The organism is Rhizobium sp. FG96 (assembly GCF_057808655.1).
The window spans coordinates 552375-606720 of record NZ_JBMDIL010000001.1 but is presented as its reverse complement, the minus strand read 5'-3'; the positions used below and the strand labels follow the sequence as shown (position 1 = coordinate 606720).

58 protein-coding genes (2 of these 58 only partly in view) are annotated in these 54346 nt (G+C 62.8%); 28 read left to right on the top strand and 30 right to left on the bottom strand.

The features are described from left to right. Positions 1 to 204 carry the 3' end of a hypothetical protein gene (locus ACODR6_RS03120; protein ID WP_112713077.1) on the top strand. The gene continues 228 nt to the left of window position 1, outside the view, so only the last 204 of its 432 coding nucleotides appear in the window; its start codon lies beyond the left edge, outside the window; it ends in the stop codon at positions 202 to 204. A gap of 8 nt (positions 205 to 212) precedes the next feature. On the opposite strand, the gene ACODR6_RS03115 is transcribed toward ACODR6_RS03120, so the two are convergent. From ACODR6_RS03115 to ACODR6_RS03105, 3 genes are all read right to left on the bottom strand, one after another. After that, positions 213 to 872: an outer membrane protein gene (locus tag ACODR6_RS03115; protein ID WP_489020652.1), complete on the bottom strand. Its 660-nt coding sequence runs from the start codon at positions 870 to 872 to the stop codon at positions 213 to 215. Positions 873 to 1162: 290 nt separating this feature from the next. Then, the gene (locus ACODR6_RS03110; protein ID WP_112713073.1) at positions 1163 to 1834 is read right to left on the bottom strand and encodes a L,D-transpeptidase; all 672 of its coding nucleotides are present in this window, start codon (positions 1832 to 1834) and stop codon (positions 1163 to 1165) included. A gap of 136 nt (positions 1835 to 1970) precedes the next feature. Further along, positions 1971 to 2726, bottom strand: a complete 756-nt coding sequence (locus ACODR6_RS03105; protein ID WP_203429524.1) for a L,D-transpeptidase — start codon at positions 2724 to 2726, stop codon at positions 1971 to 1973. A 211-nt stretch (positions 2727 to 2937) separates the two neighbouring features. Here ACODR6_RS03105 and ACODR6_RS03100 point away from each other — a divergent pair, with 211 nt between their 5' ends. Both ACODR6_RS03100 and ACODR6_RS03095 read left to right on the top strand, forming a co-directional pair. Beyond that, a complete protein-coding gene (locus ACODR6_RS03100) occupies positions 2938 to 3567 on the top strand; it encodes a DNA-3-methyladenine glycosylase I (protein WP_489020650.1) in 630 nt (209 codons plus the stop codon). Continuing rightward, positions 3564 to 4067 (top strand): hypothetical protein, encoded by a 504-nt coding sequence (locus tag ACODR6_RS03095; RefSeq protein ID WP_112713067.1) that lies wholly within the window; start codon positions 3564 to 3566, stop codon positions 4065 to 4067. Before ACODR6_RS03100 ends, ACODR6_RS03095 begins: the two co-directional genes overlap by 4 nt. Positions 4068 to 4070: 3 nt before the next feature. Here the strand turns inward: ACODR6_RS03095 and ACODR6_RS03090 are convergent, their stop codons facing one another. Beyond that, positions 4071 to 4775 (bottom strand): HAD family hydrolase, encoded by a 705-nt coding sequence (locus ACODR6_RS03090; protein ID WP_203429522.1) that lies wholly within the window; start codon positions 4773 to 4775, stop codon positions 4071 to 4073. A 241-nt stretch (positions 4776 to 5016) separates the two neighbouring features. Between ACODR6_RS03090 and ACODR6_RS03085 the strand changes: the two genes are divergently transcribed. Further along, the gene (locus ACODR6_RS03085; protein ID WP_203429521.1) at positions 5017 to 6066 is read left to right on the top strand and encodes an aldo/keto reductase; all 1050 of its coding nucleotides are present in this window, start codon (positions 5017 to 5019) and stop codon (positions 6064 to 6066) included. A gap of 31 nt (positions 6067 to 6097) precedes the next feature. Here the strand turns inward: ACODR6_RS03085 and ACODR6_RS03080 are convergent, their stop codons facing one another. The 9 genes from ACODR6_RS03080 to ACODR6_RS03040 form a co-directional block, all read right to left on the bottom strand. After that, entirely contained in the window at positions 6098 to 6622 is a 525-nt protein-coding gene (locus ACODR6_RS03080) for a TadE/TadG family type IV pilus assembly protein (RefSeq protein ID WP_203429520.1), read from the bottom strand. Continuing rightward, positions 6622 to 7140 carry a TadE/TadG family type IV pilus assembly protein gene (locus ACODR6_RS03075; protein WP_489020647.1) on the bottom strand — a complete coding sequence of 173 codons (519 nt, stop codon included), beginning with the start codon at positions 7138 to 7140 and terminating at the stop codon, positions 6622 to 6624. The genes ACODR6_RS03080 and ACODR6_RS03075 overlap by 1 nt, the downstream gene beginning before the upstream one ends. Beyond that, positions 7137 to 8441: a pilus assembly protein TadG-related protein gene (locus ACODR6_RS03070; protein ID WP_489020645.1), complete on the bottom strand. Its 1305-nt coding sequence runs from the start codon at positions 8439 to 8441 to the stop codon at positions 7137 to 7139. Before ACODR6_RS03070 ends, ACODR6_RS03075 begins: the two co-directional genes overlap by 4 nt. A 183-nt stretch (positions 8442 to 8624) precedes the next feature. After that, on the bottom strand, positions 8625 to 8981 hold the full coding sequence (gene copM / locus ACODR6_RS03065; protein ID WP_489020643.1) for a CopM family metallochaperone: 357 nt from the start codon (positions 8979 to 8981) through the stop codon (positions 8625 to 8627). Between the two features lie 67 nt (positions 8982 to 9048). Further along, the gene (locus tag ACODR6_RS03060) at positions 9049 to 9324 is read right to left on the bottom strand and encodes a hypothetical protein (RefSeq protein ID WP_348652515.1); all 276 of its coding nucleotides are present in this window, start codon (positions 9322 to 9324) and stop codon (positions 9049 to 9051) included. Positions 9325 to 9454: 130 nt separating this feature from the next. Continuing rightward, a complete protein-coding gene (locus ACODR6_RS03055; RefSeq protein WP_112713053.1) occupies positions 9455 to 9766 on the bottom strand; it encodes a BrnA antitoxin family protein in 312 nt (103 codons plus the stop codon). Next, a complete protein-coding gene (locus ACODR6_RS03050; RefSeq protein ID WP_489020641.1) occupies positions 9767 to 10009 on the bottom strand; it encodes a BrnT family toxin in 243 nt (80 codons plus the stop codon). It lies immediately after the preceding gene. Between the two features lie 66 nt (positions 10010 to 10075). Then, the gene (locus ACODR6_RS03045) at positions 10076 to 10837 is read right to left on the bottom strand and encodes a hypothetical protein (RefSeq protein ID WP_489020639.1); all 762 of its coding nucleotides are present in this window, start codon (positions 10835 to 10837) and stop codon (positions 10076 to 10078) included. Between the two features lie 55 nt (positions 10838 to 10892). Beyond that, on the bottom strand, positions 10893 to 11126 hold the full coding sequence (locus tag ACODR6_RS03040) for a hypothetical protein (protein WP_025555534.1): 234 nt from the start codon (positions 11124 to 11126) through the stop codon (positions 10893 to 10895). A gap of 134 nt (positions 11127 to 11260) precedes the next feature. Between ACODR6_RS03040 and hisS the strand changes: the two genes are divergently transcribed. From hisS to hisG, 3 genes are all read left to right on the top strand, one after another. Beyond that, positions 11261 to 12775 (top strand): histidine--tRNA ligase, encoded by a 1515-nt coding sequence (hisS, locus tag ACODR6_RS03035; RefSeq protein WP_489020637.1) that lies wholly within the window; start codon positions 11261 to 11263, stop codon positions 12773 to 12775. A 210-nt stretch (positions 12776 to 12985) separates the two neighbouring features. Continuing rightward, positions 12986 to 14107 (top strand): ATP phosphoribosyltransferase regulatory subunit, encoded by a 1122-nt coding sequence (locus ACODR6_RS03030; protein ID WP_130278974.1) that lies wholly within the window; start codon positions 12986 to 12988, stop codon positions 14105 to 14107. Beyond that, complete coding sequence (gene hisG / locus ACODR6_RS03025) at positions 14104 to 14799, top strand: ATP phosphoribosyltransferase (protein ID WP_489020635.1); 696 nt, start codon at positions 14104 to 14106, stop codon at positions 14797 to 14799. The genes ACODR6_RS03030 and hisG overlap by 4 nt, the downstream gene beginning before the upstream one ends. 77 nt (positions 14800 to 14876) lie before the next feature. Here hisG and ACODR6_RS03020 read toward each other — a convergent pair whose 3' ends face one another. Next, a complete protein-coding gene (locus ACODR6_RS03020; protein WP_130278972.1) occupies positions 14877 to 15302 on the bottom strand; it encodes a DoxX family protein in 426 nt (141 codons plus the stop codon). 198 nt (positions 15303 to 15500) lie between these two features. Here ACODR6_RS03020 and ACODR6_RS03015 point away from each other — a divergent pair, with 198 nt between their 5' ends. After that, complete coding sequence (locus ACODR6_RS03015; protein ID WP_112713041.1) at positions 15501 to 16211, top strand: glutathione binding-like protein; 711 nt, start codon at positions 15501 to 15503, stop codon at positions 16209 to 16211. A 64-nt stretch (positions 16212 to 16275) separates the two neighbouring features. Here the strand turns inward: ACODR6_RS03015 and ACODR6_RS03010 are convergent, their stop codons facing one another. Continuing rightward, on the bottom strand, positions 16276 to 16722 hold the full coding sequence (locus tag ACODR6_RS03010; protein ID WP_112713039.1) for a hypothetical protein: 447 nt from the start codon (positions 16720 to 16722) through the stop codon (positions 16276 to 16278). A gap of 130 nt (positions 16723 to 16852) precedes the next feature. Between ACODR6_RS03010 and ACODR6_RS03005 the strand changes: the two genes are divergently transcribed. After that, positions 16853 to 17095 (top strand): hypothetical protein, encoded by a 243-nt coding sequence (locus tag ACODR6_RS03005; RefSeq protein WP_203429510.1) that lies wholly within the window; start codon positions 16853 to 16855, stop codon positions 17093 to 17095. A gap of 282 nt (positions 17096 to 17377) precedes the next feature. On the opposite strand, the gene groL is transcribed toward ACODR6_RS03005, so the two are convergent. Then, positions 17378 to 19018, bottom strand: a complete 1641-nt coding sequence (gene groL / locus ACODR6_RS03000) for a chaperonin GroEL (RefSeq protein WP_025555501.1) — start codon at positions 19016 to 19018, stop codon at positions 17378 to 17380. 56 nt (positions 19019 to 19074) lie between these two features. Next, positions 19075 to 19371, bottom strand: coding sequence for a co-chaperone GroES (groES, locus tag ACODR6_RS02995; protein ID WP_004675403.1), 297 nt, complete (start codon positions 19369 to 19371; stop codon positions 19075 to 19077). A gap of 214 nt (positions 19372 to 19585) precedes the next feature. Between groES and chrA the strand changes: the two genes are divergently transcribed. The 3 genes from chrA (at position 19586) to ACODR6_RS02980 (ending at position 22917) form a co-directional block, all read left to right on the top strand. Further along, positions 19586 to 20968, top strand: a complete 1383-nt coding sequence (gene chrA, locus ACODR6_RS02990; protein ID WP_489020717.1) for a chromate efflux transporter — start codon at positions 19586 to 19588, stop codon at positions 20966 to 20968. Between the two features lie 101 nt (positions 20969 to 21069). Next, complete coding sequence (locus ACODR6_RS02985) at positions 21070 to 21918, top strand: TIGR01459 family HAD-type hydrolase (protein WP_489020632.1); 849 nt, start codon at positions 21070 to 21072, stop codon at positions 21916 to 21918. A 15-nt stretch (positions 21919 to 21933) separates the two neighbouring features. Beyond that, positions 21934 to 22917 (top strand): bifunctional riboflavin kinase/FAD synthetase, encoded by a 984-nt coding sequence (locus ACODR6_RS02980; RefSeq protein WP_489020630.1) that lies wholly within the window; start codon positions 21934 to 21936, stop codon positions 22915 to 22917. A gap of 97 nt (positions 22918 to 23014) precedes the next feature. Here ACODR6_RS02980 and ACODR6_RS02975 read toward each other — a convergent pair whose 3' ends face one another. Then, on the bottom strand, positions 23015 to 24226 hold the full coding sequence (locus tag ACODR6_RS02975; protein ID WP_489020628.1) for an MFS transporter: 1212 nt from the start codon (positions 24224 to 24226) through the stop codon (positions 23015 to 23017). Positions 24227 to 24470: 244 nt separating this feature from the next. On the opposite strand from ACODR6_RS02975, the gene ACODR6_RS02970 reads away from it, so the two are divergent. Beyond that, positions 24471 to 24668: a DUF3311 domain-containing protein gene (locus tag ACODR6_RS02970; protein ID WP_112713029.1), complete on the top strand. Its 198-nt coding sequence runs from the start codon at positions 24471 to 24473 to the stop codon at positions 24666 to 24668. After that, positions 24658 to 26133, top strand: coding sequence for a monocarboxylate uptake permease MctP (mctP, locus tag ACODR6_RS02965; RefSeq protein ID WP_489020626.1), 1476 nt, complete (start codon positions 24658 to 24660; stop codon positions 26131 to 26133). Before ACODR6_RS02970 ends, mctP begins: the two co-directional genes overlap by 11 nt. A 31-nt stretch (positions 26134 to 26164) precedes the next feature. Here mctP and ACODR6_RS02960 read toward each other — a convergent pair whose 3' ends face one another. Both ACODR6_RS02960 and ACODR6_RS02955 read right to left on the bottom strand, forming a co-directional pair. Beyond that, on the bottom strand, positions 26165 to 26623 hold the full coding sequence (locus ACODR6_RS02960; RefSeq protein ID WP_489020624.1) for a type II toxin-antitoxin system VapC family toxin: 459 nt from the start codon (positions 26621 to 26623) through the stop codon (positions 26165 to 26167). Then, complete coding sequence (locus ACODR6_RS02955; protein ID WP_489020622.1) at positions 26620 to 26877, bottom strand: type II toxin-antitoxin system prevent-host-death family antitoxin; 258 nt, start codon at positions 26875 to 26877, stop codon at positions 26620 to 26622. The genes ACODR6_RS02960 and ACODR6_RS02955 overlap by 4 nt, the downstream gene beginning before the upstream one ends. A gap of 308 nt (positions 26878 to 27185) precedes the next feature. Here ACODR6_RS02955 and ileS point away from each other — a divergent pair, with 308 nt between their 5' ends. Further along, positions 27186 to 30086 carry an isoleucine--tRNA ligase gene (gene ileS / locus ACODR6_RS02950; protein ID WP_489020621.1) on the top strand — a complete coding sequence of 967 codons (2901 nt, stop codon included), beginning with the start codon at positions 27186 to 27188 and terminating at the stop codon, positions 30084 to 30086. A gap of 139 nt (positions 30087 to 30225) precedes the next feature. Continuing rightward, entirely contained in the window at positions 30226 to 30855 is a 630-nt protein-coding gene (locus tag ACODR6_RS02945) for a hypothetical protein (RefSeq protein WP_489020619.1), read from the top strand. Between the two features lie 8 nt (positions 30856 to 30863). Here the strand turns inward: ACODR6_RS02945 and ACODR6_RS02940 are convergent, their stop codons facing one another. Both ACODR6_RS02940 and ACODR6_RS02935 read right to left on the bottom strand, forming a co-directional pair. Beyond that, positions 30864 to 31157, bottom strand: a complete 294-nt coding sequence (locus tag ACODR6_RS02940) for a hypothetical protein (protein ID WP_489020618.1) — start codon at positions 31155 to 31157, stop codon at positions 30864 to 30866. After that, on the bottom strand, positions 31154 to 31591 hold the full coding sequence (locus tag ACODR6_RS02935; protein WP_112713015.1) for a nucleoside deaminase: 438 nt from the start codon (positions 31589 to 31591) through the stop codon (positions 31154 to 31156). The genes ACODR6_RS02940 and ACODR6_RS02935 overlap by 4 nt, the downstream gene beginning before the upstream one ends. Positions 31592 to 31682: 91 nt before the next feature. Here ACODR6_RS02935 and ACODR6_RS02930 point away from each other — a divergent pair, with 91 nt between their 5' ends. The 3 genes from ACODR6_RS02930 to ACODR6_RS02920 all read left to right on the top strand — a co-directional run bounded on the left by ACODR6_RS02930 (position 31683) and on the right by ACODR6_RS02920 (position 35169). Next, entirely contained in the window at positions 31683 to 33701 is a 2019-nt protein-coding gene (locus tag ACODR6_RS02930) for a pseudouridine synthase (protein ID WP_489020616.1), read from the top strand. Beyond that, entirely contained in the window at positions 33682 to 34242 is a 561-nt protein-coding gene (rsmD, locus tag ACODR6_RS02925; protein WP_489020614.1) for a 16S rRNA (guanine(966)-N(2))-methyltransferase RsmD, read from the top strand. The genes ACODR6_RS02930 and rsmD overlap by 20 nt, the downstream gene beginning before the upstream one ends. Before the next feature lie 93 nt (positions 34243 to 34335). Further along, a complete protein-coding gene (locus ACODR6_RS02920) occupies positions 34336 to 35169 on the top strand; it encodes a patatin-like phospholipase family protein (RefSeq protein WP_449099139.1) in 834 nt (277 codons plus the stop codon). Here ACODR6_RS02920 and ACODR6_RS02915 read toward each other — a convergent pair whose 3' ends face one another. Then, positions 35170 to 36984: a monovalent cation:proton antiporter-2 (CPA2) family protein gene (locus ACODR6_RS02915; RefSeq protein ID WP_489020612.1), complete on the bottom strand. Its 1815-nt coding sequence runs from the start codon at positions 36982 to 36984 to the stop codon at positions 35170 to 35172. Between the two features lie 106 nt (positions 36985 to 37090). On the opposite strand from ACODR6_RS02915, the gene ACODR6_RS02910 reads away from it, so the two are divergent. From ACODR6_RS02910 to lpxK, 6 genes are all read left to right on the top strand, one after another. Continuing rightward, complete coding sequence (locus ACODR6_RS02910; RefSeq protein ID WP_489020610.1) at positions 37091 to 38437, top strand: TldD/PmbA family protein; 1347 nt, start codon at positions 37091 to 37093, stop codon at positions 38435 to 38437. Between the two features lie 14 nt (positions 38438 to 38451). Next, positions 38452 to 39261 carry a 3'(2'),5'-bisphosphate nucleotidase CysQ gene (locus ACODR6_RS02905; RefSeq protein ID WP_112713003.1) on the top strand — a complete coding sequence of 270 codons (810 nt, stop codon included), beginning with the start codon at positions 38452 to 38454 and terminating at the stop codon, positions 39259 to 39261. Positions 39262 to 39322: 61 nt separating this feature from the next. Then, entirely contained in the window at positions 39323 to 39571 is a 249-nt protein-coding gene (locus tag ACODR6_RS02900) for a DUF4170 domain-containing protein (RefSeq protein WP_112713001.1), read from the top strand. A 175-nt stretch (positions 39572 to 39746) separates the two neighbouring features. Further along, positions 39747 to 41063, top strand: coding sequence for a lipid IV(A) 3-deoxy-D-manno-octulosonic acid transferase (gene waaA / locus ACODR6_RS02895; protein ID WP_489020608.1), 1317 nt, complete (start codon positions 39747 to 39749; stop codon positions 41061 to 41063). Positions 41064 to 41086: 23 nt separating this feature from the next. Continuing rightward, on the top strand, positions 41087 to 41806 hold the full coding sequence (locus ACODR6_RS02890) for an HAD family hydrolase (protein WP_489020606.1): 720 nt from the start codon (positions 41087 to 41089) through the stop codon (positions 41804 to 41806). Positions 41807 to 41912: 106 nt separating this feature from the next. Continuing rightward, positions 41913 to 42953 (top strand): tetraacyldisaccharide 4'-kinase, encoded by a 1041-nt coding sequence (lpxK, locus tag ACODR6_RS02885; RefSeq protein ID WP_489020604.1) that lies wholly within the window; start codon positions 41913 to 41915, stop codon positions 42951 to 42953. Here the strand turns inward: lpxK and ACODR6_RS02880 are convergent. From ACODR6_RS02880 to mutL, 3 genes are all read right to left on the bottom strand, one after another. Continuing rightward, on the bottom strand, positions 42948 to 43631 hold the full coding sequence (locus tag ACODR6_RS02880) for a GNAT family N-acetyltransferase (RefSeq protein ID WP_489020602.1): 684 nt from the start codon (positions 43629 to 43631) through the stop codon (positions 42948 to 42950). The genes lpxK and ACODR6_RS02880 overlap by 6 nt on opposite strands. A gap of 9 nt (positions 43632 to 43640) precedes the next feature. Continuing rightward, positions 43641 to 43871 carry a DUF2093 domain-containing protein gene (locus ACODR6_RS02875; RefSeq protein WP_112719132.1) on the bottom strand — a complete coding sequence of 77 codons (231 nt, stop codon included), beginning with the start codon at positions 43869 to 43871 and terminating at the stop codon, positions 43641 to 43643. 80 nt (positions 43872 to 43951) lie between these two features. After that, a complete protein-coding gene (gene mutL, locus ACODR6_RS02870; RefSeq protein WP_489020600.1) occupies positions 43952 to 45778 on the bottom strand; it encodes a DNA mismatch repair endonuclease MutL in 1827 nt (608 codons plus the stop codon). A 181-nt stretch (positions 45779 to 45959) separates the two neighbouring features. Here mutL and ACODR6_RS02865 point away from each other — a divergent pair, with 181 nt between their 5' ends. The 3 genes from ACODR6_RS02865 to ACODR6_RS02855 all read left to right on the top strand — a co-directional run bounded on the left by ACODR6_RS02865 (position 45960) and on the right by ACODR6_RS02855 (position 51309). Further along, a complete protein-coding gene (locus ACODR6_RS02865; RefSeq protein ID WP_112719130.1) occupies positions 45960 to 47681 on the top strand; it encodes a response regulator in 1722 nt (573 codons plus the stop codon). 125 nt (positions 47682 to 47806) lie between these two features. Continuing rightward, positions 47807 to 49165, top strand: coding sequence for a putative bifunctional diguanylate cyclase/phosphodiesterase (locus ACODR6_RS02860; protein WP_112719129.1), 1359 nt, complete (start codon positions 47807 to 47809; stop codon positions 49163 to 49165). 98 nt (positions 49166 to 49263) lie between these two features. After that, positions 49264 to 51309, top strand: coding sequence for an oxidoreductase (locus ACODR6_RS02855; protein WP_489020598.1), 2046 nt, complete (start codon positions 49264 to 49266; stop codon positions 51307 to 51309). Between the two features lie 71 nt (positions 51310 to 51380). On the opposite strand, the gene ACODR6_RS02850 is transcribed toward ACODR6_RS02855, so the two are convergent. From ACODR6_RS02850 to ACODR6_RS02835, 4 genes are all read right to left on the bottom strand, one after another. Continuing rightward, positions 51381 to 51998, bottom strand: a complete 618-nt coding sequence (locus tag ACODR6_RS02850; protein ID WP_199626503.1) for a PRC-barrel domain-containing protein — start codon at positions 51996 to 51998, stop codon at positions 51381 to 51383. 243 nt (positions 51999 to 52241) lie between these two features. After that, positions 52242 to 53132 (bottom strand): SMP-30/gluconolactonase/LRE family protein, encoded by an 891-nt coding sequence (locus ACODR6_RS02845; protein WP_413709048.1) that lies wholly within the window; start codon positions 53130 to 53132, stop codon positions 52242 to 52244. A 5-nt stretch (positions 53133 to 53137) separates the two neighbouring features. Continuing rightward, entirely contained in the window at positions 53138 to 53770 is a 633-nt protein-coding gene (locus ACODR6_RS02840; protein WP_489020595.1) for a 2-dehydro-3-deoxy-6-phosphogalactonate aldolase, read from the bottom strand. Between the two features lie 13 nt (positions 53771 to 53783). Next, positions 53784 to 54346, bottom strand: partial view of a 2-dehydro-3-deoxygalactonokinase gene (locus ACODR6_RS02835; protein WP_112719124.1) — the 3' portion only. Its footprint extends 355 nt past the window's final position; only the last 563 of its 918 coding nucleotides appear in the window; its start codon lies off the right edge, out of view; its stop codon occupies positions 53784 to 53786.

The window sequence follows — 54346 nt, the reverse complement described above, 5'->3', positions numbered from 1 at the left end:
CTGACCAACCGCTGGTCGAGCGGCGGCGAGCTGCGCATGGAAATCTACGACGACAACGGCGACGACACCTCGGGCCAGGCGCTCAACATGGTGGTCATGGCCGAAGCCAAGGGCAAGGCCTTCAGCGGCACCTACGGCATGACCGTGACGGGCGGGGCCAAGCCCTTCACCGCCAGCGGCAAGGTCAGCTGCGGCTCCAAGTGAGCCGCTTCCTACCAGTGAAATGAAACGCCGAGATTGACGGCATTGGTGAAGATATCGGTCTTCAGCCGGTCGCCGCTGTCGATCGGCACATCCACCTTCGAATAGGTGCCCTTGTATTCGACAAAGGTCGACCAGCGCTCGGTGATGCGGAAATCGACACCGGCCTGCGCCTGCAGCGTCACGCCGCCGAATTCGTAGCCGAAGGTCTTGCCGGATGGCCTGGTCACCTCGACATGCGGAATGTTGACGCCGACACCGGCGCCGAGATAGGGCGTCCAGCGCCCACCATCCTGCGGAAAGCGGTAGAGCGCATTGGCGGTCACGAGGTTCAGCCCGTCGGTGAACTCGAAATGCGACCAGCCCGAAGTCGCAAGCGTCTTGCTGTCGGCATAGACCTTGTCATGGGTATAGTCGATCGACAGGCCGAGATTGGGATGCCCGAGATCCTCCAGCCACCATGTCACGCGCGCGCCGTAGTAAGGCGGCCAAGCAAAGGACTTGCCCTCCCACCCCGCGGTAAAATGCGTCCCGTCGGAGACATCGACCCCGCTATGCGGCGCCGTCTGGTAACCGCCATAAACGGAAAACTGCAGGTCTTCGGCAAGGGCAGGCGAGGCGAGACAGGCAAGGGCGGCAAGCCCCAAGGCTGGCAGGAAGGCGCGATGCATGAGGGATCCCCGGATGGCAATGCCGCCCATCTATCCCGCGTTGTGTAACAGGCTTATTGCAGTTGTGGTGTGGTGTGAGATTTCTGGGGCGTCTGCGCAAGCGGCCCCCTCATCCGCCCTTCAGGCACCTTCTCCCCGCTGGGGAGAAGGGAACTCCGGCAACCTCTGGCGCAAACATCCCCTCTCCCCTCGGGGAGAGGGTAGGGTGAGGGGGCTCCACGCCGCAGCACCAACGAAACAAAAAGGGCGCCCCGAAAGCGCCCTCTTCAATTCCATCGACCTAACAAATCTCAACCGCCAAACAGCGTCCTGAGCACGTCGATGCCGCGGTCCTGGAAGGCGACGTTGCCCTGCTTGTTGCCGGGGCCGACGACGATGACCTTGGTGCCGACGGGCACGCGCTCGTAAAGATCCTGCACGTCGTTATTGACCATGCGGATGCAGCCGGAAGACAGGTTCAGGCCGATCGTCCAGGGCTGGTTGGTGCCGTGGATGCGGAAAGCCGTGTCGCGGCCGCCCTGGTAGAGATACATGGCGCGGGCGCCGAGCGGATTGTCCGGGCCGCCGGGCTGGAAGGCGGGCAGCTTGTGGCCGGCCTTGGCTTCGCGAGCGCGCATCTCCGGAGGCGGGGTCCAGCCCGGCCATTCAGCCTTGCGGCCGACCTTCACGACGCCGGACCAGCCGAAGCCTTCGCGGCCGACGCCGATGCCGTAGCGGGTGGCGCGGTTGTTGCCTTCGACGAGGTAAAGATACTTGTTCGTCGTATCGACGATGACGGTGCCGGGGGCTTCATCGGTGACGAGGCGTACGACGCGCTTCTTGAACTGCGGCTTGACCGTCTTAACCTGCTTGACGCCGCGCACGGCGTCGGTTGCGGTCAGCTGAGGCTCGGCATGGGCAAGGCTCAACGTGCTGGCGAATGCGATCGCACAGGCAGCCGCAAGCCGGACAATATGCTTCATTCTCTATTCCCCTCTATTCAGGATCACGGCCAAGCTAGCCAATTTGCCCTGGATTTCAAGCTTGAGAGGGGTTTGCGCCGGTTTTTTGTGCTGCGGCGCGCCGTTCTTGCAACGGCCCGCCGCAGCCTTGCGGGCTTCAGATCACAATGACGCGGGTGCCGACGTTGACGCGCTCGTAAAGGTCAGTCACGTCCTCGTTGCGCATCCGGATGCAGCCGGAGGAGACGGCGCTGCCGATCGTCCAGGGCGCATTGGTGCCGTGGATGCGGTAAAGCGTCGAGCCGAGATACATGGCGCGGGCGCCGAGCGGATTTTCCGGGCCGCCATCCATGCGGGCGGGCAGGTAATGGCCCTTGGCGGCTTCGCGGCTGACCATTTCGGAAGGCGGCGTCCAGTCCGGCCACTCGGCCTTGCGGGTGATCTTGTGCTCGCCGGCCCATTCGAAGCCGGGCTTGCCGACGCCCACGCCGTAGCGGCGCGCCTTGCCGTTTGCCATGACGAGGTAGAGGAAGCGGTTGTTGGTATCGATGACGATCGTACCCGGCCGTTCCTTGGTGTCGTAGTCGACCATCTGCGGCAGGAACTGCGGGTCGAACCGCTCGCGGATCACCGGAATTCCATCCGGGCGCACGACGGCAGCCTGCTGCACGGTGGCCGGAGCCTGGCGCATCACGCGCGGCTGATACTGGAACAGCCCGCGCGGCTGCTGGCGGATGACCGGGCGCTGATAGACGACCGGGCGCACGTTGGGGCCGCCGAGCTGGTTGATCCAGGGCGCCGTCAGGTCGGGGCTGAGAACGACGGGCGGGCGGCTCGCATAGCGGTCGTCGCCAAGCGCGGGCGAGGTCAGCAGGCCGATCAGGCCGGCTGTAATCAAAACGGATTTCATCATCGGACGGAACTCTCTACAAATGACCGAAAATGCTGGGGCGGGCATTTCCGCCTGCCGGGATGCTGCCACCGCTCAGGCCAGCGAATGGTAAAGATCGATTCATTAAACTGCGAAGCACCGGATAAACTTTTCGTCAGGGTTACTATCCGGTTTGGAAACGGGGTTTCTAAATGGTAAAGCCGCAATTGAAGCGTAAAATCAGTGGGGAAGCATGAGCGATACGGGCACGATTACCGGCGATGACGGAAAGAGCCGGTGCCACTGGCATGCCAACCTTCCCGACTACATGCGCTACCACGACGAGGAGTGGGGGCGGCCCGTCACCGATGATATCCGCCTCTTCGAAAAGATCTGCCTCGAAGGTTTCCAGTCCGGTCTGTCCTGGCTGACGATCCTGCGCAAGCGCGAGAATTTTCGCGCTGCCTTCGCCGGCTTCGATTTCGAAAAGGTCGCGCTGTTCGACGATGCGGATATCGAGCGCTGCGTCGCCGATGCCGGCATCATCCGCCATCGCGGCAAGATCGTCTCAACGATCAACAATGCGAAACGCGCCATCGAGCTCAAAAAGGAATTCGGCTCGCTCGCCCGCTATTTCTGGAGCTTCGAGCCGGGTGCTGCCGACCGCCCCGGCGCAGTCAACCGCGCCTATATCGCCGCCAATCCGACGACGCCGGTTTCGGTGCGTATCTCCAAGGATTTGAAGAAGCGCGGCTGGACCTTTGTCGGCCCGACGACAGTTTATGCCTTCATGCAGGCCATGGGTCTTGTTAATGATCACGTCGAGGGCTGCTTCTGCCGCTCCGAAGTTGAATCCATGCGGAAAGCACTGGTACGTCCATGAGGAAATTGCTTGCGACAGCCGTTCTGATCGCCTTTGCCGCAGCGCCTGCCCTGGCGCAGGCGCCGCAGCTCGATCCCGGCGAGAAGCTGGAAAAGCTTCAGTTCCCCGCCGTGACCATGCAGATCAAGGGCTGGACGAAGTTCGGCAACAGCCACGTCTTCACGCTGCCGGTCAAGGCCGGCCAGCACGTGAAGATCAGCTTCGAGACCCGCAGCCAATTCGCCTTTCTCGCCATCTTCGATCTGTCGAAAGCCGATGACGAGGCCTTCTTCGGCACGGATGAGGATGGATCGGCGCTCGATACCGTCGTCAAGGACGATACGACCTGGCTGCTCAGGCCCTATTATTCCAAGGTCTCGCCGCGCCGCGGTCTCGGCGCCCCCTATACGCTGATGATCGAGCCGCAGGCTCCGGGCACGGCGCCGCCCGCCGCAAAGCCGGAGACGCCGCAGCGTCCGACGCTGTTCCCGCCGAAATCCGACGCGGGCGAAGAAGAGTAAGGCTTAGCCGAGCCCATCCAGCAGGTCCCGCAACTCGCCGAGATGCGGGATCTTGCGGAAACGGGGTGCATCGGATGGCTCGTCAATATGCTCCAGCACCCAGGTGAGCTCGTGCGGCACGAAGACGCCGTAGCTGCCGGCGGCAATCGCCGGCACGATATCCGATTTCAGCGAATTGCCGACCATCATCGCCCGCTCCGGCCCATCGCCGACCTTGGAAAAGATCCGCCGGTAGGTGACCGCCGTTTTGTCGGAGACGATTTCCACGGCGTCGAAGAAATCCCCGAGCCCCGATTGCGCCAGCTTGCGCTCCTGGTCGAAGAGATCGCCCTTGGTGATCAGCACCAGCAGATAGTTGCCGGCCAGCATCTCCAGCGTTTCCTGCACATGCGGCATGGTCTCGACCGGATGCGAGAGCAGATCGCGGCCGGTATCGAGGATCTGCGCGATCACGCTCGCCGGCACCTTGCCCTCGGTGATCTCGATTGCCGTCTCGATCATCGACAGCGTGAAGCCTTTGATGCCGAAGCCGTAATGCGCAAGGTTGCGCTTCTCGGCCTCCAGCAGCCGCTCGGATATCTTCGGCCCCTCGGCGAAATCGGAGAGCAGCTCGGTGAACTGCGCTTCGGTCAGCCGGTAATATTGCTCGTTCTGCCAGAGCGTGTCATCAGCATCGAAGCCGATCGTCGTCAGCGCGTGCTTGCTCATCGGATGCTCCTGCAATTCCCTCAAGGCGAATCTATCGGCGCCGGCCGCCGAGACAAGGGCTTTGTTTTTTGCCGGTCAGGTTGCCGCATGCCGTTGAAAAGCCGAAACACGCACTTACGTACATCATGCCTCATCAGCAGCCAGCCCCGGCTGTGCCTGTTCCGCAGGCCAATAATCAAAAACATTGCATTCCGCAGCCCGCAGGCACCCCCGCCTGTGGCAGTCACAAGGAAATTTCCTCATGAAATACAATCAGCTTGGAAATACGGGCCTCTTCGTCTCGGAGATCTGCCTGGGCACGATGACCTTCGGCGAAGCGCATGATGGCAACTTCTGGGGCGCCATCGCCGATGTCGATCAGGCCGCCGCCGACAAGATCGTCGAGCGCTCGCTGGCAGCCGGTGTCAACTTCATCGACACGGCCGACGTCTATTCCTTCGGCGAATCCGAAAGGCTTCTCGGGCAGGCGTTGAAGAACCTCAACGTTCCCCGCAAGGACGTGGTCATCGCCACCAAGGTCTACAGCGTCATGGGCGACAAGCCGAATGATCGCGGCGCCTCGCGCGGTCACATCATGGATTCGGTCGAAGCCAGCCTGAAGCGTCTGCAGACCGATCATATCGATCTCTACCAGATCCATGCGACCGATACAGTGACGCCGATCGACGAAACGCTGCGCGCCTTCGACGATCTCGTTTCCCAGGGCAAGGTGCGCTACGTCGGCGTCTCCAACTGGCAGGCCTGGCGCGTCGCCAAGGCTCTCGGCGTCTCCGAACGCCGCGGCTTCGCCCGCTTCGAAACCATCCAGGCTTACTATTCGATCGCCGGGCGTGATCTCGAGCGCGAGATCGTGCCGCTGATGAACGAGGAAAAGCTCGGCCTGATGGTCTGGTCGCCTCTGGCCGGCGGTCTGCTCTCCGGCAAGTATGGCCCGGGCGCACCCGGCAATGGCGAGGGACGCCGCGCCAATTTCGACTTCCCGCCCGTCGACAAGGACAAGGCATGGGAATGCGTCGCGGTGATGCGCGAAGTCGCCGAAAAGCATGGATCGAGTGTCGCGACCGTGGCGCTCGCCTATGTGCTCGCCAAGCCCTTCGTCACGTCGGTCATCATCGGCGCCAAGCGCATCGAGCAACTCGACCAGAACCTCGCTGCCACGCAGCTGAAGCTCGATGCCGACGATATGAAGAAGCTGGATGACGTCAGCGCCTTGGCGCCGGAATATCCTGGCTGGATGCTTGCCCGCCAAGGTGCCGCGCGCCGCCCGGAACCCTTTGAACCGAAGGCCTGAGAACAGACAAGGCGCCGGCCCGCCCGGCGCCTCAGTTGAACGCGACCGCGCTGATGAAGCGCGGCCGCGTGAAGGCGCGCTCGGCGAATGTCATCTGGCCGAAGCCGAGGATGCTGGAGAGCATCGTGTAGGTCGTGGCGCCCTCGACATAGATGACGGAATCGCCATCGGTGATTTGCGGCAGCGTCGAACTGTCGAGCACCTGCGCCTTCAGCAGGCTGACCGTGCCGCTCTCCTTTTTCCAGTCGAGCTTGTAGATCCCACCAGTTTTCTTGATGCTCGAGATCCTGAGCGCGCTCGGCGCGGTGCTGTTTTGCTGCAGATTGGTGAAGACGCCGTAGATGTTGGAAACGAAGGTGGCGTCGATCGACGTCTGCCTGGAGATCACATCCGCCACCACACCATTGGCTTCGACGATGTTCTGGTAGGTGCGGAACATGTCGAAGACGGCGACGCTGGCGATGAAGAAGAAGATCATCACCGGCGCGACGAAGGAAAACTCGATCGCCGAGGCGCCCGAGCGGCTTTTCAGAAACTCTTTCAGAATGCGGATCATCAGCCTGGCTCGTTCACGAAGGCAAAGCGTGAGGTCAGGCGCACGCCGCCGGTACTGTCTTTGGGCAGCGCCAGCCCGTAACCCAGCCCCGGCACCAGCGGATCGACCACATAGCAGGCGCGGGCAAAGACGATCTGCGAGCGCTGGCCGCCGGTATAGGTCGTCACCGGATCGATATTGACGCTGCGATCGACACAGGAGGTTTCCGATGTCGGAAAGTCGGTCGACTTGCTGATCGGCGTGAATTCGATGCGGATCGACTTGATGCAGTTCGTCAGGATGATCGCCTCGTCGCAAACCTTCTTCTTGAAATCGTCATAGGTGAAGTTCGAGCCGGCCACCTGCAGCGCCCGCGATCCACGGCTGACGGCGCGATCGAGCATGATCGATTGCGTCATGATCCAGCCCGCCTCGAATGTGGAGAAGACGAGCGAGAAGACGATCGGTGCGAGGATGGCGAATTCAATACCCGCAGCCCCGGCGCGGTCCCGCCGGAGGCGGTTGAGAATGCCGGTCATTGCGTCAGCCTCAGCTTCTTGATCGATGTCGAGATCGACTTGAAGGCATCGCCGATGCCCGATCCCGAAGCCGGATAGTAATGACCGGGGCTGGTGGCGCAGTTGGTCATCTGTGTCGTTGCATTGCCGCTCACCTCGAAGCCGATGGTGAAGACGGTGATGCCGCTCGACTTCGCCGCCGTGCAGACCGAGGAGAGCATCTTGGCCGTGTCGGTGGAGTTGATGATCTGCTTGTTGTCAGGCGCCTGGGTGACCGGGCGGCTGTAATCCTTTGGCCGGTACTGTTCGGTGATCGCGCCGTCGGTCATCAGCACGATGACCTTCATCGTATCCGGATCGCCGAAGGCCGCCGGACGGTTCGCGAATTTCGCATCCATCAGCTTGGCATCGACTGCCGCGTTGACGATGGTCTTTGCCGCCGGGTTCAGCAGCATGTAGCCCCATTGCATCGCATTCTGCGTGCCGGTGCCGTCATGCAGTTCGAGCTGGGTGATGCGGTTTTTCAGATAGGTGGCATCGTTGGAGAAATAGGTGATCGCCGTCGATTCCACCGGGCACCACCAGGGCTTCAGGTCGGTGCGCCCATAGTTCCATTGCGTGAAATGCGGAACCTGCGCCGCATCCTTGAAACTCGGCACGCTGCCGCCGAAGCCCGACGTGCTGAGCTCGATGCAGGACGAATTGGAGTGATCGCGCTTGGCGCCGAGCCTGTCGAAGATCGCCGAGCCGACATTCACATGGCCGGCATAGGGCACGATGGTGATCGTCGTGTAATCCTTGGTCTCGTCGGTCAGAACCTGATCGATGAACTGCTGGGCGGCCTTCTTCAGGTTCTTGATGCGGTTGCCGTTCATCGAGCCCGACATGTCGAGCATCAGCGACATCTCGATATTCTGCTTGGCTTCCTCCGCCGTCGAGACGGCCGCGACGCTGAGCTGGCGCACGCCGACGAGATGGATGAAGGTCGTGTCCATCACATAGGCGGCGCTGGCGCTGATCTTCCTCGAATTCAGCCCCTTCGTCTCGGTGAAGTTGACGGTCACATCCTGCGCATAGGAGAGGTTCTTCATGAAACTGCGGAGCGTATCCTCGGGCTTCTCCTTCTGGGAAAGCGAGGCGGCGGCCAACACGCCGCGGTCGAGACCATCCTGCAGTTCGACACGGATCGCCTCATAGCGCGCCAGATCGATCCCCGCGCCGCCCGCTGCAATCAGCGGCACCAGCAGCAGCGCAAAAACCATGGCGACATTGCCCTTGGTTTCGCCGGCAAGCATTCGCGCTTTCGAAAGAAGATGTCTCATCGCTTTTCCTAAGTTGATGAGACCGTTTGTATTTTAGATAAATTAGAATTTCGTAATCAAAACATTACTAAGTCGTTGTAAATAAAACGCAAAAATAGAGTTCTAATTTATCAAGTATCGAAATACGAGCAATCCGAGATGAGGAAGCGCCAGCTTTTCACCGGCGCCTCCAGTCATGATTGATTAATTAGCGTTTTTACTCAACCATGCGTTCATCTCGGCAATTTCCGCTTCCTGAGCCTTGATCACGGCTTCGGCGAGTTTGCGAATCTCGGGATCCTTGCCGTATTTGAGCTCGATCTTCGCCATGTCGATCGCGCCCTGATGATGGGGGATCATGCCGCGAACGAAATCGATATCGGCATTGCCGGTCATCTTGACCATCATGTCCTTGTGCATCTTGGCATTGGCCTCAGCAAAGGCATGGCTGGATGGGCCGTGGTCGCCCATCGGTTTGCTCATATCCATCTGCATGTCCTCGGCAAGTGCCGGGGCAGCGAAAGCGAGGGTGGAAAGAAGAGCGATGATTTTCATAGACATGCGAGGTCCTTCCTCTGTCTGACAAAAGAAAATGCACGATCGGTGTCGTGCAGGCGTAATCGAGGTGTCAGACGAGGCGGGGAGGAGGGGCCTGCGGCGCCGGGCGCAGATCGGCAAGCACCCTGCCGGCAGCCGGTGCCGGATAGGCGAAGACGTGCTTTCCGCCATCGGCGATCACCACAGCAGCCGGTGTCACCAGACAATAGGAGCAGGTCGTCATATGGCCGGGATTGCCGGGCGAACACGGGTCCTTCGCCGCGTCCTGCCCATGATCCATCGCCATATGGTCGGATGCGCCCATTCCGGGCATGTCATGCATGACGGAAGCGGTCGGCTGGCTCATCGACGCGCACATCGGACAGCCCGCCCAGGCGGACGCGCTGAACGTCAGCCACCCCAATATCATCGCCATGATCGCAACGAGACGCATGAGCCGAAGATAGGTGAGGGCGCCTGGTTCGCCAAGAGGCGGATCAGAGCTTGGCGGCTTTTCTCAGGACTTCGTTGATCCGCCCCTGCCAGCCCTTGCCGGTCGCCTTGAAGGCATCGATTACGTCAGGATCGAGCCGCAGCGAAATCTGCCGCTTCGGCTTCTCGACTGCAGGCCTGCCTCGCGCCCGGCGAATGCTCTCGGCCAGCTCTGGGAAGACCTCGGCGAAGGGACGGGCATTCTTGAAGTCTTCCTCGGTCCATTCGGGATTGTCGCTCACGGCATCCCAATCGTCCTTGCTATATCCGCGTCCCTCCTTGAACTCGGTTTGCAATTCAGTTTTCTTGGCTGTCATTCAGGAGCCGCCTTCCGTTACTTTGGCTGGCCGCATCGAGATCACCGACAGGGCTTCCGCACCCAATCTCGCGAAGATCACCACGAGAGTACCATCCGCAAATCTGCCGATCGCCATGACGCGGCCGCTGCGGGCAGGCCGAAGGATCGCTGACAGGAAAAACGTCAGATCGAGATCTGCGAAGTCCAGCCCGTGCTTGTCGAGATTTGCGATTCTTTTCGGCTCATCCCAAACGATCCTCACCGCAATGATATCCGATATTAAAAGTGATACAATAAATTCTGGATTGCAACCAGAATAATATGCATCTCAGTAGTCGGCAATCACCTGATGGACGATCTGATAGTCGCGGCTTTCCTCGCCGAGCGGCGCCACCGGCCAGCTCCAGGATGCCTTTATGTTCTGCGGCACCGAGACGCCTTGCAGCAGGTCGGCCGTCTCGTGCGTCTTTCCCGTCCGGTCGATCACGGCATAGGAGATATCGGTGACGAGGCAGTTGGCGCAGGGCAGGGCCTGCATCCCCTCTATATGCGCGGCGATCAATCGCTGCACGGTATCATCAGGCATTGCGCTAACTTGCTCCGCCTCGAAACGCCGCTTCACTCCGCGGCCGATCTGCGACAGCAGGTTCGCCGAGATCACCAGATCGAGATAGGGGACGCCGCGCAGAAAGCCGAGCGGCTCCGCATTGCCCGTCTGTCGCAAATCGTCATAGCCGGAGAGATCACGCTCGATCAGCCGGACGTTCCGGTAGCCCTTCGCCCTCAGCCACAGCCGCACAGAGGCGAGATGCACGAGATCGACCAGCACGACCGTATCGAAGGTCTTCGCAAGCGCCTCGATCGGCACGTCACGCAGCAGTCCAGACCCGAGCACGACAACCGTCCGCTTCTGCCGAAGAGCGGCAGCCGCCGTTAGCATCGCCGCCCGGCTCTTCTCCTCATGCACCGCCCATGAACTGCTGCAGCGCCGGGCGCGCGACCAGAGATTGACGGAATAGCGGATATAGCCGCGGTGGGCCTTGGTCGTCACGGGAACTGTGGCGGCATACTGGAGGATTTCGGCGATCATGGAATTCTACTGGTACGTTCCCGGCAATATAGACTGCGTGCGTCGCGGAAAGCGACTAATCGGTCAGGCCGAGGCGCCGCCGCAAGAAATCGTCGATGGTATCGGCTGATTCCCCGCTTTCGATACTGTCCAGCTCGGCTTCAGCCTCCTCAAGGTCCTGCGCGTCCTCGACATATTGCTGGATGACCTGGAAGACATAATCCTCGACAGACATCTCCGCCTCGGCGGCGTGCTCGGCGATGATTGCGTGCATTTCATCGGGCATTTCGATGGTCATGATCTTGGTCATCGCCGGGCTCCTTTTCCCGGCAAATCTATAGCAGCGGGCGGCGCCGTTCGCCAGCCGTTGCCCTTGCCGCCCCCGGCTCGTTCCTCTAAGAGAACCCTTCATTCAGCAGTTTGGAAAATCTGGCCAGTAACCCTATGAACGACAAGCAGAAGAAACCGCAAAAGCTCAAGGCCCGCCTGCCGCGTGGCTTCGTTGACCGGTCGGCTGACGATATTCGCGCCGTCAACGAAATGACCGCGAAGATCCGCGAGGTCTATGAGCATTATGGTTTCGATCCTGTCGAAACGCCGCTCTTCGAATATACGGATGCGCTCGGCAAGTTCCTGCCGGACGCCGATCGTCCGAACGAAGGCGTTTTCTCGCTTCAGGACGATGACGAGCAGTGGATGAGCCTGCGCTACGACCTGACGGCGCCGCTCGCCCGTCATGTCGCCGAGAATTTCAACGATATCCAGCTGCCCTACCGCACCTATCGCGCCGGCTACGTGTTCCGCAACGAGAAGCCCGGCCCCGGCCGCTTCCGCCAGTTCATGCAGTTCGATGCCGATACGGTCGGCGCGCCGGGTGTCCAGGCCGATGCCGAAATGTGCATGATGATGGCCGATACGCTCGAAGCCCTCGGTATCAAGCGCGGCGATTACGTCATCCGCGTCAATAACCGCAAGGTTCTTGACGGCGTGCTCGAAGCGATCGGCCTCGGCGGTGACGACAAGGCCGCCCAGCGCCTCAACGTACTGCGCGCCATCGACAAGCTCGACAAGTTCGGCCCCGAGGGCGTCGCCCTGCTGCTCGGCCCCGGCCGTAAGGATGAGTCCGGCGACTTCACCAAGGGTGCCGGTCTCGACCAGAGCCAGATCGACAAGGTCCTCTTCTTCGTCGGCATCAAGGACTATGCCGAAAGCGCTGATAAGCTCGCCGAGCTGGTGGCCGGCACGTCCAAGGGCGGCGAAGGCGTCGAGGAACTGAACTTCATCGGCAGCCTTGTCACCAGCGGCGGTTACGACAGCACCCGCATCAAGATCGACCCCTCCGTCGTCCGTGGCCTCGAATATTACACCGGCCCGGTCTACGAAGCCGAGCTCCTCTTCGACGTCACCAACGAAAAGGGCGAAAAGGTCGTCTTCGGTTCGGTCGGCGGCGGTGGGCGTTATGATGGTCTCGTCTCCCGCTTCATGGGCCAGCCGGTTCCCGCAACCGGCTTCTCGATCGGCGTCTCGCGCCTGATGACGGCGCTGAAGAACCTCGGCAAGCTCGGCCAGAGCGAAGTCATCGAGCCGGTTCTCGTCACCGTCATGGACGGTGACGTCGAGGCGATGGGCCGGTACCAGCGCCTGACGCAGGAGCTGCGCGCCGCCGGTATCCGCGCCGAAATGTTCCAGGGCAACTGGAAGAAATTCGGCAGCCAGCTGAAATATGCCGACCGCCGCGGCTGCCCCGTCGCCATCATCCAGGGTGGTGACGAGCGGGCGCAGGGCGTCGTGCAGATCAAGGACCTGATCGAGGGCAAGCGCCTCTCCGGTGAGATCGAGGACAATGCCAGCTGGCGCGAAGCGCGCGTCGCGCAGGAAACCGTCCCGGAAGCCGACCTCGTCGCCAAGGTGAAGGAAATCCTGGCGGCTCAGGCGGAAGACCGGAAGCGAGCGGGCTGAGATGGCGGCGATAGACCCCCCTCTGCCCTGCCGGGCACCTCCCCCACAAGGGGGGAGATCGGCTGGGCTCTGGCCCACAATTTCCGATCTGACGTCTCCTTCGGCTCTGCGCATGCGAGGGACGCGTGCACTCGCATCCTTCGATCTCCCCCCTTGTGGGGGAGATGTCCGGCAGGACAGAGGGGGGTATTCCCCGGAGGCACCAGCGATATGCCCCTGACGAACCTACCCAACTTCGCCACCGATCTCCTCACCGAGTTCGCCACCCGCAAGACCGAGCGCATCGACACGCCCGTCATCCAGCCGGCCGAGCCCTTCCTGGATATCGCCGGCGAGGACCTCCGTCGCCGTATCTTCATGACGGAGAGCGAGACTGGCGCCAGCCTCTGCCTGCGCCCGGAATTCACCATTCCTGTCTGCCTGCGCCACATCGAGACCGCGACCGGCACGCCGAAGCGCTATTCCTATCTCGGTGAAGTCTTCCGTCAGCGCCGTGATGGCGGCAACGAGTTCTATCAGGCGGGGATTGAAGATCTCGGCGAGACCGATACGGCGAGCGCCGATGCGCGTGCCATCGGCGATGCCGTCGCCATCCTGCAGCGGTTGATCCCCGGCAAGACCTTCTCGACCGTTCTCGGCGACCAGGCGGTGTTCGAAGCCGTCGTCCAGGCGCTCGGCCTGCCGCTCGGCTGGCAGAAGCGGCTGATCCACGCCTTCGGCAACATGACGCAGATCGAGGCGCTGCTTGCCAGCCTCGTCAGCCCGCAATTCGTCACCGGTCTCGACGATGAGATCGCCAGGCTCGTGGCAGCCGGCGACGACCAGGCGCTGATCGCCCATATCGACCAGACGATGGAAGCGACCGGCTATTCCACCAATGCCAGCCGTTCGCCCGCCGATATCGCCCGCCGCCTCAAGGAGAAGCTGGTGCTCTCCGAAACCCGGCTCGATGACGACGCCTTCCGCGTGCTCGAGGAATTCCTGTCGCTGAACGTGCCGCTGGCCGATGCATCCTCGGCGCTGGCAGGCTTTGCCGATGCCGCCGGGCTGAAGATCGGCACCGCGCTCTCGCATTTCGACAGCCGCCTGGCTGCGCTCTCGAATGCCGGTCTCGATCTGTCATCGATGGATTACCGCGCCGCCTTCGGCCGCCCGCTGGATTACTATACCGGCCTCGTCTTCGAGGTCAGCGTCGAGGGCTCGTCGGCGGTTCTCGCCGGTGGCGGCCGCTTCGACAGGCTGTTGAACTTCCTCGGCGCCCGCGAACGCATCCCGGCCGTCGGCTTCTCGCTCTGGCTCGACCGCATCGAAACGGAAAGGGCAGCGGCATGACCGTTACCATCGCACTGCCATCCAAGGGCCGGATGAAGGACGATGCCTCGGCGATCTTCGAGCGCGCCGGCATGAAGATCACTGCCGTCGGCAACGACCGCTCCTATCGCGGCCGCGTCGAAGGCTGGGATGATGTCGAGGTCGCCTTCCTGTCGGCTTCGGAAATCTCCCGCGAACTCGGCAACGGCTCGATCGATTTCGGCGTCACCGGCGAGGATCTGGTGCGCGAGGGCCTGGCAGAGACCGACAAGCGCGTCGAATTCTGCGCCCGCCTCGGCTTCGGCCATGCCGATGTCGTCGTCGCCGTTCCGGAGATCTGGCTCGATGTCGATACGATGGCCGATCTCGGCGATGTCGCCGCCGATTTCCGCGCCCGCCATGGCCGCCGCCTGACCATCGCCACCAAATACTGGCGCCTGACGCAGCAGTTCTTTTCCAGCCAGCACGGCATCCAGCTCTATCGTATCGTCGAGAGCCTGGGCGCCACCGAGGGTGCGCCAGCCTCCGGCTCGGCCGATGTCATCGTCGATATCACCTCCACCGGCTCGACGCTACGGGCAAACCACCTGCGCGTCCTCAACGACGGCGTCATCCTGCGCTCGGAGGCCTGCCTCGTGCGTGCGCGCAAGGAAAGCCACGCGGCCGAGCCCGTCGTGGCGAAGATCGTTGCCGCCGTCCGCGGCGCACTCTGATCCTCTTCCGATACCGGAAACGAAAAAACCCGCCGTCGCGAGACGGCGGGTTTCTTTATGCTTGGGAGGGCTTCGGCTTAGGCAGTGAGAGCCGATACACCGCGGCGGGCGTCGATCGAGTAGGCACCGGCACCGACAGTTGCGAGCAGGATGTAGGCACCAGCCAGCGTGAAGTTCTTCATGACCATGATCTGGTTCAGGATGTTCACGAGTTCAGCACCGCTTGCATAGGGCAGGTGGAAGACGACGGCGGTGAACACACAGAAGGCAGCGAGCAGCCAGCCGACGATGCGAACCTGGAAGCCGACGAGAACGGCAAGGCCGGTCAGCAGTTCGAAGAGGCCTGCGAGATAGGTCAGAGCGGTTGCGGCCGGAAGGCCAGCACCGGCGATCATGCCGGCAGTGCCAGCCGGGTCGGTGATCTTGCCGAAGCCGGCGAGGATGAACATGAACGACAGCAGGATGCGGGCAAGCACGAGAAGAAGGCTAGAGGTATTCGACATGGACGTAATCTCCGTTTGAATGACTGTGAGATCCGCTGATCTCGTTGGCCACACTTGTCGCGCATTTTGTCGCAGCTGGAAAGATAAACGAACGGGGACGGTTCGTTCAGTATTTTGAAACGATCGTCTCTTGAAGGCGGCTTGTCTTCCCGGCGGTCGCTCTCTTATGGTCGGCCACCAACCCCCACGGAGATTTCAATGGCAGACCTTTCAAGCTTCCCGATCACCGAGCGCTGGCCGGCAAAGAACCCGGATGTCATCCAGCTCTATTCGCTGCAGACGCCGAATGGCGTGAAGATCTCGATCGCGCTGGAAGAGCTCGGTCTGCCCTATGAGCCGCATTATGTCGGCTTCGCTCAAAACGACCAGAAATCCGCGGAATTCGTCTCGCTCAATCCGAATGGCCGCATACCCTCGATCATCGATCCCAATGGTCCGGATGGCAAACCGATCGGCCTCTTCGAATCCGGCGCCATCCTGCTCTATCTCGCGGAGAAGACCGGCAAGCTGATCCCTGCCGATGCCGCCGGCCGTTACGAGACCATCCAGTGGGTCTTCTTCCAGATGGCCGGCATCGGCCCGATGTTTGGGCAGTTCGGCCATTTCTACAAGGCGGCAGCCGATAAGGTCGCCAACAACAGCTATCCGATGGAGCGCTACCGCGATGAGGCCAAGCGCCTGCTGAGCGTGCTGGAGAGCCGCCTGCAGGGCCGCCAGTGGATCATGGGCGATGAATACACCATCGCCGACATCACCACCTTCCCGTGGATCCGTGGCGCCGACATCTTCTATGGCGGCCGCGAGGTGCTGGAATACGCGAAATTCCCGGCCGTGATGGCCTGGCTGGAGCGCTGCATCGCCCGCCCGGCAAGTGCCAAGGGGCTGAACATCCCGGTCAAGCCGGTGTAAGCCAAACAGCAAAGGCCGGTCGCAGGACCGGCCTTTTTTCAATTCTGTGCCTGCGCAGTGACGATTACTGGCGGCTCGCCATCTGGTTGGCGCTGTCGAGCTTGAAGCGCGGGAAGATGAAGACGCCGACCATGCTGCCGCTGTACTTCTCTTCCAGCCCGGCAGACTCGCCCATGCAGAACAGCGGCTGGCGGAAGCCGTTCGGCATGACGATGGTCGTCGAGAAGCAGAAGGAGGAGGAAAGCGTCGCGGCCTGCTCGAAGAGCGCCAGGATATGGGCGCGATCCTTCACGTCGTAACAGCGCATCAGGCTGAGCAGCCCGCATTCCCGGCCGGCGAGACCATGGAGCATCGAGCTCCATTCGCCAAGCTGGATGACGCCGCTGGAGAAATCGCCGTTCCACGCTTCAGAGACGGAAAACTGCGCGAGCATTTCCTGGTTGTGATGGGTCAGATCAAAGGAGCCAGGCGTAAGAGGGGCTGCAACATTGGCTTTGGCGATCTTGAACAAATGGGGTTCCCCGTGTCGTGCGCAGTTCTATGCAGCGCTCGTGCGGTGTGACGAAAACATCTTCATGCGACACCGGTCATCATGTCCGGGCGTGAGCAAAATACGGCGCCGCCAATGCGGAACCCTTCTCATGCTCTTTTCAAAATTCTGGCGCGGAATGCTCTGCAGCCGGCGTCATTTGCAAAATACGGTCTTCCGCTGGCGGGCGGAAAAATATCGTCATGCACTGCAATTTGCAGCGCGGATTTATAGGCAGTTTTTGAAAGGCGGCAAATGCTTTTTCGGGGGTAATCCGCAACGCGAAGGATGCGATATATTGCATGCTTCTATAAAAGGTAGAAGAAATCAAAGTAAAAAGTTGCCCGTTTTGTGAGATGTAAACGGTTACGCTTCGCAAAAATTTCACATTGCAGCGGTGAAACCAATTTCACTGAGAGTATTTCACCTGATGACAAAAAACGCCGCTTGGTAAGTCTCGCGAAAGCTTCGGCGTCCGATTTTCGCACAAAATAGACGCTTAAACGTTTTACCAGTTCGATTCCTGTGGCCTCGAAAATTGGTAAGGCCGAATCGGTTCTCCGCAAACAAAAAGGGCGGCCCGAAGACCGCCCTTCCGTAACTGAACCGGTTGGCCCAGATGTTAGACCCGAAGGTCTTACATCATGTCCATACCGCCCATGCCGCCCATGCCGCCAGGCATGCCAGCCGGAGCGTCCTTCTTCGGCAGCTCGGCGATCATGGCTTCCGTGGTGATCAGCAGCGAAGCAACCGAAGCTGCGTTCTGCAGAGCCGTACGGACGACCTTGACCGGGTCGACGATGCCCATGGCGATCATGTCGCCATATTCGGACGTCTGGGCGTTGTAGCCGTAGTTGTCCTGATCCTTGTCGAGAACCTTGCCGACAACGATCGAAGCTTCGTCACCAGCGTTTTCTGCGATCTGGCGAACCAGAGCCTGCAGAGCGCGGCGGATGATGTTGATGCCAGCTTCCTGGTCGTCGTTCTCACCCTTGGACTTGATCTTCGTGGAAGAGCGCAGCAGAGCGATACCACCGCCCGGTACGATGCCTTCCTGAACAGCAGCGCGCGTCGCGTTCAGAGCGTCGTCGATGCGGTCCTTCTTTTCCTTGACTTCGACTTCCGTCGAACCGCCAACGCGGATAACGGCAACGCCGCCAGCGAGCTTGGCAAGACGTTCCTGCAGCTTTTCGCGGTCGTAGTCGGAAGAGGTTTCTTCGATCTGAGCCTTGATCTGGGCAACGCGGCCTTCGATGTCGGACTTGGCGCCAGCGCCGTCGACGATCGTGGTGTTTTCCTTCGAGATCGAAACCTTCTTGGTACGGCCGAGCATGTCGAGCGTAACGGATTCGAGCTTGATGCCGAGGTCTTCGGAGATGACAGTGCCGCCCGTCAGGATGGCGATGTCTTCCAGCATGGCCTTGCGGCGGTCGCCGAAGCCAGGAGCCTTGACAGCAGCGATCTTGAGGCCGCCGCGCAGCTTGTTGACGACGAGCGTAGCAAGAGCTTCGCCTTCGACGTCTTCAGCGATGATGAGGAGCGGTTTGCCGGTCTGAACGACAGCTTCGAGAACCGGGAGCATCGACTGCAGGTTCGAGAGCTTCTTCTCGTGGAGGAGAATGAAGGCGTCTTCGAGGTCAGCAACCATCTTTTCCGGGTTGGTGACGAAGTACGGGCTCAGGTAGCCGCGGTCGAACTGCATGCCTTCGACGACTTCGAGTTCGGTTTCAGCGGTCTTGGCTTCTTCGACGGTGATAACACCTTCGTTGCCGACCTTCTGCATGGCTTCAGCAATATCGAGACCGATCTGCTTTTCGCCGTTTGCGGAGATCGTGCCGACCTGGGCAACTTCTTCCGAAGTGTTGATCTTCTTGGCCTTGGCCTGGAGATCCTTGACGACTTCGGCAACAGCGAGGTCGATACCGCGCTTCAGGTCCATCGGGTTCATGCCGGCTGCAACAGCCTTGGCGCCTTCGCGAACGATAGCGCGGGCGAGAACCGTTGCCGTCGTCGTGCCGTCGCCGGCGATGTCGTTGGTCTTCGAAGCAACTTCGCGGACCATCTGGGCGCCCATGTTTTCGAACTTGTCTTCAAGTTCGATTTCCTTGGCGACCGAGACGCCGTCCTTGGTGATGCGCGGAGCGCCGAAGGACTTGTCGATAACGACGTTACGGCCCTTCGGACCGAGGGTGACCTGCACTGCGTCAGCGAGGATGTCGACGCCGCGCAGCATCTTTTCGCGCGCAGAGCGGCCGAATTTTACTTCTTTAGCTGCCATTTTGATAACTCCTGAAAAGGGGTGTCAGCGATAATCGGGACGGGATGACCGGCTGATTAGCCGATGATGCCCATGATGTCGGCTTCCTTCATGATGAGAAGGTCTTCGCCGTTGATCTTGACTTCGGTGCCCGACCACTTGCCGAACAGAACGCGGTCGCCAGCCTTGACGTCGAGAGCGACGACCTTGCCGGACTCGTCACGAGCGCCGGAACCGACAGCGACGATTTCGCCTTCCTGCGGCTTTTCCTTAGCGGTGTCCGGGATGATGATGCCACCCTTGGTCTTTTCTTCGGACTCAACGCGGCGAACGACGACGCGGTCGTGAAGGGGGCGGAAATTGGTGCTTGCCATTGTCTAATCCCTCGATCAAATGACATTCGCGGACCGGGGTGGCCCACATGGATGAGTGTTAGCACTCTCCAGTGAGGAGTGCTAGACGCCGTGCATTTAGGGATGGCTCCAGAAAGAGTCAAGGAAAGCCTTCGCGGATTTTTGCGACGAATTTGTGGAGAGGGCCGGAATTTCAGAGAGGGTAGGGGATTTGTCTGACGTGGTTGCCGAACCCATGCCGCGGCCCGCCTTTTCCGAGGCATTTGCCATCTGGGCCCGCATCGGCTGCCTCAGCTTCGGCGGCCCCGCCGGCCAGATCGCCCTGATGCACAAGACGGTTGTCGAGGAGAAGCGCTGGATCTCCGAAGACCGTTTCCTGCACGCCCTGAATTACTGCATGCTGCTGCCAGGCCCGGAGGCCCAGCAGCTCGCCACCTATATCGGCTGGCTGATGCATGGCGTGCGCGGCGGCATCGCTGCCGGCCTGCTCTTCATCATGCCGGGCTTCCTCGTCATCCTCGTCCTCTCCGGCCTTTACGCCTATTTCCAGAACGCCGAATGGCTGCTGGCGCTGTTCTTCGGCCTCAAGGCTGCCGTGCTCGCTGTTGTCATCGAGGCGCTGATGCGGGTTGCCGCCCGGGCGCTGAAATCGCGCTTTCATTATTATGTGGCGGCCGCCTCTTTCGTGGCACTCTTCCTGCTCAATCTGCCGTTCCCGCTCGTGGTCCTCGCCGCAGGCATCGCCGGCTTCGTCGTCGAGCGGCGCAGGCGAAAGGCGGAGGGTGTGGCGCCTGTCGAGGCTCCGGCGTCGGCGGCGGTGCTGTCGGGATTGACCAGCCGCCATATCGCCAGGCCGTTCCTGATCCTCGCCTTCTGGGTCCTCGTCTGGCAGTTCCCGCTGCTTATCGTTCGCGGATTGCATGCGCCATCCGATCTCATCGCCGAGGCGCTGAGCGGCGAGACCAACGTCTTTGCCGCCGTTTTCGTTTTCTTCTCGAAGATGGCCGTCGTCACCTTCGGCGGCGCCTATGCCGTTCTCTCCTATGTCGCGCAGATAGCGGTCGAGCATTATGCCTGGCTGCGCCCCGGCGAGATGCTGGACGGCCTTGCCCTTGCCGAAACGACGCCGGGGCCGCTGGTCCTCGTCCTCTGTTTCGTCGGCTTCATGGCCGGGTTCCGCAATGCGTTCGGCATCGATCCGCTGTTCGGCGGCGTGATCGGCGCCAGCCTCGCGGCATGGGCCACCTTCGTGCCGAGTTTCGTCTGGATCTTCGCCGGTGCACCCTTCGTCGAAAAGCTCCGCCAAAACAAGATCTTGTCGGCAGCACTCTCGGCGATCACCGCCGCCGTTGTCGGCGTCATCCTCAATCTGGCGCTCTGGTTCGGTCTTCACGTGCTCTTTGCCGATGTCGGCAATATCGCGCTGTTGTCGCGCGCCACCGGCCTTCCGCTCGTCAGCCTCGCCTGGCCGGTCTGGAGCACGCTGAACATCGCCGCTGCTCTGATTTTCGTTGCCGCCTGCGTCATGCTCTTCCGCTTCAAGCTCGGCATGGTCAGCATCCTCGGCTTTGCCGCCGTGGCCGGTCTCGCCGTGCGCGGCGTCGAGCTGCTTCTCTAGCGGCGCGCTCCTGTTTTTGCACCGCGAGACCGAAAAAACCTTGCCATCCCGCCGGGCCTTTGCAATGTCACGCCTGACTGAAAAGCAAACGGGATATCGGAATGGCCAAGCGCATCGGAAGTTTTGCGGAAATCACCAGCCAGTATGACGCGGTGTTCTGCGATGTCTGGGGCGTGCTCCACAACGGCGTCGATCCCTTTCCGAAGGCCGCCGCCGCATTGGAAGCCGCTCGCGGCGAGGGGCTGACGGTCGTCCTCATCACCAATTCCCCGCGCATCGCCCCGCTGGTCGTCGATCAGCTGCGCCATATCGGCATTCAGGACGGCGCCTATGATCGCATCATCACCTCCGGTGACGTCACCCGCGGCCTGATCGCCGAAGGCCCGAAGAAGGTCTTCCTGCTCGGCCCCGAGCGCGACATCGCCATCATCGAAGGCCTCGGCGTCGAGCGCGTCGATGCCAAGCAAGCAGAGTCCGTCGTCTGCACCGGCTTCTTCGATGACGAGAAGGAAGTGCCGGAAGATTATACGGAGATGCTCAAGGAATTTCAGTCGCGCGACGTGCCGATGATCTGCGCCAATCCGGATCTGGTAGTCGAGCGCGGCCACAAGATGATCCCCTGCGCCGGTGCCATGGCCGCCTATTACAACCAGCTCGGCGGCGCGACACGCATTGCCGGCAAGCCGCATACGCCGATCTATGACGCCGTGCTCGAGACCGCGAAGGAGCTGCGTGGCGATTTCCCGAAGAGCCGCATCCTCGCGATCGGCGACGGAATGCCGACTGATGTGCGCGGCGCTCTCGATTACGGCCTCGACCTTCTCTATATCAGCGGCGGTATCCACGCGAAGGAATACACGCTGAACGGCGAGACGGATGAAGCCATCCTGCACGCCTATCTCGAGCGTGAGAAGGCCGCGCCGAAGTGGTGGATGCCACGCCTCGCATAAGAAGAAGCCCTGCCGATGACCGTCTTTTACCGCAATGAAACCCGCGAACCGCTGCCATCCCATCTGAGAGGCGGCGTCATTGCCATCGGCAATTTCGACGGCGTCCATCGCGGCCATCAGTCGGTGCTGACGCGGGCGCTGGAGATCGCCAGGGCACGCGGCGTCCCGGCGCTGGTGCTCACCTTCGAGCCGCATCCGCGCACGGTCTTCCGGCCGGATACCCCGGTTTTCCGCATCACGCCGGCACCTTTGAAGGCCCGTATCCTCGAAGCCCTCGGCTTCGGCGCCGTCATCGAATATCCCTTTGACCGCGAATTCTCGCAGCGCTCGCCTGACGATTTCATCCACGGCATTCTCAAGGATTGGCTCGGCGCCTCCGAGGTTGTGACCGGTGTCGATTTCCATTTCGGCAAAGGCCGCGAAGGCGGACCTGCCTTCCTGATGGATGCCGGCCAGAAATACGGCTTCGGCGTCACCCTGATCGATGCCTTCCGTGACGAGAATGCCGATGTCGTCTCGTCGAGCCGCATCCGCGCGCTGCTGAAGGATGGCGATGTCAGCGAGGCTGCTGCCCTGCTCGGCTATCATTATACGGTCGAGGCCGAGATCATCGGCGGCGAAAAGCTCGGCCGCCAGCTCGGCTTCCCGACAGCCAACATGCAGCTGCCGCCCGAGGCCGAACTCGCCTCCGGCATCTATGCGGTCCGCTTCCGGCTGCAGAACGGCACGCTTCACGATGCGGTCGCCAGCTACGGCCGCCGCCCGACGGTCACCGAAAACGGTGCGCCGCTCTTGGAAACCTACGTCTTCGATTTCAGCGGCGATCTCTACGGCCAGATCTGTTCGGTCTCCTTCTTCGGATACCTCCGGCCGGAACTGAAATTCGACGGCCTCGACCCGCTCGTCGCCCAGATCAAGCGCGACGAGGAAGAGGCGAGGGCACTGCTCTCAGGCGTCCAGCCACTCGGCGAACTCGACCGGCTGATCTGCTTTATCTGAACCTTTGCCGTGTAGCCCCGTGCGCCGCACTTCCCTTCTCCCCTCGGGGAGAAGGTGCCCGAAGGGCGGATGAGGGGGCCTAGCCCTGTAGGTTGGCCTAGGCAGCACCCAACGCCGGCGCCTGCTTCCCACGCGGCAACGGCGGAAACGCGAGCGCGATAGCCGCCGCACCGAGCCCCACCAGCGCCGAGCCGATGAACAGCCACGAATAGTTCTGGTAGGTATCAAAGATCCAGCCGCCGATCAGCGGGCCGAAGGCCATGCCGATGCTCGACAGCATCGTCGCGGCCCCGAACACCGTGCCGATCACTTTCGGCCCGAAATATTCGCGCGCCAGCACCGCATAGAGCGGCATGACCCCGCCATAGGCGCTGCCGAAGATCACCGCGAGCGCGTAGAACTGTCCGAGCTCGCTCACCGCCAGATAGGTTGCCAGCGCCGCAGCCTGCACCAGAAGCCCCGCAACCAGCACCGGCTTGACGCCGAACTTGTCCGCCAGGCTGCCGTAGAGCAGACGCCCGCCGAGACCGGCAAGGCCCTCGACGCTATAGATGCTGACGGCCGCCATCGGCGCCACGCCGCAGATCGTCGCGTAGCTCACCATATGGAAGATCGGCCCGGAATGGGCAGCACAGCAGGCAAAGAACGTGCCGCCGAGCACGAGGAACTGCGGCGAGCGGAAGATCTTGCCGAGCGCCGGGCGTTCGCCGCCTGCTGCTTCCAGCGTGCCTGTGTCGCTCGCCGGAGAGGGCGCGCGGCGTACGAGCAAAGCGGCCGGGATCAGCAGGACCCAGGCGCCGATGCCGATGATCAGCATCGCCGTGCGCCAGTCGTATGCCGAGATCAGCGCCCGGGCGAGCGGCGAGATCGTCATCGGCGCAACGCCCATGCCCGCCGAAACCAGCGACACCGCCAGCCCGCGGTTCTCCTCGAACCACTCGGTCGTCGATGCGATCATCGGCGCGAAGAAGGCGCTCGCCGAAATCCCGACGAGAACACCGTAGGTCAATTGAAACTGCATCAGCGATCCCGCCCGGCTGGCGAGAACCAGCGCCAGCCCGAGAAGTAGCGCCCCGATCAGCACGACGGGGCGGGGCCCGAAGCGGTCGCTCAAAGCACCCCACATGAAGCCGCCGACGCCCATGACGATGAAGTTCAGCGTCATGGCGCTGGCAATGCCGGTATGCGACCAGCCGGTATCGGTGGCGATCGGCGTCTGAAAGATGGCGAGAGAGAACATTGCGCCGAGCGCAACGCATGTCATCAGGGCGCCGGCGGCGACGATGACCCAACGATAGGAACTGCTCATATCCACTTCACTCCCTGTGGATCGAATGGAATGCCAGCGCGGCAAAACCCGTGCTGCACTCCAAGGACGTGCGAGCCGTCGGCATTTCGACAGTGCCACGATAATTTTTGCTTGTCGCCGCCCTCCGCCAAAAATGGCGGTTTCATGGCAAATACGCTTGTCCCGATGCCTGAGGGGTATATGTCTGAACTGTCATATGACGCGGATTCGCTGCGCCCCCACAGCAATGAAAGGCAATCTCAACATGGATAAAAGGTTTGGAACAGCGGCCTGCTGGCTGCTTGTCATTCCCTATATCGGGCTCCTCTGGGTGCCCTTCTACAATTTCCGTGAGCCGGCTCTCTTCGGCTTTCCGTTCTTCTACTGGTACCAGCTCGCATGGGTGCCGATCACCGCTTTCCTGACCTGGATCGCCTATCGGAGCATGCGCAATGACGACTGAGATCAACGGTACGGCGCTCAGCGTCTTCATCTTCTTCTTCATCCTCGTCACCGTCATGGGCTTTGTCGCAGCCCGCTGGCGCAAGCCGGAAACCCTTGCCCATATCGACGAATGGGGTCTCGGCGGCCGCTCCTTCGGCACCTGGATCACCTGGTTCCTGGTCGGCGGCGATTTCTACACCGCCTATACGGTCATCGCCGTTCCGGCACTCGTCTACACGGTCGGCGCCTACGGCTTCTTCGCGCTGCCCTACACGATCGTCGTCTATCCCTTCGTCTTCATGGTGATGCCGGTTCTCTGGAAGCGCGCCAAGGACTTCGGTTATGTAACGGCGGGTGACGTCGTTCACGGCCAGTATGGCTCGCGCGGCCTCGAGCTCGCGGTCGCCGCAACCGGCGTCATCGCCACCATGCCCTATATCGCCCTGCAGCTCGTCGGCATGACCGCGGTCTTGAAGGCGCTCGGCCTGCACGGCGAACTGCCGCTCGCCATCGCCTTCATCGTGCTGGCGCTCTACACCTATTCGGCGGGTCTGCGCGCCCCGGCGCTCATCGCCTTTGTCAAGGACATCATGATCTATGTCGTGGTGATCGCGGCCGTGGCGTTGATCCCCTCGAAGCTCGGCGGCTATGCCAATGTCTTCGCCTCGGCGGATGCTGCCTTCCAGGCGAAGGGTTCCGGCAACCTGCTGCTCGGCGGCAACCAGTATGTCGCCTATGCGACGCTGGCGCTCGGTTCGGCGCTCGCGGCCTTCATGTATCCGCACACGCTGACCGGCATCTTCGCCTCCAACAGCGGCAACACCATCCGCAAGAACGCGGTGCTGCTGCCGGCCTATACGCTGCTGCTCGGCCTGCTGGCGCTGCTCGGCTATATGGGCCATGCCGCAAACCTGCAGCTGGAAAGCCCGAACGACGTCGTCCCGGCGCTGTTCGAGACGCTGTTCTCCAGCTGGTTCGCGGGCTTTGCCTTCGCGGCGATCGCCATCGGCGCACTCGTCCCGGCGGCCGTCATGAGCATCGGCGCCGCCAACCTCTTCACCCGCAATTTCTGGAAGGCCTACGTCAATCCAGAGGTCAGCGATGCGGGCGAGGCGAAGGTCGCCAAGATCACCTCGCTGGTCGTCAAGATCGGCGCGCTGCTCGTCATCCTCTTCCTGCCGACGCAGTTCGCCCTTGACCTGCAGCTCCTCGGCGGCATCTGGATCCTGCAGACGCTCCCGGCGCTGGTCTTCGGCCTCTACACCAACTGGTTCCGCGCCCCCGGCCTGCTCGCCGGCTGGTTCGTCGGCTTCTTCGGCGGCACGTTCCTCGTCTGGATCAACGGCCTGAAGCCACTCCAGCCGATCACGCTCGGAGAGACCTCCTTCACCATCTACATCGGCCTCCTGGCCCTGGTGGCGAATATCCTGGTCGCTGTCGTAGTGAACGTGGTGACGCCTGCGAAGGCGGCTGTGAGAGCTTGATAAAGTAAAGGGCCGCTCCGAGCGGCCCTTTTCATTTCTGGCTTAACGGAAAGCGTTCCGGATCATCGTTCCAGGGATCGAAGACCGCCGCTCCCGAAAGCGCGACATCTCTTATGTTTCGCGTCACCAGATAAAGCTCGTGCTCGATCGCCTTTGCGGCAAGCATTGTATCGATCAGGGGTGGAGCGTGCCCTGTCTGCCGCTTAACCCGCCCCGAGATGGCGCCCCACCGGCGGACGGCGGTGTCGCTCATCGAAAGCACACGATCGGAGAAACGAACCTCCAGGGCGTCACGCGCAACGATGTAGCGGTGGCGGTTCTCGTCATCGGGCGGAAGGTTCTCGATGCCCTTGTCGTATTCCGCCAGACTCAGGACGCTGACGAACATCCGCTGTTCGTCAGTCTGGGCAGCCCAGCTTTTCACCGAGGGTGCGCCGTTCCGGTTGATCAGCGCCGCGATGACGTTGATGTCCAGAAGCCATCCCCTCACAGCGGAATGTCCCGGCCGCGATCATCCTCCCGATCAAGCGGCAGACCGTCGAGGTCGAGGCTTTCCATGAAGTCGACAAAGGGCTGGGCAGGTGCACGTTTCGTCAGCCTGTCGAGCTCCTCGACTCTGATGATGGCGACACTCTCGCGGCCGCGCACCGTCACTCGCTGCGGTCCCTCGCTTTGGGCCAGCCGCACGACCTCGCTGAAACGGGCCTTGGCTTCCTCAAGTCTCCATGTCTGTCTGCGCGCCATCGGGCACTCCATCTAGTCAGATGGTCAGATCATACGATCTGTTGAGAGAAAATGCCACCGCTTTCCGATCGGTGCTTACGGGGCGGGTTCGTGAAATGCCTCTTCCTTTTCCCCGCAAAAGCGCCTATGAACCGGCCCGATGAGTAAATTCCGGCTGGCGATTGCGATACGAATTATCGGCCCGGCCTTCCGCGCGCGCTGAGCGGCCGGAAGGTCCGGGTTTTTGGCGCTTGTCGAGCAAGCGCTTCCGTCACCAACAATTCCACATCCGTTGCGCCCTTTGAGGCCGCCAGAAACGATTGCCAGACATGACCGACACAGCCGAAAAGATCGACTACTCGAAGACCCTCTATCTGCCCGAAACCGACTTCCCGATGCGCGCCGGTCTGCCGCAGAAGGAGCCGGAAATCGTTGCCAAGTGGCAGCAGATGAACCTCTACAAGAAGCTGCGCGCTTCGGCCGCCGGCCGCGAGAAGTTCGTGCTCCACGACGGCCCGCCCTATGCGAACGGCAACATCCATATCGGCCACGCGCTGAACAAGATCCTCAAGGACGTCATCACCCGCTCGTTCCAGATGCGCGGCTTCGACTCCAACTATGTTCCGGGCTGGGACTGCCACGGCCTGCCGATCGAGTGGAAGATCGAGGAAGAGAACTACCGCGCCAAGGGCAAGGCCAAGCCTGACCTGAGCGAGCCGGCCGCAATGATCGAGTTCCGCCGCGAATGCCGCGCCTATGCCGAAAAGTGGATCGGCATCCAGGGCAGCGAGTTCCAACGCCTCGGCATCATCGGCGATTTCGAAAACCCCTACCTGACGATGAACTTCCACGCGGAAAGCCGCATCGCCGGCGAACTGCTGAAGATCGCCAAGTCGGGTCAGCTCTACCGCGGCTCCAAGCCGATCATGTGGTCGGTGGTCGAACGCACCGCGCTGGCGGAAGCCGAGGTCGAATATCACGACTACGAAAGCGACACGATCTGGGTCAAATTCCCGGTCGTGAAGGGTCCGGCTGCGCTCGATAACGCCTTCGTCGTCATCTGGACGACCACGCCCTGGACGATCCCCGGCAACCGGGCGATCGCCTATTCGGCGCGCGTCTCCTACGGCCTCTACGAAGTCACCGCTGCCGAGAACGATTTCGGACCGCAGCCGGGCGAAAAGCTCGTCTTCGCCGACAAGCTCGCAGAGGAATCCTTCGCCAAGGCAAAGCTGCAGTACAAGCGCCTCTCGGATGTGACGGCTGCCGATCTCGCAGGCATCACCTGCGCCCATCCGCTGAAAGGCCAGGGCGGCGGCTACGAATTCGGTGTCCCGCTTCTCGATGGCGACCACGTCACCGACGATGCCGGTACCGGTTTCGTCCACACCGCGCCGTCCCACGGCCGCGAGGACTTTGACGTCTGGACCTCGTCGGTCCGCGAGCTCGATGCCCGCGGCATCGATACCCGGATCCCGTTCCCGGTCGATGATGGCGGCTTTTACACCGCCGATGCGCCCGGCTTCGAAGGCGCCCGCGTCATCGACGACAACGGTAAGAAGGGCGATGCCAACGACCGCGTCATCAAAGCGCTGATCGAACGCAGCGCGCTGTTTGCCCGCGGCCGCCTGAAGCACCAGTATCCGCATTCCTGGCGCTCCAAGAAGCCGGTCATCTTCCGCAATACGCCGCAGTGGTTCGTCTATATGGACAAGGACCTGAAGGACGGCACGACGCTGCGCACCCGCGCCTTGAAGGCGATCGACGACACCCGCTTCGTTCCGGCCGCCGGCCAGAACCGCCTGCGCGCGATGATCGAGCAGCGCCCGGATTGGGTCCTGTCGCGTCAGCGCGCCTGGGGCGTTCCGATCTGCGTCTTCGTCGACGAGCAGGGTGAAGTGCTGAAGGACGATGCCGTCAACCAGCGCATCCTCGATGCTTTCGATGCCGAAGGCGCCGATGCCTGGTTCGCCGAAGGCGCCAAGGAGCGTTTCCTCGGCAATGAGCATGATCCGGCCCAGTGGAAGCAGGTCATGGATATCCTCGACGTCTGGTTCGACTCGGGCTCGACCCACACCTTCACGCTGGAAGACCGTCCGGACCTGAAGTGGCCGGCCGATCTCTATCTCGAAGGCTCCGACCAGCATCGCGGCTGGTTCCATTCGTCGCTGCTGGAATCCGCTGCTACCCGCGGCCGCGCGCCCTACAACGCCGTTCTCACCCATGGCTTTACCATGGACGAGAAGGGCGAGAAGATGTCGAAGTCGAAGGGCAACGTGACGTCCCCGCAGGAAGTCATGAAGGATGCCGGCGCCGATATCCTGCGTCTCTGGGTCATGACCTCGGACTATGCGGACGACCTGCGCGTCGGCAAGACCATCATCCAGACCAATGTCGATGCCTACAGAAAGCTGCGCAACACCATCCGCTGGATGCTCGGCACACTGGCGCATGACAAGGGCGAGGAGATCGCGCTCGCCGATCTGCCCGAGCTGGAACAGCTGATGCTGCACCGCCTGGCCGAGCTCGACCAGGTCGTCCGCGAAAACTACGATGCCTTCGATTTCAAGAAGATCGCCCGCGCGCTGATCGACTTCTCGAATGTCGAGCTCTCGGCCTTCTACTTCGACATCCGCAAGGACGCGCTCTATTGCGACGCGCCGTCGAGCCTGCGTCGCCGTTCGGCACTCTATGTCATCCGCATGATCTTCGATTGTATGGTGACATGGCTGGCGCCGATGCTGCCGTTCACGACGGAAGAGGCCTGGCTGTCGCGCAATCCGTCGGCCGTCTCGGTCCACCTCGAACAGTTCCCGGCAATCCCGGCAGACTGGAAAAACGAGGCGCTGGCCGACAAGTGGAAGAAGGTCCGCGCCATCCGCTCGGTCGTCACCGGCGCCCTCGAAATCGAGCGCAAGGACAAGCGCATCGGTTCGTCGCTCGAAGCTGCCCCGGCCGTCCACATCGCCGATGCGGAGCTGAAGGCTGCGCTCGAAGGTCTGGATTTTTCGGAAATCTGCATCACCTCCGACATCGCGATCGATGGCGGCGAAAGTTCTGCCGATGCCTTCCGTCTGCCCGAAGTTCCGGGCGTTTCGGTCGAGCCGAAGCTGGCAGAGGGCGTCAAGTGCGCCCGTTCCTGGCGCATCACCAAGGATGTCGGCTCGGATGAGAAGTATCCGGATGTCTCCGCCCGCGATGCCGCTGCGCTTCGCGAGCTTGGGCTGTAAAGCCTGAAGAAAATTGCCGGGTGAATTGCTCTTTGGCGGTTCATCCGGTAAAAGCTGCCTGAAAATGGCCGGATTTTTACGTCAGGGGACGGATGTCCGGTTGGGCGATGATTGCACCGGCATGGCTGGAAGGGTTTTCATGTTAGCGACGCGTTGGTTCCGTATAGGCGCCTGCCTCACGGTTGTTATGGCGGCAGGCTCGATGGCTACCGGCTGCACGAGCCCCACTTACGGCACCGGCACGAGCGCAATGGCGCAGCTTGGTGACGATATCGGTCAGTCCGTATCGCTCGCTCCGCAGGAGCCGAAGAACAAGGGCGTCAAGTATCAGCCGCGTCCGACGCTGGTCATGCCCGCACAGGCTTCCAAGGAAACCCTGGTCGAGCCGCAGCAGACGATTGCCAGCAAGGACAATCCGCAGTGGCCGGAGTCCCCTGAGGAAACTCGCGCCCGCCTCGTCAAGGAAGCAGACGACAACGAAGACAAGTCCCGCTACGTCTCGCCGCTCGCCAAGAACGGTATCGAAGGCGGCCGCAAGACGGCGGCTGAGCAAGCCAAGGCATACCAAGAAGCCCGTGCTGCACAGAAAGGCGCGACCGCCGTCACGGAGCGCCGTTCAATATCCGATCCTCCGACCGCGTATCGCGAGACCGACGATCCCGCGAAGCTCGACGATCTCGGCGAGCCCGAACTCAAGAAGCAGAAGCAGCGTAGGAAGGATGCGGCTGTTGCCGGCACCGGCAAGCAGTGGTGGAACCTGCTGCAGTAAGCGGATGCTTACATCTGCCGCGCCGCTGCCCAGCGGCGCACAAGCAGAATGTGGACGATCTGGCAGATCAGAAGAACTGAGCCGGTGATCGCGAACAGCGCGATCATCCCGCTGGCCGCAAAGATCGCGCAGATGGCGACCGAAAGACCCGGCACGAAGGCGAAAGCGGCCGCCCGCGGCGCCGACGAGTTGACCTCTCCCCGCAAGGACCATTGCATTGGAATGGCGCTCGTACCGGGCGCGATGCGCAGATAGGCGAAGCCGCCGATCGCGATCATGACGGCGAGAATGACAAGGCTCATGGCGTCTCCCGTTTTCCGGCAAAGAACGTCCTGAGGATATCCGCAGCCTCCGTTTCGTTCAAACCCGAATAGACCTCCGGTGCATGATGGCAGGTCGGTTGCGCATAGAAGCGCACGCCGTTGTCGACTGCGCCGCCCTTCGGATCCTCGGCGCCGTAATAGAGGCGCCGGATGCGGGCAAAGGAGATCGCCGCCGCGCACATCGTGCAGGGCTCCAGCGAAACATAGAGATCGGCCCCCGTCAGGCGCTCCTGTCCAAGCTCCTCGCAGGCCATGCGGATTGCCGCAATTTCGGCATGGGCGGTGACGTCGTTGCGCTCGCGGGTGCGGTTTCCGGAGCGGCCGACGACGGCGCCATCAAGCACCACGACGGCGCCGATCGGCACCTCGCCGCGTTCGCCGGCAGCGCGCGCTTCCTCGAGCGCCATCTCCATAAACCGATTTGTCTTCACGATCCGGCAAATTCCCACTTAACCGCAGGGGCACGACCTGATAGAGAAGCCCCAAAAGGCAGGCAAACAACAAATGACATTCAAAGACAAGCCAAAACGGCCGGGTGGCAAGCCCGCAGCGCGCGATACGCGTCCGAAAACCGAAGGCAAGCCGGCACGCAGTGCCGCGCCGAAGGCAGAGGCTGCGGCAACCGAAGGCGACGCCAAGGCCGAACGCATTTCCAAGGTGATGGCGCGCGCAGGCGTTGCCTCGCGCCGCGATATCGAGCGCATGATCATGGAAGGCCGCGTCACGCTGAACGGCAAGCTGCTCGAAACGCCCGTCGTCAACGTCACGCTGACGGACAAGATCGAGGTCGACGGCGTGCCGATCCGCGGCATCGAGCGCACGCGCCTCTGGCTCTATCACAAGCCGGCTGGCCTGGTGACCACCAATTCCGATCCGGAAGGGCGCCCCACCGTATTCGACAATCTGCCGGATGAACTTCCGCGCGTCATGTCGATCGGCCGCCTCGATATCAATACCGAAGGCCTGTTGCTGCTGACGAACGATGGCGGTCTCGCCCGTTCGCTCGAGCTGCCGACGACCGGCTGGCTGCGCCGCTATCGCGTGCGCGCCCACGGCGAGATCGATCAGGACGCGCTCGACAAGCTCAAGGCAGGCATCGCCGTCGATGGCGTGCTCTATGGCTCGATCGACGCGACGCTCGACCGCACTCAGGGTTCCAACGTCTGGATCACCATGGGACTGCGCGAGGGCAAGAACCGCGAAATCAAGAACGTCCTCGGCGCGCTTGGTCTCGACGTCAACCGCCTGATCCGCATCTCCTACGGTCCGTTCCAGCTCGGCGACCTGCCGGAAGGCCATGTGATCGAAGTGCGCGGCCGCACGCTGCGCGATCAGCTCGGCCCGCGCCTGATCGAAGACGCCAAGGCGAATTTCGACGCGCCGCTCTACAACAACAGCCCCGCTGTTGCAGAAGAAGAGGAAGAGGCGCCCGCCAAGCCGGAACGCCGCGAGCGCACCTGGAAGCCCGAGGACAAGCGCGAGCGCGCGCTGAGCCGCCTCGATACCAAGCGTGACGACCGCCGCGATGATCGTCGTGACGGTGGCCGCGAAGGCGGACGCAAGGATGACGACCGTCCGAAGCGCCCGGCGCTCGGAAGCCGCCGCAACGCCAATGTCTGGATGGCGCCCGGCGCCCGTCCGCTCGGCGAGAAGGCTGCGGCCAAGGCCGCCAAGAACGAAAAGACCGCGCGCCGCCGTGGCGAGGGGCCCGATGCCGGCAAGCCGCAGGCATCGAGCTACGACAACGACCGTCCGCGCACGGTGATCAACCGCGCTCACGACGAAGAGGGCGAATGGATCCGTTCGAGCGAAACCCCGGCTGGTGGCAAGGATGACCGCGAAGGCTTCGGCCGCAAGCGCTCCTTCGGCGGCCGTCCCGATCGTGGTTTCGGCGACCGTCCGGCGCGTGGTGATCGCCCGGCCCGCGGTGAGCGCTTCGAACGCGGTGAACGTCCCGCCGGTGATCGTCCCGCTCGCGGTGATCGTCCCGCTCGCGGTGACCGTCCTGCTCGCGGCGACCGCCCGTTCGGCGACAAGCCGCGTGGCGACCGAAAGCCCCGTGAAGATGGCGAGCGTACGCGCTCTTACGGCGACCGTCCGGCCCGCAGCGACAGACCCTATGGTGATCGTCCGCCTCGCGGCGAGCGTCCTGCCGGTGACCGTCCCGCTCGTGGCGACCGTCCTTTCGGCGGCAAGCCGCGCGGCGATCGCCGTCCGCGCGAAGAGGGTGACGAGCGTCCCCGGTCCTTCGGTGACCGTCCGCGTCCCGCCCGTAGCGCTTCCGGCGAAGCCCGCTCGGAGCGTCCCCGCGGCGATCGTCCGTTCGGCGACAAGCCGCAGGGTGACCGCCCCCAGGGTGACAAGCCGCGCGGCAAGAGCTTCGGTGCGAAGCCGGGTGGCGCAAAGAATTTCTCCGGCAAGCCGAAAGGCGACCGGCCCGGCGGCGGCAAGCCTTCGGGCGGCCCGTCGCGTGGTGGACCAAAAGGAAAGGGAATGACGCGCGGTGCGGATCGTCGGCGGTGAGTTTCGCGGACGGTCGCTCGCCGTACCTAAATCCAACGACATCCGGCCGACTGCCGACCGGACGCGTGAGAGCCTGTTCAACATCCTGAGCCATGCCTATCCGGAATGCGTCGATGGCACCCGGATACTCGATCTCTTTGCCGGTACCGGCGCCGTCGGTCTCGAAGCCGTCTCGCGCGGCTGCCGTCATGCGCTCTTCGTCGAAAACAGCGTCGAGGGCAGGGGACTGCTCTGGGAAAATATCGACGCGCTCGGCCTGCACGGCCGCACGCGCATCCTGCGGCGTGATGCCACGGACCTCGGCACGGTCGGCAATCTCGAACCCTTCAACATGCTTTTCGCCGACCCGCCCTATGGCAAGGGTCTGGGCGAGAAGGCCATGGAAGCGGCCGCCAAGGGCGGCTGGCTGGTGCCGGGCGCCATCGCCGTTCTCGAAGAACGCTCCGATGTTGCCGTTTCGGTCGATCCTTCCTATCTGTTCATCGAAGACAGGATCTTTGGCGACACCAAGGTCCATTTCTTCCGCTATCAGCCGGTCTAGGCGGGGCGAAGCCACCGGGAGCGTTCAGTGCAGCAGGCAGGTATTGTGAAGAGCGTGATACCTGCCACGGATGGCCTGACGCCCGTCAGCGGCATGCCGACCGTCGCGGTCGCCTTCGGCGGCGGCGGTGCCCGCGGTCTCGCCCATATCCATGTCATCGAAACGCTGGATGAGCTCGGCATTCGCCCCGTGGCGATCTCGGGCTCGTCGATCGGCGCCATCATGGGCGCCGGCATGGCGGCCGGGATGACCGGCGAGGCGATCCGCGAACACGCGCTGATGACCGTCGGCAACAAGACCGCGGTCGTCAGCCGCATCTGGGGCCTGCGCCCGCAGACGGTGCGCGATGCGGTCGCCAAGGGCATCCGCATCGGCCAGTTCAATCTGGAGCGCATCCTCAAGGCTTTCCTGCCCGCAGACCTGCCGGATCGTTTCGAAGATCTGCTCGTGCCCATGCAGGTGATCACCACCGATTATTACGGCCAGAGCGAGGTCATCATCGATCACGGCCAGCTCTTCCCGGCACTTGCCGCGTCCTCCTCGATCCCCGCCGTCTTCATGCCCGTGCGCATGAACGACCGCGTGATGATCGACGGCGGCATCAGCAATCCCGTTCCCTATGAATGCCTGATGGATGTCGCCGATATCGTCATCGGCATCGATGTCGTCGGCGCCCCCGAAGGCGACGGCACCCATATCCCGAACCGCATGGAGAGCATCTTCGGCTCCGGCCAGCTGATGATGCAGACGGCGATCACGCTGAAGCTGAAGATCCAGCCGCCGCACATCTTCCTGCGCCCCACGGTCGGCCGCACCGGCGTCATGGATTTCCTCAAGGCCCGCGAAGTGCTCGCCATGTCCGCAGGCGTCAAGGACGACCTGAAGCGCGAGCTCGACCGTCAGTTCGAAGCGCGTTTGAAAGCTTAGCTAAGCGTCGGCAGTAACATCGGCCGGCCCCGCCAAGGGATCCGCGTCCATCTCCATCGAGCGCTTCGGCTTGACCAGCGGCTCCGGCCTGACGGGATGCGAAAACAGCATGTCGCGCCCAGCCTGCAGCCCTTCGGAGACCTGCAGCACCAGCCGCTCCTCGTCGCGGCGGCGGATGTCCTCGCCGATTTCATAGGCTTCCGCTTCGCCGACACCGAGAGCCTCCAGCGTCCGGCGGCCGAAGAGCAGACCGGATTCCAGCGTTTCGCGCAGCTCGTAATCGACATTCATGTTGCGCAGCGCGATCGAGTGGATGCGGTCGTAGGAGCGCACGAAGAGTTTTGCGTGCGGATAATCGGCCTGCACGAGCTCCACCACCTTGTCGGTGATCTCCCGCTTCTGCGTGCAGACGACGACGATCTTCGCCTTGTCGATGCCCGCCGAGCGCAGCACATCCTTGCGCGTCCCGTCGCCGAAATAGATGCGGAAGCCGAAGGACGATGCCTGGCGGATACGGTCGGCGGAGAAGTCGATGACCGTCACGTCACGGCCACCGGCAAGCAGGATCTGCGCGGCGATCTGGCCGAAACGCGAGAAGCCGACCATCAGCACATCGGCACCGGCGCCGACGAAATCCTCGTCCAACTCCTCATGCTCGTCGCCCGTCAACAGGCGTCTCGAAAGCGCCGAGCCGATCGGCGTCAGCGCCATCGTCAGCGTCACGATGGCGACCAGCAGCGAGGCTGTGCTCGATGGCATCAGGCCCGCGGTCGCCGCGGCGGTAAACAGCACGAAGCCGAATTCGCCACCCTGCGGCAGCAGGAAGGCGATACGGATCGCGTCATTGTGCGGCGAGCCGGAAGCGCGGCAGAGCCCATAGATGACCGCGGCCTTCACCGCCATGATCACAGGCACGGCGGCGACGATGAACAGCGCATTGTCGACCAGCACCTCGAGCTCCAGCGAGAGCCCGACGGCGATGAAAAAGATAGCGAGCAGCACGCCGCGGAACGGTTCGATGTCCGCCTCCAGCTCATGCCGGTAGGACGATTCCGCCAGCATGATGCCGGAGAGGAAGGCGCCCATCGCCATGGAGAGACCCGCAAACTGCATCAGCGTCGCCGACCCCATGACGACGAAAAGGGCGGCTGCAATCATCGCCTCGCGGGCGCCTGTGCGCGCAATCACCTGGAACAGCGGCGTCAGCAGATAGCGCCCCATGACGATCATCGCCACGACCGCGCCGATCGCGATCCCGAAATCGAGGAACGGCTGATCCCCACCCTCGCTGCCGCCGCCGCCGAGCACGGTGATCAGTGCCAGCAGCGGCACGATCGCCAGATCCTGCAGCAGGAGCACCGAGAACGAGCGCTGCCCGTATTTGGTATTCACCTCGCCGGTACCCTCGAGGATCTGCATGGCGAAGGCGGTGGAGGAGAGCGCCAGCCCGAAGCCGGCAACGATGCTGCCACGCCATTCCAGCACGCCGGAGAGATAGGCGAGCGCCGTCAGCGCCAGTCCCGTCAGCAGCACCTGCGCGGTACCGAGGCCGAAAATGTCGCGGCGCATCTGCCAGAGGCGTGATGGCTTCAGCTCCAGGCCGATGATGAACAGCAGGAAGACGACGCCGAGTTCGGCGACGCCAAGGATCTGCTCGCCATCGGTAATGCCGTGGAAAACCGGCCCGATCACCACGCCCGCGGCGAGATAGCCAAGCACGGTGCCGAGCCCGAGCTTCTTGAAGATCGGGGCCGCGACGACGGCGCCGCCGAGCAGCAGGATCGTTTCGGAGAAAAAGGCATTAGGGGCAGACATGCGTCGGAAACTCGTTCGGTGATGGGGCGGGAAAAAGAATCGGCGGCCGCGGCCTTGATGCTTTCCGAACTGCACAATAAATGGAACCGGAAGGAAAGGCCAAATCATGTCCTCAGAAATTGATTCCTCGACACTTCTTTCCCGTGCCAGCCAGCTGATCGATCTTGCCAAGAAAGCCGGTGCCGATGCCGCAGACGCGGTGGTCGTCCGCTCGCGGTCGCAATCCGTCAGCGTCCGGCTTGGCAAGGTGGAGGGCATGGAGTCTTCCGAGAGCGACGACTTCTCGCTGCGCGTCTTCGTCGGCAAGAAGGTTGCCAGCGTTTCCGCCAATCCCGGTTTCGACCTGACGGCGCTCGCCGAGCGGGCCGTCGCAATGGCCAAGGTATCGCCCGAAGATCCCTTCGCCTGCCTGGCCGACGAGAAGAACCTCGCCAAGTCCTATCCCGATCTGCAGCTGCTCGACCGTACCGAAGTGACGTCGGACATGCTGCGCGAAGCGGCGCTGGCGACCGAGGCGGCCGCACTCGCGGTCAAGGGCGTCAGCAATTCCTCCGGCGGCGGTGCCTCCGGCGGCATGGGCGGCATGGTGCTCGTCACCTCGCATGGCTTCGAAGGCAGCTATATGGGCTCGCGCTTCGGCCGCTCGGTCAGCGTCATCGCCGGTGAAGGCACCGGCATGGAGCGCGACTACGATTTCGACAGCCGCATCTATTACAACGAGCTCGACGCCCCCGAAGAGATCGGCCGCCGCGCCGGTGAGCGCACCGTCAAGCGCATCAACCCGCGCCAGGTGCCGACAGGCAAGGACGTCACCGTCATCTTCGACCCGCGCATTGCCCGCGGCTTCGTCGGCCATATCGCTGGCGCCATCAACGGCGCCTCGGTTGCCCGCAAGACCAGCTTCCTGCGCGACAAGATGGGCCAGCAGGTCCTCAAATCCGGCCTGTCGATCACCGACGATCCGCTGATCGTCCGTGGCCCGGCCTCGCGTCCCTTCGACGGCGAGGGGATCTCGGGCGAGAAGCTGGTGATGATCGAGAACGGCGTACTGAACCACTGGTTCCTGTCGACGTCGACCGGCCGCGAGATCGGCATGGAAACCAACGGCCGCGGCGTGCGCGGCGGAAATTCGGTGACGCCGGCTTCCACCAACCTGGCGCTCGAACCCGGCGATATCTCGCCCGAGGAGCTGATCCGCAGCGTCGGCAACGGTTTCTACGTGACCGAGCTGATCGGCCAGGGCGTCAACATGATCACCGGTGAATACAGCCGCGGCGCCACCGGCTTCTGGATCGAGAATGGCGAGCTGACCTTTGCGGTCTCCGAGGTGACGATTGCCTCGAACCTCAAGGAGATGTTCATGCGCGTCACCCCCGCAAACGATATCGACCGCAAATATGGCGTCGCAGCCCCGACGCTCGCCATCGAGGGCATGACGCTCGCCGGGCGCTGAAGATTGGAAGACAGATGACTGACGCCGTAAACGCCCGCTGGCAGAGCGATCTCGCGCTGATCGCCGATGCCGCAAAGCAGGCGGGTGAAGTGGCGCTCGGCTATTTCAATCAGTCGCCCGAGGTCTGGTGGAAGAACGAAGGCCGCTCGCCGGTCAGCGCCGCCGATTTCGCTGCCAACGAGACCCTTGAGAAGATCCTGCGTGCTGCCCGCCCAACTTACGGCTGGCTCTCAGAGGAGACCGAGGACAGCGCAGCGCGCCTTGCCAGCGAAACCGTCTTCATCATCGATCCGATCGACGGCACCCGCGCCTTCCTCGGCGGCCAGGCTCTCTGGTGCGTCAGCGTCGCCGTCGTCCATCGCGGCCGCCCGGTCGCCGGTGTTCTCTACGCCCCGGCGCTCAACGAACTGTTCGAAGCCGTCGAAGGCGGCCCGGCGCTGAAGAATGGCGAGCCGATCTCGGTCTCCGCCCGCGGACCGGACACGGTCAGCCGCTTTGCCGTCGGCGAGGATCTGCTGAAGGCCTTCCCGGCGCCCTTCCGCAGCCGCATCGAGCGCGTCCGGCATGTGCCCTCGCTCGCCTATCGTATCGCCATGGTCGCCGATGGCCGCCTAGAAGGCACCTTCGTCAAGCCGACCTCGCATGACTGGGATCTCGCCGCCGCCGACCTCATCCTCGCGCGCGCCGGCGGCGAGCTGACCGGTCTCGACGGCGTGCCCGTGCGCTACAATCGCGCCGAGGTCAGCCATGGGGCACTGTGCGGCGCGGCGGCACCCCGCATGGCCGAGTTTCTGGAAGGACTGGCTTCGATACGAAGCAGTTGACGTTTTCGTCAAAATCCCGCAGATGAAAGCGCGGAGGAGACCAGAAAAGAAAGAGAAGAAAATGACGGAATCCGGCGGTAAGAAGCAGCTCCTGCACCTCGTTTTTGGCGGCGAATTGGAAAGCCTGACGGACGTTCAGTTCCGCGATCTCAAGGATCTCGATATCGTTGGCATTTTCCCGGATTACGCATCCGCGCTGACCGCGTGGAAGGCCAAGGCACAGTCGACCGTTGACAACGCACATATGCGTTACTTCATCGTCCACATGCACCGCCTGCTCGATCCGCAGGACAAGGCCGGCAGCAACTGATTTTATAGGCTTTTCAGCATGGTAGCCGCCCTCGCGGCGGCGCCGTTTCATGCCCGGGTATTACGCCCGCTGCCGTCGAATGACGCATTCTGAACAAATTAATCGGCCATTGCGGCCGCAACAATAATTGGGGAATGGGTTTGATGTCGATCATTGCTGATCGGAGGCATTTTACATGAGTTCGCCGGGAGCGCGTTTCGCGCTGGGCGTCTACAGGACCGCGGGTGTCATGGCGACGCCTTTGGTCGGCGCTTATCTCGCCTACCGCACTGCCAAGGGCAAGGAAGAGCGCGCGCGCCGGACGGAACGTTTCGGCTATGCGAGCGCCAACCGGCCCCAAGGCCCGCTCGTCTGGTTCCATGCCGCAAGCGTAGGCGAAACCAATGCCGTCATTCCGCTGATCCGCGAAATCCGCCGCCGCGATATCCACGTCATCCTGACGACGGGAACGATCACCTCGGCGAAGGTCGCCGCCGATCGTCTCGGCAGTGATGCGATCCATCAATATGTGCCGCTCGATCTGAAGCCGGCCGTCAGCCGTTTCCTGGAATACTGGCAGCCCGATTGCGCCATCATCGCCGAGTCCGAAATCTGGCCGGCGACGATGATGGAGCTCGGCCGCCGCCGCATTCCGCAGATCCTCGTCAATGCCCGCATGTCGGACCGTTCCTTCGCCCGCTGGCAGCGCCGCCCGTCGATTGCCGAGGCGCTGTTCGAAAACCTGGCGCTGGTCATCGCCCAGTCCGATGTCGATTCCGAACGCTTCCGCGATCTCGGCGCCCGGCATGTGATGACCTCGGGCAACCTGAAGGTCGATACCGACGCGCCGCCCTATGACGCCAATCTCTTTGCCCGCTACAAGCAGCAGATCGGCGATCGCAAAACCTGGGCCGCCGTCTCCACCTTCGATGGCGAGGAGAATGCCGCAGCCGTCGTCCACCGCACGCTGAAGGACCGCAACAACCAGCTGACGATCATCGTGCCGCGCCATCCCGAGCGCTCCGACGAGATCGAGCAGATGCTGGTCGCCCAGAGCCTGAAAGTGGCGCGCCGCACCCGCAACGACGTTATCTCGCCCGATGTCGATATCTTCCTCGGCGATACGATCGGCGAGATGGGGCTGTATCTCCGGCTCACCGAAGTGGTCTTCGTCGGCCGCTCGCTCTATGCCGAAGGCGGCCAGAACCCGCTGGAACCGGCCATGCTCGGATGCGCCGTTCTCTCCGGCAGCAACGTCCAGAATTTCCGCGAGGCCTACCAGAAGCTCGCCCGCCGCGGCAGCGCCCGCATGGTGCGCGATACCGAGATGCTGGCCAAGGGCGTGCATTATCTGCTCATCAACGACGAAGCACGCCGCAATATGATCGAGGCCGGCATCGCCGCCGTGCAAGAAATGCGCGGAGCACTGACGGCAACGGTGAAGGCGCTTGAGCCCTACATCAATCCGCTGACGGTAAAGGCAAGGCTGCTGCCGAAGTCGGCGCAAGGCTGAGGGATTTAAGGCTGAGGGATACGATGGCACTCGACGGTATCAGGGGCATTCTCTTCGACAAGGACGGCACGCTCCTCGATTACGACGAGAGCTGGCTGCCGGTGAACCGCGAGCTTGCCCGCATCGCCTCGCAGGACGATGCCGCGCTCGCCGATCACCTGCTGCGCGAAACCGGCATGGATCCCGTCAGCGGCCATATCGTCCCCGACAGCCTGCTCGCCGCCGGCAACACCCGCCAGATCGCCGCGGGCCTCGTCGCTGCCGGCTCGAGGGTCGAGGTCACCGAGCTCACCATCAAGCTCGACACGCTGTTTTCCAATGCCGCCGAGTTTTCGGTACCGGTCACAGATCTCGCCGGCTTCTTCGCCCGCCTCCACGCCCGCGGCTTCAAGCTCGGCATCGCCTCCAGCGACAACGAACGCTCGATCCGCCAGACCGCCCAGCGCTTCGGCTTCGCCCAGTATGTCGATTACATCGCCGGCTACGACAGCGGCTTCGGCAGTAAGCCGGAAGCCGGCATGGTCCTCGGCTTCTGCAAGGCAACCGGCCTCGCCCCCGCCGAAATCGCCGTTGTCGGCGACAACAACCACGACCTGCACATGGGCCACAACGCCAATGCCGGCCTCAAGGTTGCGGTGCTGACAGGTACCGGCTCGCGTGAATCGCTTTCCGCCGCATCCGACTACTGCCTCAACGATATCACTGAGCTCGAAGCCCTGCTGCCCGGCCTTCAGCCGGCGTAAATCCGGCAAAGGCTTGCTTTTTCTTCTGTTTTGCCCTTTCTTTGCCGCCAGTCGAAGGGGATAGCCGGTTGCCGTGGGTGCCGGAGGAGCGCAGGACAGGCAGATCATGGTATCCGAAGCGCCGCCGTTCTGGTGGACGAAAGCCGATTGGCGGGCCTGGACGCTGTCGCCCTTTTCGCTGATCTACGGACAGGTCGCCGGTTATCGCATGAAGCATGCGCGCCGTGCCTCGGTGCCTATTCCCGTCATCTGCATCGGCAATTTCACCGTCGGCGGCGCCGGCAAGACGCCGACGGCGCTGGCGATCGCCCGGGCCGCCAAGGCAAAGGGACTGAAGCCCGGATTTCTGAGCCGCGGCTATGGCGGCTCGCTCGATGTCACGACGGTCGTCGATCCCGCCCATCACCGCGCCATGGCCGTCGGTGACGAGCCGCTGCTGCTCGCCCGCGAGGCACTGACCGTCATTTCCCGTCGCCGCGTCGAAGGCGCCGAGCGTCTCGTCAAGGAAGGCGCCGACCTGATCATCATGGATGACGGCTTCCAGAGCGCCAGACTGGCGCTCGATTATGCGCTGCTGGTCATCGATACGACGCGCGGCCTCGGCAATGGCCATACGGTGCCGGGCGGCCCGGTGCGTGCGCCGATCCCGGTGCAGATGCGTTATGCGACGGCACTCCTGAAGGTCGGCAACGGCAATGCCGCGGACGCCATCGTCCGCATGGCCGCCCGCGCCGCAAAACCCTATTTCACGGCGTCGCTGAAGACGGTCGGCATGAACGAGCTTTCCGGCCGCCGCGTGCTCGCCTTTGCCGGCATCGCCGATCCCACGAAGTTCTTCCGCACGGTGGAATCGCTCGGCGCCGAGATCGCCGCCACCCGCTCCTTCGGCGACCACGAGCATCTGAGCGACGACGAGATCGCCGATCTCATTGCCGTTGCCGAACGCGAAGAGCTGCAGATCGTCACCACCTCGAAAGACTTCGTCCGCCTTGCCGGTCATCACGGCCGGGCGCAGGAGCTTGCCGAAAAGTCGAAGGTGATCGAAGTGGAAATGGCCTTCGAGGACCCGCAGGCACCTGGCCTGATCATCGACCGGGCGATCGAGGCCTGCCGTGCCCGCAGGCTGAAAGAGCAGTCCGGCCTATAGCGCCAGCCGTTTGCGGATATCGGCAAGCCCGGATGCCGCGCGGCCATCGGCGTCGAAATTGCTGTCGTCGAGCCAGGCTTCTAAAGCTGCCCGGTGCGCCGGCCATTCGTCCTTCAGGATACTGTGCCAGGCGACATCGCGCTGATAGCCCTTGGCGATCACAGCATTGCGCCAGATGCCCTCGAACACGAAGCCATAGCGCAGCGCCGCCTTGCGCGACGCTTCGTTGAGCGCGGCGCAACGCCAGACGAGCCGCTCATAGCCGAGATCGTCGAAGGCGTAGCGCATCAGGAGGAAAATCGCCTCGGTCGCCGCGCGCGTGCGCTGCAGCTCCGGTGAAAACCAGATGCTGCCGATCTCGATCGAGGAATCCGCCGGATAGACATCGCAGAGCGACAGCCATCCCGCAGGCTTTCCGGCGCCGATTGGTTCGACGGACCAGAACGGCTGGTCGGCCCGCCCTGCGAGTTCCGCGACGAAGGCGGTGAACAGGCCGGGGCTCTCGAATGGACCATAGCGCAGATAGCCGAAGCTCTCCGGCGAGGCGGTAGCAAGCGGCCAGAGGGGCTCGGCATGCGCCGGTGTCAGCGGATCAAGCCTGACCGAACGTCCGCTATGGACGATCCGCTCGGGAAAGGGGCGTGGCGAATGGATGATCGGCCGGCCGAAGTCACGCATCAGGGAAAGTCAGCGCTTCTGCACCGGCAGCACGCCTGCGCGCTTGTCGGCCTCGAAGGAGGCGATGACATCGGCATAGGGCTCCTGGCGGGCGACGCTCCAGTAGCGCAGCTCGTCGAGCGGGATATGCTTGCCGGTCATGGCGCAGACGACGTAGGAGCCCGGCGACAGGATCTGGAAATCGGCGTCGAGATAGCGGATTTTCGCCTCGCGGTTTCCGTGACCTTCAAACAAGTTCATCCTGCTCCATTCCTGCGGCTCTGATCGTCCTGCCATAGCGCGCGGCACGGGCGATTGCCAGTATTTTCGGCTTGCTGCCGTCAGCTCCGGCCGAACAGCCGCTCGATGTCGGAAAGCTTGAGCTCGATATAGGTCGGCCGGCCGTGATTGCACTGGCCCGAACCCGGCGTCACTTCCATCTGTCTCAAAAGCGCGTTCATCTCCTCCGGCCGCATGCGCCGGCCGGAGCGCACCGAGCCGTGGCAGGCCATGGTCGCCGCCACATATTCGAGCTTCTGCGACAGGCCCGACGCCGTATCCCATTCGGCGATCTCGTCGGCAAGCTGGCGGATCAGGCCGTTGGCATCGACCTCGCCAAGCATCGCCGGCGTTTCGCGCACCGCAATGGCGCCCGGCCCGAACCGTTCGATCGCCAGGCCGAGCTCGCCGAGCCCTTCGGCATGCACCATCAGCCGGTCGCAATCCTCTTCCGGCAGGTCGACAATCTCCGGGATCAGAAGCACCTGCGAGGGCAGGCGCTTGGAATGCAGCGCCTTGCGCATTTCTTCGAAGACCAGCCGCTCATGCGCCGCATGCTGGTCGACGATGACAAGACCGTCCTCCGTCTGCGCCACGATATAGTTCTCGTGCAGCTGCGCGCGGGCAGCCCCCAGCGGAAAGCGCTGCGGCGCCTCTTCGCGTGGCGCAGCGGCCGGCTGCTGCCAGCTCTGCGGCTGCGGTTCGGAACGCGCCGTCGGCGTCACCAGCCCGTCGAACGAAGCCTGCGGCCGCTCGGCAAAGCCTGAATTGGCGGCCTGATAGGGGCGGGACGGCGAGGTCTCCGGCGACCATGGCGCCTGCGCCGGGCGCTGATAGGCATTCGGCTGGAAGCCCGGGCGGAACGAGCGCAGCATGCCGTCGGCACCCGTCGTGGCGGCACGGCTGCCGTCGCGGGCGAGTGCCTCGCGCACCGCGCCGATGATCAGCCCGCGGATCAGCCCGGGATCGCGGAAGCGGACGTCCGACTTGGCCGGATGCACGTTGACATCCACAAGCGCCGGATCGAGTTTGAAGGAGAGCACCGCGACCGGATAGCGTCCGGCCGGGATCGTCTCGGCATAGGCGCCGCGGATTGCCGAGAGGATCAGCTTGTCCTGCACCGGGCGGCCGTTGACGAAGGCATATTGGTGGCCGGAATTGCCGCGGTTGAAGGTCGGCACCCCGGCATAGCCCGTCAGGCTCACGTCCTCTCGCTCGGCATCGATCTCGATCGCATTGTCGCGGAAATCCTTGCCGAGGATCTGCGCCATGCGCGCCAGATGGTCGTCGCCGGTCGCCGGAAATTCCAGCGTGCTGCGGTCGGTGCCGGAGAGCACGAAGCGCACGCCCGGAAAGGCGATCGCCATGCGCTTGACGATTTCGGTGATCGCCGCCGCTTCCGCCTTCTCGGTCTTCAGGAATTTCAGCCGCGCCGGCGTCGCGAAGAACAGGTCGCGCACCTCGACGATCGTTCCGGGGTTCAGGGCCGATGGTCTCAGATGCAGGAACTTGCCGCCGGAGACGGCGATCTCGCTGCCGCCGGCGCTATCCCTGCGGCGGCTCGAAATGCTGAGCTTGGCGACCGAACCGATCGAGGGCAGGGCCTCGCCGCGGAAACCGAGCGTGCGGATATCGTCGAGCGTTTCTGAAATTTTCGAGGTGCAGTGACGTTTTACCGCAAGCTCGAGATCGGCGGCATCCATGCCTGAGCCATTGTCGCTGACGCGAAGCAGGCCCTTGCCGCCGCCTGAGGTTGCGATTTCGATGCGCGTCGCGCCGGCGTCCAGCGCGTTTTCGATCAGCTCTTTCGCCGCACTTGCCGGGCGTTCGATGACTTCGCCGGCGGCGATCTGGTTGATGAGCGTTTCTGAGAGCTGTCTGATGGCCATGCGCCATTTTCGTGGATTCGCAGGCCCGATGGAAGGGTGAAAAAGCCGGTCTCCAAAGCCGCGTCTCAGACCCCAAGATTTGGGTAGATTAATGTTAAGCGACCGTTAGGAGAAAGCTGGCATTTTGGACGCATACCACCAAATAGTGCTGTTAAATCGGATAGATGTGGGATTTTGAGGAATGAGTGCCGGCTTTGAAGAGACGGACGCATCATCCGTGAGCGGGGAGCTGCCGGCCGAGCCCGATCTCCAGTCGTCGCTTTTCGATGCCGTCTCCGATGGCCTCGCCGCCGCCCTCATCGTCTATAACAAGAACGACCAGATGATCTTCGCGAGCCGTCAGGTTCTCGATTTCTTCCCGATTTCGCCGTCCATGCTGAAGCCCGGCACGCGCCTGCGCGATTTCCTGGGCGCCGTTTTCGATACCGGCGTGCGCCAGCAATATGCCGCCAAGCAGCCGGGTGGCGTGCTCGGCCGCGAGGACTGGCTGTCGCAGAAGATCGCCTCGCATTGGCGCGAGCGCTTCGAGATCGTCGAGCGGCATGGCCCGGATCGCTGGATCCGCCTCGTCAAGCGCCGCCTGCCGAGCGGCTATTGCGTGTCGATGATCTGCAACATTTCCGAGGAGCGCAAGCGCGAGGAGCAGTGGCGCGCCGATCTCGAGCGCGTGCAGCTGACCGAGGATATTCTCGACAACCTGCCGTTCCCGCTCTTCGTCAAGGACCGCAATCTCAATTACGTCGCGGTCAACATTGCCTTCTGCGAGAAATATCAGACGACGCCGGACGAAGTGCTCGGCCGCAAGAGCGGCGACTTGTTCTCCGCCGATATCGCCAAGCGCTTCGAGGAAAGCGACCGCCACGTTCTGGAAACCGGCGAAATGTCGATCTCGCGCCAGCGCCAGGTCTCGCGTGACGGTGCCGAGCGCGACATCGTCAGCCGCAAGCACCGCATCGGCAAGCCGGGCCGCTATTTCCTGGTTTCCACCATGCAGGACCTGCCGCGCGATGGCGCCGATCTCGACGAGTTCGACCGCGCCACCTCGGTCACCGCCTCCAGCCACCAGTCCTATCGCCGCGCCTATGTGCCGCTGAACGGCGATGCACAGCGCCGCGAACCGGCGGCGATGGAAGCGATCGTCCCGGAGAATTTCTCGGGCCGCAAGATCCTCGTCGTCACCGGCGATCTCGCCGCCGAGACCGCGGCGCTACGCACGCTCGCCAAATACGGCTTCGAAGCCTGTGCCGTGCGCGGTGAGGACGAGCAGGAGCATTTCCTCGAAATCGCCTCCTCGGCCGGCATCGATCTCGACCTGATCATCATCGACAACCAGATGGGCATGCGCTGCCTCGAGCTTTCCGGCCAGCACGGCATTCCGGCGCTCGTCATGGACGGTTTCCAGCTGGCCAATGAGCTGACCTTCCAGGTCGCCCGCCACTTCAACCGCAACAACCGCACGAGCAACGAGCCGGAAGCCGATTGGGAGATCTCGACATCGGCAGATAGCGACGCGCTGCAGGTTCTGGTCGCCGAAGACAACGACATCAACCAGATCGTCTTTTCGCAGATCCTCGAAGGCCTCGGCTATCGCTACATGATCGCCTCCAGCGGCGACGAGGCGGTGCGTCTGTGGACCGAACACAAGCCGCAGATCGTGCTGATGGATATCTCGCTTCCCGGTCTCAACGGTTTCGAGGCCGCCCGCATGATCCGCGGCATCGAAGAAGGCGGCAGCGTCAGGACGCCGATCATCGGCGTGCTCACCCAGGCCTTCGAGCGCGACCATGCCGAATGCGCAAAAGCCGGCATGGATGACGTCATCATGAAGCCCGTCAGCCCGGATATACTGGAGACAATCTTCCAGAAGCATCTGAAGCGCGAAGAGATGCGCGCGGTCTGCTGATCGAAACTCTGGTCAACTCCCCAGATTTTGGGGCGCCAACAATCCCAAACATCGCTTTTCCACTATCGGTTTATTAAGACTTGGCCGCCATTCTCCCCGGAGGGAGTGAAATCTCAGGTCAAAATATGAAACCGGTGGACGTACCTTTTATGCCCGTGAGCCAGAATGAGCTCCAGGCCATGGCCTATACCGATCCGTTGACCGGACTCGGTAATCGCCATCGTATGCGCGACCGGGTCACCCAGATTTCGGCCGAGCGCGCCAACGATCCGGCGCCGTTCACCATCGGCATCGCCAATCTCGATTCCTTCAAGCCTATCAATGACCTGTTCGGATCCGCCGCCGGCGATGAGATCCTCTGCCAGGTCGCTCACCGCCTGAAGGCCTGCATCCCCGACGGCGCGCTCGTGACGCGCCACGACGGCGATGAATTCGCCTTCGTCCTGCCGCTGATCTTCGAGCGTGCGAGTGCCGAAAAATTCGGCCAGATGATCCGCGAAGTGCTGTCGGCACCCTATGATCTCGGCGACCGGAACGTGCGTCTCTCCGCATCCTTCGGTTTTGCAATCTATCCGTTTGCCGGCGAGGAGTTCGACGAGCTGCTGAAGAGCGCCGAGACCGCGCTCTACCGTTCCAAGCGCCGCGGCCGCAGCCAGATCACCGTCTATTCGCGCGAGATCGCGCAGGAAATGAAGCGCGCGACACAGCTCGAGCAGGCGCTTCGAAACGCCATCATCTCGGATGCGATCGACGTGCACTTCCAGCCGATCGTTTCGCTCGCCAACAATCAGGTCGTCGGTTTCGAGGCGCTCGCCCGCTGGAACGATCCGGATCTCGGCTTTGTCTCGCCGGGCGTCTTCGTACCGCTTGCCGAAGAGCGCGGCTTTATTGACGCGCTATCTGAAACGTTGCTGCGCAAGGCTGCGGAGGCCGCACTTTCCTGGCCGCGCGAGCTTTTCCTCTCCTTCAACCTGTCCTCGGCGCAGCTGATGGACCCCGGCACCAGCGCCAACGTCCTCTCCATCCTCGGCCGCGTCGGTTTCGATCCGCACCGCCTGGAGCTGGAGATCACCGAAACCGCAGTGATGAGCTCGGCCGACACGGCGCACCGCATCATCTCCGATCTGCGCCAGGCCGGCGTTCGCGTTTCGCTCGATGATTTCGGCACCGGCCAGTCGAGCCTCGGGCGCCTGCGCGACTTCATCTTCGACAAGGTGAAGATCGACCGCGCCTTCGTCTCGCGCATCAACAATGACCGTGCCTCCGAGCATATCATCAAGGCGATCCTGACGATGTGCGAAGGCCTCGATCTCGAAGTCGTCGCCGAAGGCATCGAGGATTATTCCGAGGCCGTAAAGCTCCGCGCGCTCGGCTGCGGCATGGGCCAGGGCTACCATTTCGGCAAGCCGGCAGACAGCATCGCCACGCTGCGCTTCCTGCACGAGAATTACGACTCGGCAGGCGCCGACCGCATCCCTGCATAAGCCGCATCGAGGCTAGTCCACGGCGTCATCAGACATTTCTATTTTAGCGCCGCTGCGCCATGATCCCCGCTTGCTTCGGCGCGAAAAGCGAGTGTCTCATGACGTCATCCAAAGACCCCTTGTTACAGCCCTTTCAGCTCAAGCATCTGACGCTGAAAAACCGCGTCATGTCGACGGCGCATGAGCCGGCCTATTCCGAAGACGGCATGCCGACCGACCGCTACCGGCTCTATCACCGGGAGAAGGCGAAGGGCGGCATTGCGCTGACGATGACCGCAGGTTCCGCCGTCGTCTCGGCCGACTCTCCGCCGGCCTTCGGCAACCTGCATGCCTATCGCGACGAGATCGTGCCGTGGCTGAAGAGGCTCGCCGACGACTGTCATGAATACGGCACTGCCGTGATGATCCAGCTCACCCATCTCGGCCGCCGCACCGGCTGGAACAAGGGCGACTGGCTGCCGGTCCTGGCGCCGTCGCCGATCCGCGAGCCCGCCCACCGCGCCTTCCCGAAGGAAGCCGAGGAGTGGGATATCGATCGCATCATCGCCGATTACGTCTCCGCTTCAGAGCGCATGAAGGAAGCCGGGCTCGATGGCATCGAGTTCGAGGCCTACGGCCACCTGATGGACGGCTTCTGGTCTCCGGCCACCAACCGCCGCGACGACGAATTCGGCGGCTCGCTCGAAAACCGCATGCGTTTCTCGCTGATGGTCACCGATGCGGTGCGCAAGGCCGTCGGCCCCGATTTCATCGTCGGCATCCGCATGGTGGCGGACGAAGATTGGGAGAAGGGTTTTTCACGCGAAGAAGGGATCGAGATCGCCCGCCGTCTCGTCGCATCCGGCGGTGTCGACTTCCTCAACATCATCCGCGGTCACATCGATCACGACGCCGATCTCAACAACGTCATCCCGATCCAGGGCATGGCCGCGTCGCCGCATCTGGATTTCGCCGGCGAGGTGAGGGCCGCGACCCGCTTCCCGGTGTTCCACGCCGCCCGCATCGCCGATATCGCCACCGCCCGCCATGCGATTGCCGAAGGCAAGCTCGATATGGTCGGCATGACCCGCGCCCACATCGCCGATCCGCATATCGTGCGCAAGGTGATGGCAGGCGAGGAGGCGCGCATCCGCCCCTGTGTCGGCGCCACTTACTGTCTCGACCGCATCTATGAAGGTGGCGAGGCGCTGTGCATCCACAATGCCGCAACCGGCCGCGAGGCCGAGATGCCGCACGAGATCGAGAAGGCTGCAGCCAAAAGGAAGGCCGTCGTCATCGGCGCCGGACCCGCGGGTCTGGAGGCGGCCCGCGTGCTCGCCGAGCGCGGCCACAGCGTCGATGTTCTCGAAGCGACCGGCAAGGCTGGCGGCCAGATCAACCTGCTCACCCGCAATCCGCGCCGCAAGGAAATGATCGGCATCATCGACTGGCGGCTGGAAGAGCTCGAGCGCCTCGGCGTCACCATCCATTACGATGTCTATGCCGGTGCCGATGAAGTCCTGGAATTCTCTCCCGACCTCGTCGTCGTCGCCACGGGCGGCATCGCCCAGTCGCCGGAGCTGGAGGCGGGCGAGGAACTGGTCACCTCGTCCTGGGATATTCTTGCCGGCGCCGTAAAGCCCGAGAGTTCGGTCCTGCTCTTCGACGACAATGGCGGCCATCAGGGCATGTCGGCCGCCGAGGTCATCGCCAATGGCGGCGCGGATCTGGAGCTTGTGTCGCCCGAACGCTTCTTCGCCCCCGAAATGGGCGGCATGAACCATGTGCCCTATGCCAGGACCTTCGCCGAGAAGGATGTCCGCGTCACCATCAATACCCGGCTGAAATCGGTCCGCCGCGACGGCAACGGCCTGATCGCCGTCCTCGGCTCGGACTATGCCGGTGCGGTCACGCGCGAGCGGCGTGTGGCCCAGGTCGTCGTCGAGCACGGCACCATCGCCAATGCCGATCTCTATCTGGAGCTGAAGCCGCTGTCGCGAAACCTGGGGGCGGTGGATTACGCCGCGCTCATCGCCCGCAAGCAGCCGATCCCGGTGAAGAACGCCGAAGCCGCCTTCGACCTGATCCGCATCGGCGACGCCGTCTCCAGCCGCAATGTCCACGCGGCGATCTACGACGCACTGCGCTTCTGTTCGCTGCTCTAGAAACAGGAATGGCGGCGCCCCGAAGGGCACCGCCATCTACGCTACACTCCCGTGCGGTTTCCCGCCCGGTATTACTTGGTGGTGGTCGAGCCGGTTGCCGTCGAGTCGGTCGGCATCGTGCCACCCGTTGCGGCCGGAGCCTTTTCGGCTGCCTGCATCTGCAGGGTCTTGAACTCCGGCGCGGCCTTCAGGCTGTCGGCCGTTTCCGTGGTCGTCAGCTTGACGCTGCCGTCCTGGGTGTTCTGGGCAACGGTGATTTTTTCCATCGGCACGGCCACGTTCTTCTGGCCGATACCAAGGAAGCCGCCGACACCGACCACGGCAGCAACGAGGCCGCCATCCTTCTTCATGATCAGGTCGGTGACGTTACCGATGCTTTCGTTCTGACCGGTATAGACCGACTGGCCGATATAGGTGTTGGCGCTGACCTGATCTGCACCCTGTTCGGTGAGATAGGTGCCGCCACCGGCCTGTGCAGTGTCAGTGGACGCTGCAGGCGCCGGAGCCTGGGCTGCGTCACCGGCCGGAGCCGTCGCATCAGGCATCTTCGGTGCCGTCGCATCGGCCGGAGCCGACTGGGTAGCGCCCGGGGTCGCGGGCTGCGGAGCACTCTGCGAGAATGCCACCGGTGCGAAAGCCGTGGCAAACAGGGCGCCAGCAGCAACGGTCGTCAGGAGTTTGCGTGTCATTTCGAACCTACCTTTGTGTTCCCTAGTGTGATCTCTAGCGCGGCTGCCGCTTCTGTTCGGGCGTCTCTGCCGTGCCGGTTCGAAAGGGAAAATGGGTGGGTAGGCTATTGGTTCCTCTCAAAAATCTCTAAAATTTCGCGATTTTTCGGGAACATTTATCGCATCGGCTGCAGAATTCTGCCACCGGAATAGAAAAAGGGCACTCCCGCCGGGAGTGCCCTTCGTCAACGTTTCTGACCCGTTTCAGATCACAAAGGCAGGGTCGAAGACGCCCTTGACGGCAACGCCGAGTTCCAGAAGCGCACCGGCCTGCGGCTGCGTGGAGCGGGCCGTCTCGTCGAGACCTTCCCAAGCGGTCGTCACTGCCAGCCGGTCCGCATCCTTGCCGATGAAGGCAGGGCAGGAGGGCTGGGCGGCCGGCACCTTGTAGCGGGCGATCCGTAATCCGTCCGGGCTGTAGCGGTCGACGACACCGGCGCCCCAGCGGGCGTTCCAGATATAGCCGTCGGCATCGCAGACCGAGCCGTCGATGCCACCCGGATCTTCCATGCTGTCGACCATGACGATCGGCTCGCCGGAGGGCAGGCCGGTCTGCGGATCGACCATCACCCGCATCAGGCGGCTGATCCGCGTATCGGTGTAGTAGCCGATCGTGCCGTCGGGCGAGAAGCAGATCGAGTTCGGAATGCTGATCCCGGCAAAAATCTTGGTGACCTTGCCGCCGGAGGCGACGTGATAGATCGAGCCCGCCTGGTTCTCGGCGCGCTTGCTCATCGTGCCGATCCACAGCGCGCCCGACGGATGCGTGCGCCCGTCATTGGAGCGGTTCTCCGGCATGTCGTTTTCGAGCGCCGCATAGAAAGTGAGCTTGCCGTCGGCGAGATCACGCACGAACAGTCCTTCTTCGGTGGCGAGCAGCTGCCGCTTGCTGTCGATCCGCGCCAGAACGCTCGCCATCATCGGCAGCGCGTGCACTTTCTTCGCGCCGCTCGACAGCGTCAGTTCATGCAGTTCCTTGCCGAGGATATTGAACCACCAGACGGTATCGGTCGCCGGATCATAGGTCGGGCCTTCGCCAAGTACGGAATTGGTGTCGCAAAGTGTTTTGCCTTCAAACTCATAAATAGCGGTCATAATGCCTATGCTCCTACGGCTGCGTCATAGGCTAAAATGGTCGCCTTGGCGCGCTCGGCAACCTCTGCGGCAGTCATTCCCGGCTTGTAGATGCTGGTGCCGAGGCCGAAGGCCTTGATGCCGGCATCGGTGTATTCGGAGAAGTTCTTGTCGGAAACGCCGCCGACGGCGGCAATGACGAGCTCCGGCGGCAGGATGGCGCGGATCGCATTGATGCCGGACGGGCCGAGCACGCTTGCCGGGAAAAACTTCAGGCCGGTGGCGCCGGCGCGCGCTGCGGCAAGCGCTTCCGTCGGCGTGAAGACGCCGGGCATCGATACCATGTCATAGCCGCGGGCGCGGATGATGACGTCGGGCTCGACATTCGGCGTCACCAGCAGCCTGCCGCCGGCATTGTGCATGTTGTCGACCGCTTCGACCGTGAGCACCGTGCCGCCACCGATCAGCACGTCGGCCGGCGCCATCTTCGCGGCGATCTCGATAGACTTGAAGGGCTCCGGCGAGTTCAGCGGTATCTCGATCGCCTGCAGGCCGTTTTCGATCAGCGCGCCGACGACGCCAGCGGTTTCTTCCGGCTTGATGCCGCGCAGGATGGCGATCAGCGGGCGCTTCATGGAGGGGAAAGGAATGCGGTTCATGGCTTTAACTTTCTTACTTTGACCAGATGGCGGCAGCAGCGGCCGAGAGGCCGCGAAGAACGGCCGTATCGGCATCTATCGTCGTGAATTTAAGAGACAGGGATTTGAAGGCGGTTTCGTAAAGCGTCTGCAGGCGGCCGGAGGCAACGAGCGCGATCGGCGTATCGTTGGCGGCATCCGACAGCGCCCCGGCGATTTCGAGCCCGATCAGCGTGCCCGAAATCTTCGCCTGTGCCGCAGCCGGCGTCACGCCATGCAGCAGCTGGCCGGAGCGGGCGGTGAAGAGCAGGTTGGTCGCCATCGCCGGCTGGCGGAAGGCGGCGGTGACGGAAGCCTTGAAGGCGGAGTTGTCGGCCGGCGACTGGTCGGCGCCGGCAACGGCATGCGACAGGATCGTATGCTTGGTGATCGCGTCGAAAAGCTCGCCGGTCATGAAGGTCGAGAAGCCGATGACTTCGCCGTCCTGCACATGCACCCACTTGGAATGCGTGCCGGGCATGCAGACCGCCTGCGCGCCGCTGCTCTCCGCGCCAAGTGCGCCGAGCAGCTGGGTTTCCTCGCCGCGGATGACATCGG

Excerpts from the sequence above, each read along its gene's own strand:
- ACODR6_RS03115 (WP_489020652.1), bottom strand. The coding sequence starts at position 872 with ATGCATCGCGCCTTCCTGCCAGCCTTGGGGCTTGCCGCCCTTGCCTGT.
- ACODR6_RS03110 (WP_112713073.1), bottom strand. The coding sequence starts at position 1,834 with ATGAAGCATATTGTCCGGCTTGCGGCTGCCTGTGCGATCGCATTCGCC.
- ACODR6_RS03105 (WP_203429524.1), bottom strand. The coding sequence starts at position 2,726 with ATGATGAAATCCGTTTTGATTACAGCCGGCCTGATCGGCCTGCTGACC.
- ACODR6_RS03100 (WP_489020650.1), top strand. The coding sequence starts at position 2,938 with ATGAGCGATACGGGCACGATTACCGGCGATGACGGAAAGAGCCGGTGC.
- ACODR6_RS03095 (WP_112713067.1), top strand. The coding sequence starts at position 3,564 with ATGAGGAAATTGCTTGCGACAGCCGTTCTGATCGCCTTTGCCGCAGCG.
- ACODR6_RS03090 (WP_203429522.1), bottom strand. The coding sequence starts at position 4,775 with ATGAGCAAGCACGCGCTGACGACGATCGGCTTCGATGCTGATGACACG.
- ACODR6_RS03085 (WP_203429521.1), top strand. The coding sequence starts at position 5,017 with ATGAAATACAATCAGCTTGGAAATACGGGCCTCTTCGTCTCGGAGATC.
- ACODR6_RS03080 (WP_203429520.1), bottom strand. The coding sequence starts at position 6,622 with ATGATCCGCATTCTGAAAGAGTTTCTGAAAAGCCGCTCGGGCGCCTCG.
- ACODR6_RS03075 (WP_489020647.1), bottom strand. The coding sequence starts at position 7,140 with ATGACCGGCATTCTCAACCGCCTCCGGCGGGACCGCGCCGGGGCTGCG.
- ACODR6_RS03070 (WP_489020645.1), bottom strand. The coding sequence starts at position 8,441 with ATGAGACATCTTCTTTCGAAAGCGCGAATGCTTGCCGGCGAAACCAAG.
- copM (WP_489020643.1), bottom strand. The coding sequence starts at position 8,981 with ATGTCTATGAAAATCATCGCTCTTCTTTCCACCCTCGCTTTCGCTGCC.
- ACODR6_RS03060 (WP_348652515.1), bottom strand. The coding sequence starts at position 9,324 with ATGAGCCAGCCGACCGCTTCCGTCATGCATGACATGCCCGGAATGGGC.
- ACODR6_RS03055 (WP_112713053.1), bottom strand. The coding sequence starts at position 9,766 with ATGACAGCCAAGAAAACTGAATTGCAAACCGAGTTCAAGGAGGGACGC.
- ACODR6_RS03045 (WP_489020639.1), bottom strand. The coding sequence starts at position 10,837 with ATGATCGCCGAAATCCTCCAGTATGCCGCCACAGTTCCCGTGACGACC.
- ACODR6_RS03040 (WP_025555534.1), bottom strand. The coding sequence starts at position 11,126 with ATGACCAAGATCATGACCATCGAAATGCCCGATGAAATGCACGCAATC.
- hisS (WP_489020637.1), top strand. The coding sequence starts at position 11,261 with ATGAACGACAAGCAGAAGAAACCGCAAAAGCTCAAGGCCCGCCTGCCG.
- ACODR6_RS03030 (WP_130278974.1), top strand. The coding sequence starts at position 12,986 with ATGCCCCTGACGAACCTACCCAACTTCGCCACCGATCTCCTCACCGAG.
- hisG (WP_489020635.1), top strand. The coding sequence starts at position 14,104 with ATGACCGTTACCATCGCACTGCCATCCAAGGGCCGGATGAAGGACGAT.
- ACODR6_RS03020 (WP_130278972.1), bottom strand. The coding sequence starts at position 15,302 with ATGTCGAATACCTCTAGCCTTCTTCTCGTGCTTGCCCGCATCCTGCTG.
- ACODR6_RS03015 (WP_112713041.1), top strand. The coding sequence starts at position 15,501 with ATGGCAGACCTTTCAAGCTTCCCGATCACCGAGCGCTGGCCGGCAAAG.
- ACODR6_RS03005 (WP_203429510.1), top strand. The coding sequence starts at position 16,853 with ATGCTCTTTTCAAAATTCTGGCGCGGAATGCTCTGCAGCCGGCGTCAT.
- groL (WP_025555501.1), bottom strand. The coding sequence starts at position 19,018 with ATGGCAGCTAAAGAAGTAAAATTCGGCCGCTCTGCGCGCGAAAAGATG.
- groES (WP_004675403.1), bottom strand. The coding sequence starts at position 19,371 with ATGGCAAGCACCAATTTCCGCCCCCTTCACGACCGCGTCGTCGTTCGC.
- chrA (WP_489020717.1), top strand. The coding sequence starts at position 19,586 with ATGCCGCGGCCCGCCTTTTCCGAGGCATTTGCCATCTGGGCCCGCATC.
- ACODR6_RS02985 (WP_489020632.1), top strand. The coding sequence starts at position 21,070 with ATGGCCAAGCGCATCGGAAGTTTTGCGGAAATCACCAGCCAGTATGAC.
- ACODR6_RS02980 (WP_489020630.1), top strand. The coding sequence starts at position 21,934 with ATGACCGTCTTTTACCGCAATGAAACCCGCGAACCGCTGCCATCCCAT.
- ACODR6_RS02975 (WP_489020628.1), bottom strand. The coding sequence starts at position 24,226 with ATGAGCAGTTCCTATCGTTGGGTCATCGTCGCCGCCGGCGCCCTGATG.
- ACODR6_RS02970 (WP_112713029.1), top strand. The coding sequence starts at position 24,471 with ATGGATAAAAGGTTTGGAACAGCGGCCTGCTGGCTGCTTGTCATTCCC.
- mctP (WP_489020626.1), top strand. The coding sequence starts at position 24,658 with ATGACGACTGAGATCAACGGTACGGCGCTCAGCGTCTTCATCTTCTTC.
- ACODR6_RS02955 (WP_489020622.1), bottom strand. The coding sequence starts at position 26,877 with ATGGCGCGCAGACAGACATGGAGACTTGAGGAAGCCAAGGCCCGTTTC.
- ileS (WP_489020621.1), top strand. The coding sequence starts at position 27,186 with ATGACCGACACAGCCGAAAAGATCGACTACTCGAAGACCCTCTATCTG.
- ACODR6_RS02945 (WP_489020619.1), top strand. The coding sequence starts at position 30,226 with ATGTTAGCGACGCGTTGGTTCCGTATAGGCGCCTGCCTCACGGTTGTT.
- ACODR6_RS02940 (WP_489020618.1), bottom strand. The coding sequence starts at position 31,157 with ATGAGCCTTGTCATTCTCGCCGTCATGATCGCGATCGGCGGCTTCGCC.
- ACODR6_RS02935 (WP_112713015.1), bottom strand. The coding sequence starts at position 31,591 with ATGGAGATGGCGCTCGAGGAAGCGCGCGCTGCCGGCGAACGCGGCGAG.
- ACODR6_RS02930 (WP_489020616.1), top strand. The coding sequence starts at position 31,683 with ATGACATTCAAAGACAAGCCAAAACGGCCGGGTGGCAAGCCCGCAGCG.
- ACODR6_RS02920 (WP_449099139.1), top strand. The coding sequence starts at position 34,336 with ATGCCGACCGTCGCGGTCGCCTTCGGCGGCGGCGGTGCCCGCGGTCTC.
- ACODR6_RS02915 (WP_489020612.1), bottom strand. The coding sequence starts at position 36,984 with ATGTCTGCCCCTAATGCCTTTTTCTCCGAAACGATCCTGCTGCTCGGC.
- ACODR6_RS02910 (WP_489020610.1), top strand. The coding sequence starts at position 37,091 with ATGTCCTCAGAAATTGATTCCTCGACACTTCTTTCCCGTGCCAGCCAG.
- ACODR6_RS02905 (WP_112713003.1), top strand. The coding sequence starts at position 38,452 with ATGACTGACGCCGTAAACGCCCGCTGGCAGAGCGATCTCGCGCTGATC.
- ACODR6_RS02900 (WP_112713001.1), top strand. The coding sequence starts at position 39,323 with ATGACGGAATCCGGCGGTAAGAAGCAGCTCCTGCACCTCGTTTTTGGC.
- waaA (WP_489020608.1), top strand. The coding sequence starts at position 39,747 with ATGAGTTCGCCGGGAGCGCGTTTCGCGCTGGGCGTCTACAGGACCGCG.
- ACODR6_RS02890 (WP_489020606.1), top strand. The coding sequence starts at position 41,087 with ATGGCACTCGACGGTATCAGGGGCATTCTCTTCGACAAGGACGGCACG.
- lpxK (WP_489020604.1), top strand. The coding sequence starts at position 41,913 with ATGGTATCCGAAGCGCCGCCGTTCTGGTGGACGAAAGCCGATTGGCGG.
- ACODR6_RS02880 (WP_489020602.1), bottom strand. The coding sequence starts at position 43,631 with ATGCGTGACTTCGGCCGGCCGATCATCCATTCGCCACGCCCCTTTCCC.
- ACODR6_RS02875 (WP_112719132.1), bottom strand. The coding sequence starts at position 43,871 with ATGAACTTGTTTGAAGGTCACGGAAACCGCGAGGCGAAAATCCGCTAT.
- mutL (WP_489020600.1), bottom strand. The coding sequence starts at position 45,778 with ATGGCCATCAGACAGCTCTCAGAAACGCTCATCAACCAGATCGCCGCC.
- ACODR6_RS02865 (WP_112719130.1), top strand. The coding sequence starts at position 45,960 with ATGAGTGCCGGCTTTGAAGAGACGGACGCATCATCCGTGAGCGGGGAG.
- ACODR6_RS02860 (WP_112719129.1), top strand. The coding sequence starts at position 47,807 with ATGAAACCGGTGGACGTACCTTTTATGCCCGTGAGCCAGAATGAGCTC.
- ACODR6_RS02855 (WP_489020598.1), top strand. The coding sequence starts at position 49,264 with ATGACGTCATCCAAAGACCCCTTGTTACAGCCCTTTCAGCTCAAGCAT.
- ACODR6_RS02850 (WP_199626503.1), bottom strand. The coding sequence starts at position 51,998 with ATGACACGCAAACTCCTGACGACCGTTGCTGCTGGCGCCCTGTTTGCC.
- ACODR6_RS02845 (WP_413709048.1), bottom strand. The coding sequence starts at position 53,132 with ATGACCGCTATTTATGAGTTTGAAGGCAAAACACTTTGCGACACCAAT.
- ACODR6_RS02840 (WP_489020595.1), bottom strand. The coding sequence starts at position 53,770 with ATGAACCGCATTCCTTTCCCCTCCATGAAGCGCCCGCTGATCGCCATC.